We start from the raw sequence: 57,671 nt of genomic DNA, 5'->3' as shown, positions 1-57,671 counted from the left end.
TCGGGTTACGGCTCGCCTCGCGGCTCGGCGGTGCCGCTCGGGGAAAGCGGAGGTGGACGGGAGCGACCCCCCTTTTTTGCCTCCCGGATCGGCAAAGCGGGGCAGGCTGATCCGCACTCTCCGTGCCATCGCCTCGGGGGGTCGCTCCCGTCCCAATGATCCCTGCCGGGAAGGCGTCTGGATCGCCTGAGCGCGTGGCGCTGCGGCACGGAACGGCGCGGTGGGCAAGCCGCCGCGTGCCAGTGCTCGTACCAGCGTCTGTGGACGGCCCCGATGGCTGGACGGAGTGATCTGGCGGATCGAACAGGCAATCTTCTTCCAGAAATGCGGAGTGTGCTGAAAGGGACGCGGGCCGATTCGACGGCTATGGCAGCGTCAGGGCCTCGCTGAGACCGGCCATCGAGTGGCGACCAGGGGCGGAAGATCGCGACGCTGGCGTGGAGATCGACGACGACATTCGCGACGCTCTCGTGGCGGGCGACACGCTTGCCGGGGAGCTCATTTTGACGGGTACAGAGCGCCCCACCGTGTCGATCCGGGAGTGTAAGGGAGACAACGGGGGCAACTTACATCATGGGAGTCTGCCAACTTACACACGCGATTTCCCCGATCTCTTTGTCGCTCATGCTGTTACGGCCATGTTTTCGGCTCCGCCGTGCCCGCACGGGGAAATCGGAGGCGGAAGGGAGCGACCCCCCCTTTTTCCTGCCCGGTGCGGGCGCGGGGGTGTGGCGCAATTTACATCTGCGCCACACCCCCTGGGGGGGTCGCTCCCTTCCAAAATATCCCTGCGGGAAGCCCCCGGAGAAGAATCCGGAAGACCTGTCAGGGCTCTGCCAGGCGTCCGTTCCCCACACGTGGTGCGTGATCCAGGCATGACCACAGGCGACACGTGCCAATGGGATCCGCAGGTGCAGGTGGATTTGCGGCGTCCTCTTGGACGAGGACCTGGCCCGAACCCCGGAAGGTCTGAACTCGGAACGGCAGGTGGAGGTCCGCGTCGGGGTCCGCTCCAGGCCCAGCCCCCGGTCCAGGGCCTGGCCGACAAGGCGGTCGGCGCGGGTGGTGGTGGTCCGGCCGTCGAGAGCCAGCTCGACGCCGTGGCGGCGTGCGACGAGGCGGAGGCCGAAGCGCAGGGCGCGGTTTCTCCGGCCAGCCGGAACAGAGGACGGACCGGGGGAACCGATCCCCCCAGACCCCCCAGTGGCGCCAGAACCCCGGGCGGCTCACCTTGCCGCCAGTGAACCTGGCGCTCCTGTTCGTCGCGCGTCCCATGAGAATGGGACCCTCGCGCGGTCTCCTCGGGCTTCCAGCCCGGAGTGAGACGTCGGCCCGTTTCGGAAGTCCTGGCCCAACGGACCCGGTCGGCTCCGAATGTCCGCCCCCAATTCCCGGAGCGCGCAGGCTCTTGAAACCTGGAAGTCGAGGCGAGAAACTCGTCCCTGGAGTCCACGGACCTCCAATAGGGTCGAATGGAATCCCGTTTAGAAGGTGGGTTGCAATGAGGTAAACCGCTCGGGAGAATAGATCCTAACTATATTAATATCAGATACTTACGAGAATTCTTCCGTAGACCCTGCGGGAGCAGCGCTCGAACGCCGTCGTCGCGTAAACTCGACTGACCGTTGGCCGTCGACCGTCCCGCGGGGGCACCGCACGTCGAGGATCACTGGAATTACTCAAGAGATCCATCCCCGAAACGAGGTTCTCGAGTCTGATCCCTTCCGGATCCTCCCCTTCCGGATTGTGCGTCGCGAGTCGGAGCTGCCCGAGGATCCATCGGCGCTGGACGACCGGCGCCAAGAGTGGGCCAACTGTCCGAAACCGGACACTTTGTCCCGGAATCGGACACTTCGTTGCGGCCTGAAGCAGGGTCGGTGCGTGATCGGGTAGTGGTCGAGACGCGAGATCATCCTTGACACCAGGAATCTGACCCAGAACGGACTCCTCGCAGCTTCAGTGTGGCCTTCCGCGCAACTAGAGCAAATTCGGCAAATTCGGCACTGTCCCTTTCCCGATAGGCACTGTCCCTTTCCCCAAATTGGCACTGTCCCTTTCCCGATAAGCGGCCGGATCAGGGTGTCGAGTCGGGAGGTTGGGCTTGAGACGTGAAGTCCCTGGCTCCGACCCACGGGGCGCCGACGCGCCGGAAGAAGGTCACTCGCCGCCGGATCTCCTCTTGCGAAGGACGATCCAGATGGCTGACCAGAACCCCCACAAGGCAGATTCCCGGCATCAGGTAGACGTAGATCCAACGGGCCCAGACGGGGAAGGGAACAACCGGGTCGGCCAGAACGTTGGCGTAGATCGCGACGGCCAGGCCCAACGTCCAACCCAGCGCGAGGCAGACGCTCGCGGCCCGCCGGCTCGCCTTCCACCAGAGAAATCCGAAGACGCAAGGGAAGAACATGGCCGCGAAGAGGGTGTTCCCGAAGAGATTGATGACCACCAGCAACTTGCCCAGAAGCGTCGTGCACAACAGGAGGGTGATCAGGCCCAGGAGCAGCGTGACCTTGCGGCCCACCCTCAACTGGTCCGCATCGGAGGCGTCGGGCCGGAGCCACCCTTTGTAGAAATCCTGCACCACCATGGCCGAAGTGGTGTTCCAGATGCTGGACATGGTGGTCTGGCAGACGGCGAAGAGCATGGCCAGCATCAGTCCACGGATCCCGGGGCCCAGGAAAAGGTTCATGGCCCCGCCCACGGCCTGGTCCGGATCCTGCAGGCCGGAATGGTGGCTGTGATAGATGAGCGTGGCCACCTGTCCGCAGGCATAGAGGAGAGTGGTGGCCAGGGTGGCGATGGCCACAGCGGCGAAGGCGGTCTTCTCGCTACGGGCGGCGAACATCCGCTGCCCGTACCAGGGCGCCAGGGGGTAACAGAGGAGGATGACCACGTTCAGGGTGACGATGAAATGGAGGGGTAAAATGGGGTCGGGATCCACGGCCTGGTAGGAATGGAACAGCGGTTCCGGCGCGGCGAACTGCAGGGCGCTAATGGCCAGAAGCGGCAGTACGACGACCGTGACCACCAGCGACGCCGTGTCGGTGAAGGCCACCGCAATCAGGCCGCCGGCCCAGGTGAAGATGAGGACAACGGTGCTGATCACCAGGGCGGTCCAGACCAGGGTCCGGTCCGCCGTGATCCAACCCGGGACCAGGGCGCCCGAGGGTGCAAGTCCCAGCGCCGAGGAAAACGTCTTGCTGGTGGCGATGAGGTAGCCTGAGGAGAAGAGGGTCAGGATCAGGGTGGTGACCAGGCTGACGGCTCGACGCAGTCCCAAGGAGTACCGGGCCTCGAACATCTCGGCGATGCTCACCGCCTGGAGCCTCTGCCAGCGGCGCGCCACCAGCAGGCCGTAGCTGCCGAGTCCGGTGATGAAGATCAGGCAGAGCCAGGCGGCCCGGGGCCCGGCCGTGTAGCTGATGCTCCCGAACCAGATCATGGTGGAGGGATTGAACTCGGTCATCACCAGCGTGCCAACCAGGGCGAACATCCCCAGTTGCCTGCCGGCGACGGTGTAGTCCAGGGAGGTGCGGACGCGGCGCGACACCCAGAGTCCGTAACCCAGGGCCCCCAGGGCGTAGAGCGCCACGATGCCGAGGTCGATCCAGTTCCCGCTCATGACGGGCTAGTCTTCCTGAGCCCAGTCGAACACGGCGGCGATGAGATCCTTGGAGTGCTCCCGGGCCAGTTCGTACGCTTCCTTCATGCGTTCGGGCGGGAAGCGGTGGGTGATCAGGGAATCGAATCGCATGTCCCTGTTGGCCAGGAGGGTCATGATGTACTGGAGATTCCTCCGAATGTTGAAGCGGAGGTCCGAGGCCGGCGCATCGGTTGAAGGAGCAGAGCCGGAGCCCAGGAGCGTGAGCTGCTTGGCGTAGAACCACCTGGGGTCCAGCGGATTGAAGTCGGGAGGTTCGTCGAACCTTCCGGGAAAGCCCAGGATGCTGATCCGGCCGCCGGTGCGGGCGATGTCCACCGAGAGCCGGTATGCCGGCCAGGGATTCGCGGTGAGGATGACCAGGTCCGTCCCCTCCTCGCCGAAGACACGGGCGAGACAGTCGCCGAGACTCGGGTCCCGGTACTCGACGGCGGCGTGGGCGCCCATCTTCAGGGCGGCCGCCGACCGTTTGGGGGAGTTGGAGATGGCCACTACCTTGGCCCCCATGGCCCGGGCGAGTCCCACGGTGCACAGTCCGATGATACCCAGGCCCACCACAGCGACGTTTTCTCCCGTCTCGTACTTCGCCTGCCGGATTCCGGCCAGGCCCAGATGGGTGAGATAGGCCAGCGACGCCTCGTCGTCGGGGACCCCGTCCGGAATCGGAGTCAGCACCTCGTCATCGCCGGCGATGAAGGCGGACTGGTGGTAGTGGCGCGAGAAGATTCTCTGGCCCGGACGGAATTGGGTGACTGCCGATCCCACCTTGCGAACGACTCCGACGTTGGAGTAACCCACTTGGCGCGGGTAGTCGGGCGCGTCGGGAACATAGTTGGAGTCTCCCAGGTAGTTGCCCAGATCGGTGCCCGTGGAGAGGGCCGAAACCAGAGTCTCCACGTAGAGTTGGTTCGGCCCGAGAGCGTCGCTGTCGAGGTCCCGCTCCTCTACTCGAAGGTCCCTGGCGCCGTACAGAATGGCCGCTTTCATGCTGCTGTCTCCCTGTGGTTATGACTTGATCGGTGACGGTGCCGGTTCGAACAAACTCATGCGAGTCCCGAATCCAACAAGGGCGCAGGATATAGCAACCCGGGGGGTGGAACAACCATGCGAGGCCGCCGGGCGGGACCGTTTCAAGGGGCCCGAGAGCCGTTGTCATGGCGCCGGCAATCGTAGGGAGGCGACGGATATTGCGGCAGGATTCCAGGTTTGGTCCTACTCGTCCAAGTAGTAGCCGGAACCGATCAGGATCGGCAGCCCGTAGCTGACCACGCGCTTGACGAAGACCACCTTCCGCTGCTGGGATCCGGTGGCAGGATTGCGGGTCCGGAAATAGAGGAAGGATTCACCGAAGGCATCGGCAACGCTCAAGAAATCCCGGTCCGGAATCGAGGTCAACTCCGAACCGCTTCCCCCCGGTGTCCAAGCGCCCCGGTGGTATGGTTCACCGCTGAAGAGGGTATTCCCGTTCTGGTCCAGCCCGAAAACGTAGATCGAGTCGTGCCTCCAACTCGGATCGGCCGACAGCGGGACGGAGGCGAAGTACCCCATCGATTCGAGCTGCATGGCCGCACAACGGACGAATTCCCGCAACTTTTCGTCCGAAGGATCGAGGGTGAGGCCCATGGCGTTCACCTCTTCCCGTTGGCAGGTGCCGGGGAGATCGCGTTGGTAGATCCCGGCTCCGATCGTCGAGGGCACGCCATTCCAATCGATCGCCTTGATGTAGGTGGCTTTCGGCTCATCGTTGCCGGAAACCGGATTCAAGTAGGAATAGTAGATCCAGCCTTCGCCGAATTCACTGGCCACACGATACGATTCCCGGAAGAGATCATTGCCGAAGGCATCGATCAACCGGCCCCAATGAGACGGGTCCCCTTCGATCGATGGATCCGGCGGGAAGACGAACGATCGAACCGCGTCGCTCACGGGAGTGAGTTCCGTAACCCCGATGTAGACTGGACCCGAACGCCAGCGCTCGTCATTGTGGAAGGCCTCGTAGGCTTCTTCAAAGCCTCTGTCCTGGACCAGCTCGTAGGCGCACTGGACGAATGCCTCCACGTCATTCGGGGTTCGGACTGCGCTTGCGGCGATGGAGTGATCCGCACAAGATGGAGTATCGGCAGTTCCAAAACCCTGTGTGGAGACCAACAGGCTGGTGAGAATAAGGAAACAGGTCCGCCAATGGAAAGCCATCAGGACGTTGTACCGAGCCCGGGACGAAGCCGGGTCGCCCGCCGGTGCGACGGGGCGTTGAGAAATCGTCGTTTCACAATGAATCGACCCGTTCGAGGCAGAACACTATACACTTGTCGCCTAGGCCTCCCCACTGCGCACCGACCATGACCATTCGCATTCTGCAATTGAGCGATCCTCACCTCCTGTCCGACCCCGACTCACAGCATCGGGATGTCCCCACCTGGCGATCCTTTCGCCAGGTCCTTCGCCATTTGGATGGCGAGGCCTCCGGCTTTGACTGGGTAATCCTGACCGGGGATCTGGCGCACGATGAGCAGCGGGAAACCTACCGGCTCCTGAGGCGAACGTTGGAGGAACGAAGCACGCCTTGGCGGATGATCCCCGGGAATCACGACTGCCGGGCGTTCATGCGGGAGGTGTTCCCCGAAATGGCCGGTTCCGCCGGGGACTCCTTCGGCTTCTGCCTGGACCTGCCGGGCTGGAAGCTTGTGGGGCTGGATTCCCGGCTGCCCGGTTCCGTCTCCGGACGGGTGGGCCGCCGCCAGTTGGATTGGTTGAGGAAGGAACTGGAGGCGGACTCCGGAGTTCCTACGATCCTTTTCATCCATCACCCTCCGGTTCCGGTCGGGTGCCCCTGGTTGGACCGGATCGGCTTGGAGGATGCCGGGCAACTCCGCTCGGTCGTGGGGGCGGCGCCTCAGGTTCAACTGGTCCTTTGCGGGCATGTCCACCACGAGTTCCGGGGTCGATTGGGTGAGGTGGAGGTTCTGTCCGCCCCCTCCACGGCTTTCCAATTCCTGCCCCAGGGAGAGATCCCGGTCTTCGATCCTGCTCCCCCCGGCGCCCGGATCCTGGAACTGGACGGGTCGCGGTGGAGGACCCGTGTCGTCCGCGTTCCCGAATTGATCTGGGTGCCGAATCCCGACGTCTGACCGGAGCCGCGCTTCAAGTCCCGGTCAGAATCCCGAGCCCCGCTCCAGAAACAGGAACAGGTCCACCAGGTTCTACGTTGTCATGGCCTCCAGCAGGTCTTCGGGCATGATGGAGATCCGGGAGGTTCGCCGATCGGTGACGAGGTCCTTGGGAATCTCGATTCTCTCTCCGGTGGCGTCGATGAGGGTCAACACCTCTTCTGTCTCATCCGCCAGCATTCCGGTGAACGGCTCGCGTCCCTTGGCCTCGACGATGAGCGCCGTGTACTGGTCGGAGATGACCTTGGAGGGAAACATGATGGCCTCCAGGATCTCGGAACGGCGAAAGCGCTTGACCGCCGTCGACAGATCGGGTCCGCCGCCCCGGCCCTCGCTGCCGAACACGTGGCAATTGGAACACTTGGCCCGGTGGAATACGGCCCGCCCCCGTTCCGCGCTCCCTCTCTCGTAGGCCCCGGGATCGAATTCCAGGTAGAGGCTCAATTCCTCGAAACTCATCTGGGTGAGCCGCGATCGCTCCGGTGGAGGCTCGCCGCTGATGAGCTCCAGAACCCGCTCCGCCCGCTTCCGCGCCAGCTCGGCCTCCCGCGCCTCGGCCTGGTCCCGCTCCTCCGCCGGAAGCAGGTCCAGAACGTCTTCCCAAAGACGGGCGATGTAGCCGTGCATGCTGGCCGCACCCGGCATCCGCCATCCCCGGTCGAACCACTCGACCAGGGTGTTCCGCTGAGCCCGGTTCCAACCCTGCTTGATGGATCGAAGAGCGTAAACGGTATGGATCTGGTCCGGCTGGGACTTTTCCGGCTTCAGATCCCGAAGCAGCGCCTCAATGGCGCCCGGCGTCTGCAGGTGCCCCAGGAGCGTTTCCAACTCCCGATTCACCAGAGAGCTTTCCGTGGGATACAGGTCCAGCAACCGGGAGCCGAGTTGGGAAGCGAATTTCTTGCGTCCCGCTGTTGCCGGCGCCGGGTCGCGCAGCAAGGCCAACTGGCAGATTCGCAGGTAGGCCAGTCGGATCTCCTCGGTCATGGGTTCGCGGCTGTATTCCAGGAGTTTTTCCTGAATGGCGTTCCAGTCCGGACCCGGGATTCCAACCCGGATCAAGGCCAGAAGGCCCTCCAGTGCCCCGTGAGGCCGCTCCCGTACGGTGTCGGCCAGAACCCGTGAGGTCCAGAGAAGTGGGTCCATCCGCTCCAGTGTCAGCCTCGCGGCGTGGCGGACGAACCGGCCGGAATGATCCATGAGGCGGTACAGGCTCCGGGCCAGCGCTTCAGGATCCGGAAGAGGAGAGTCGGAGTTCAATCCGGCCCGCAGGAGGGATTCCGCGGCCCGCCTCGCCACCAGGGGGTCGGAGTCGCCCAAACGCTCATGCAGGCTGGGTGAGACCGATTTCAGGGGGTGGGTCCCCAGCAGGAGGACCGCGGCCGCGCGGACCTCCCGATCCTCATCCCTGGAGAGCTGGTCCAGCAGCTCCGGGACGGGCGCCGGTCCCATGGTCTGAAGCAGCTCCAGGGCGCGGACTCGCTGTTCGGAAGGAGAGGCCCGGTCGCGAGCGACTCGGATCAGATCGCCTTCCCAACGGGTCCCCAATTCGGACTTGACCCGGGTCAGCGCCAGCTTTCCCCAAGCGGACCGGTGCATGGGCTGGGTCAGGGCCTTGCGGGCGCCGGAGCCGGTGCCGACGGAGGACGCGGGCGCCGCGTCGCCATGGAGGACCCTGTAGAGCCCGCCGCTGGTGGATCGGCCGCCCGCCGAGAAATAGAGGAGCCCGTCGGGGCCGACGTCCAGGTCGGTCACATTCAACGGCTCCCCTGTGACGAAGTCCTCGCCGGAGGCGGCGTACGTCGCCCCGGTCTGCTCCGGAAAGCTCACCCGGATGCGCCCCCGGGACCAGTCCCCCAGAAAGAGGGCTCCGTGATATCTGGGAGGGTAGGACCGGTGCTGGTAGAAGGCGATTCCCACGGGTGAGCCGCGTCCCAGACTTTCGACGGCGGGGAGGGAATCGGGGTAGTAGTCGGGGAACTTGCTGGATCCCGTTCGCCAGCCGTAGTCCCCTCCGGGAACCGCGTGAAGGACCCGGATGGGCCGGTACCAGGGAAGCCCGAAGTCCCACTCCATGTCCGAATCGAAGGTAAAGATCTCTCCCTGTGGATTCAGAGCGAAGTCGAAGGCGTTCCGGAAACCGGCGCTGTACTGAGTGACCCGATTGCCGGCGAGATCCAGCCGGTGGATGGTACCGGCGGGCACCCGGATCGAGTTGGCGTGTCCCCGGGGATCCACGTAGCGCTCCAGAAGATGATCCTCCCGGAGCCCCCGGGAGGGAGAGCCCGGGTCGACGGTCGCGTCGGGGTAGGCGTAGTTGCCGTAGAGCAGGTACAGGTCGCCGTCCATGCCGGTCAGGATGGCGTGCGGCCCGTGCTCTCCGATCCGGCCGCGGCTGCCGGCGATCAGGGTGGTGGAATCGGCCTGGTCGTCGCCATCGTCGTCGACCAGCCGGTAGAGGCCCGGTCCGTCGGGCCCGTTGGCCTGCACCAGCAGGTCTCCGGCGCCCAGGTAGTGCATCCCGTGCGCCTTTTGCACCCGGTTCGAGAAGTCCCGGACCCGTTCGAACCGGCCGTCCCCGTCCTCATCCAGCAGGATGTGAATTCCACCGTGCTCACGGGCCACGACCGGCCTGCCCAAGTGGTCGAAGGCCATATTGACCAGTGAGCCCAGCAATTCGTCGGTGGCCACCTGCTCCACCTGGAAGCCGGCGGCAACCCGGAATCGTTCCTTGCCGCGCCGTATCTGGCCGGTCGTCCTGGCCGCCTTGATCCGGATGTCCTTGTACAGGACCCGCATGGGCTGCCCGGTGTGGAGTTGGAGGGCGATGATCCCCGACCTCGACCCCTTGGGATCGGTCAGGTCGCAAACCTGGTGGCCGTTGAGAATGAACCGGATCCGGCGTCCCTCGGCGATGATCTCGTAGCGGTTCCATCCCGTCAGGTCGGCGCGTGAATTGATCGCCGCCTTCTCCTCGGGACTCAGCTTCTTCCAGTAGTCCATGATGCCGCGCTTGCCCTCTTCGTAGAGCATGCCGAAGTATTTTTCTTCGGCGATGTCGGCCTGATACCCCTTGACCACGTAGTCGGGGTGCTGCTCGCTCCGGAACTGGATCCCACTGTTTCCCCGGATCAACTTCACCGAAACCCGCAATGTGAAATCGGTGAAGCTCCGGGTGGTGGAGAGAAAACTGTTGCGCTCGATCGGGTTCTCCTCCGTGGAACCGACGATCACTCCGTTTTGCACCTTCCAGAGTCGGGGGTCGCCGATCCAGCCGGTCAGATCCCGGCCGTTGAAAAGAGAAACGAATCCCTCTTCGTCCTGCGACGCGCGAATTGGAATGGAGCACAGGAAAAGCGAGAACAGGAACGCTGCTGCGAGTCTTGAAAGACCCTGTCCCAAGCCGGACGGGCGACTTCTGAACTTCATTCGCCAACCCCCTTCAGGTTTGTCCGAGTGTGCCATTTTGGTGTCGGAGAGAACTATTGTCACACCCGAACAGACTGTCAACCGAGGACCCGCTCCGATTGACACCGGCTCGGCCGGTTACTACTTTGGTCCGGCCGAGCCGGGTTTCGAGAGACCTGGACAACCGGAGGAGAGCCAAGATGATGATTTCCAAATATTTCCAGCCACAGAATCTCGTTTGGTTGTGCCTGGCAATGTTTCTGGCGGTGAGCTGCAACCCGGCGGTCCAAAATGAGGCTTCCGAGGCGCCGGCGAGCGAAACAGCGGGAGAGGTCATGCACGAGTACTACGAACTTCGCGTCTACCGCATCGACAGCCTCGAAAAGCAGGAAGTCGTCAGCCGCTACCTGGAGACCGCGCTGCTTCCCGCGTTGAACCGGACGGGCATCGATCGAGTCGGAGTCTTCACATTGCAGGAAGCGGGAGACGACTTCTCCATTTTCATCCTGATCCCCTATCCGACCCTGGATCATATGACTCGGCTGAGCGACGTCCTGGATCAGGACGCGGACTACCAGACGGCGGCGTCCGAATACTTTTCCGCCTCCATCGACGACCCGGCCTACGGGCGAATCGAGAGCAAGCTGATGAAGGCCTTCGACAGCATCCCGGTCATGGAGCTGCCGGAGCAGTCGTCCACCGGGGACGCGCGGATCTTCGAGCTTCGGACCTACGAGAGCCATCACGAGAACGCGGCCTATCGGAAAGTGCAGATGTTCGACGAGGGGGAGACCCAGATCATGCGGGAAGCGGGTCTCGGTCCGGTTTTCTTCGGAGAAGTCCTAGTGGGCCATGACGTGCCGAATCTGACCTACATCCTGTCGAGCACGGACCGGGAGACGCACAAGAAGAGCTGGGAAGCCTTCCTGGCTCATCCCGATTGGGTCAGGATGAAGGCCATGGAGCGCTACAAGGACACGGTCTCCAAGATCACGAACTGGTTTCTGATTCCGACTTCCTATTCGCAGATCTGACCACCGATCGAACGGGCTGTGGCAGCCTCCGGGCAGGGTTTGAGAAAAGGACTCCGATACGCGGCGTGGGCCCTGGTGGCCGTGGCGCTCGGGTCGTTCCTGACCTTCCACCATCTGGCGCGCCGGGCATTGCCCCAACTCGACGGAGTCCGCTTTGTAGCGGGCCTGCAACAGCCGGTTGAAATCGTACGCGACCGGTGGGGCGTCCCCCACATTTTCGCCGGCAGTGATACGGACGCCTATTTCGCATTGGGCTATGTCCATGCCCAGGACCGCCTCTTCCAGTTGGAACTGACCCGGCACGTCAGCCAGGGACGTCTGGCGGAACTGGTGGGTGAACCTGGGCTGAACCTGGATCTCCTCTTTCGGACCATCGACCTGCACGGTCCTACCCGCCGCATGTTGGAGCGGGCCGGCGCACCGGTTCGCTCGGCGGCACGGGCCTACGCCCTCGGCATCAACACCGCCGTCGCCGACTTGGACGGATCTCTGCCTCTGGAGTTCACCCTGTTGAACCATGAGTTCGAGCCGGCCGAACCGGACGACTTCGTGGGAGTGATCGGGCTTATGACGTGGCAGTTGAACCTGTCATGGGAGATGGACCGTTACTTCGAGCAATTGGTGGCGCGCATGGGGGAGGAGCGGGCGCTGGAGCTCTTCCCATTTCGTCAGGGAGGATCGCCGCCGGTGCATCCGCCGGACGGGACGGCGTCCCCGGCATCGCCGCCGCCGGCAATGGAATCGGCCGTGATCCTGGATCGTCTGGGAAAGCTGATCCCGGCCTCCGCAAGCATTCCCTTGCCAGGGAGGTTCCTTCCGTCGCTCAGCGGAACGGGAGGCAGCAACAGTTGGGTTGTTTCTCCCCGGCGCAGCGTCACGGGGCACGCCATCCTGGCCAACGATCCCCACCTGGGCTTCCCCATGCCGCCCATCTGGTATCAAGCGCATCTCCGCGCTCCTGGATTTGAGGCAGCCGGAGTCACCCTTCCCGGCCTGCCTTTCGTGGTGGTCGGACGAAACCGGAACATCGCCTGGGGCCTGACCAACGTGATGCAGGACGCGGCCGATTTCTTCGTGGAGCGGATGGACGACGATCGTCCCGGCCAGGTCATGTATCGCGGCCAGTGGGTGGATTTGAAAAAAAGGGTGGAGACGGTCCGGGTGAAGGGTGGAGAAACCCGGTCGCTGGAGGTGCTGTCCACGCCCCACGGACCTTTGGTGAATCACCTGCTGCCTGAGATTCAGAAGCCGGTCTCCTTCCGCTGGACCCTGCATGCGGCGAAACACGCCAACGAGATGGAGGGTTTGTGGCTCCTGAACCGGGCGCGGAACTGGGATGAGTTCCGCAGGTCCATGTCCTGGTTCGGCACTGCGGCCCAAAACGTGGTCTACGCAGATCGGGAGGGACACATCGGCATGCAGACCGTCGGCGCCTTTCCCCGTCTGGACGGCCGAAAGGACGGGACCCGGTTCCGCGTGGGATGGGACGGCAGCGAGGAGTGGAACGGGTTTCATCCCTTCGAGGAGAATCCGGTCAGTTTCGACCCGCCGCAGGGTTGGTTGGCCTCGGCCAACAACCCCACGGTGGAGCCGCCCAGCCCCTTCTATATCTCCGCCTGGTGGGAGCCGGTGGACCGGATCAGCCGAATCGGCGAGGTTCTGACGTCTCAGGACAGGCTTTCGGTGGAAGACATGAAACACTTGCAGAGCGATTCTCTTCTACCGGCGGCCCGCGAGCTGACTCCCCTGGTGTTGGAGGCCTTCGATCCACCTCCCCCAGCCGGCGACCCGGTGCGAGAAGCCCTCGAGGTATTGCGCGGCTGGGACTACGTGATGGACGCCGGCCAAGCCGCGCCCACGTTGTTCGCCACCTTCCACCGGCAATTGTTCGAGGAGATCTTCCAGGACGAGTTGGGGGAAGACCTGATCGGGGCGTACCGTTCCCGCGGAAATCTCCCCGACACCATGGTTCGAACGGTGTTGAAGCGGGGAGCAGGACACTGGATCGACCGGATCGGCACGCCGCGCGTCGAGGAGCTGCCCGAGATACTTCAAGCCGCCTTTCGGAAGGCCGTAACCCGCGTCTCTACCCGGTGGGGTCCCGATCCCAGGAACTGGATCTGGGGAGACGTTCACACCCTGACCATGGTCCATCCCCTGGGCTTGGCCTCCCGGATCTTTGGATGGTACTTCAGCCTGGGTCCATTCCCGGTTTCCGGCGCCAAAGGCACCGTAAAAAAGATGGGCTACCGCTCGGATGATTTCCGGGTCGTGTCCGGCGCTTCCGTTCGTCAGATCACCGACTTCTCGGAGCCGGACCGGTTGTTGACGGTGATTCCCGGCGGTCAGTCGGGAATTCCGGCCTCGCCCCACTACGGCGACCTGTCGAAACTCTGGCTGACGGGACGCTACCATCCGATCCCGTTGAACCGCGAGGCGATCCAGGAGGCCCACCGCCTGGTCCTTCGTCCCGGGGTGGCCGCTCCCGGCCAGTAGCGGCGCCGAATTCTTCTGGAGAATTGAAGCCGGTCTACGCACCTCTCCAAAAAAGATCTTCCGTTGCTTGCCATTGAGGAATTGTCCGGTGTAGCCTGTCTTCAACAAGTCCCATCGGGTCGCCTGCCATTCAATTGTCCGAAAGATGACGACGGGGACCCGTGGAGCACGCCGCCCTGAACCGTTAGTAGGGGGTCCATCTTGCCGCCATTGGCTCGGTTGTTGGTCAATGCTCATCCCAGTCCACTCCGCATTCTGATCATCCCTCGGCAAGCCTCACGCAGAAACGGAACACCTGGAACCGGAGAACCCTCCGGGAGTCGTGCAACTCTCATCCGCCGTCATCTCGCTCCGGTAAATATGACGCAGGCCCAGGTCGTTTCATCCTCGTGGATGGTTCCGTAATTCTTCCAACTGCAGGGGGGTTGACATGCGAATTCGGAAACAGGTTTCAGGCATCGGTCCGATCTCTCCAATCGTCGTAGCGGCGGTCCTGTTCGGTCTGCTGCTGCCGTCAACGGTGGCGGCCCAGACCATGAACAGCGACGTCACCGGAGTGGTGACGGACGCCACGGGAGGCGTGATCCCGGGCGTGACCGTCATTGCCACCAACGAGAGCAACCGGGCCCAGCGGTCGGCGGTCACTGACGACCTGGGCGTCTACCGCCTCGCCGGCATTCAGCCCGGCACCTACACCGTGGAGGCGGAACTGACCGGATTCAAGCGCTCCGTACAGACCGGCATCGTCGTCTCCCCGGGACTGCTGAGACGCGTGGAAATCGTTCTGGATGTCGGGGACGTCACCGACTCGGTGATCGTCACCGATGAGGTTCCGGTCCTCCAGACCAGCAACGCCACGATCTCGACGGCTCTGCCCTCCCAGGTCCGCGACAAGCCCATCGCCAGCATGACGCGAGGCGCTCTACTGGGAGAACAGATGATCTGGGCGGCAGGTTCGGCTGCGGGCGGCGTTTACGGGTTCGTCGGCAACCGCGCGGACATGAACCAGTACAACGTCGAGGGCATGCAGTACAACTTCATCAGCTCCTCGGTCTCCAACAACATCATCGAGGAAGTCAGCGTGGTACTGAGCAATGCGCCCGCGGAATACGCTCGGCCGGTGACGCTGAACGCCACTCTGAAGAGCGGGACCAACGAATATCATGCCGAGTATTGGATGGCGGGGGTCAATCCCTGCCTGAACGCGCTGAGAAGCCCATTCTCCCCGGCCCGAGCCAGCCGGGCGCCCTGTGTCACCGCCAAGCGGCAGTTCTTCAATGTCGGTGGTCCGATTCTCAAGGACCGGGTGTTCTTCTTCTACTCCTGGGCTCGGCCGAATTCATTCTCGAATCTGTCCAACTCCCGGCCACAATCCTTCCCCAGCCTGCGCATGCAGGGTGGAGACTTCTCCCTTTATCCATCCAAGATCATCGATCCCGCCACCGGCGAGCAGTTTCCCGGAAACGTCATTCCCGCCGGCCGCATCAGCCCCGTCGCCCAGGCGATCATGAACGACTTCATGGGGAGTTCGGTCAATTACCTCGGCGCTCCGGAGAGCTATACCAACAACGTCCAGCAATTGGCCGGCCGGTACCGTCAGGACAACGACCACAACATCAAGACCGATTTCAACGTCGGCGGCAATGACAGCTTCTCCTTTCACGCGGTGCGCCACAAAGTCCTCAGCAACACGGATCGTCACCACCCCAGCACCGGGACCAGCAACGCCTTGCACACCACCTTGCAGGACAACGTCTTCAACTGGCAGTCGGGGGTGACTCACAACCATGTCTTCAGTCCGGGCGTGATCAACCAGATGCGACTGGGCGTGACCCGTTTCGTCTACATCCACCGGCAGTTGAAGGACTGGGAGGGGGACGCCGAGAGCGCGCAGGGTCCGGAGTTCGTCAACCGGTGGGGTCTGCAGGGGGTTGCGGTTCCCGACCTTTCGGGAATGCCCCATATCAATATCGGCGGCTGGCTTCGAACCTATTTCGACAACGAGAGCGCCACTTACGATTCGCGTTATTCGTTCTTCAACGACCTCTCGGTGACCGAGGGCCGGCACAATATCAAGATCGGAATGTCGGCGGTCAAACTTCTGGAAGACGGGCCGGCGCGGGGGAACTACTTCGGCGCCTTCAATTTCAGCAACATATTCACCGGAGCCCAAGTGGCCAGCGACCCTATGACCTGTGCGGCCCCAGCCGTGTGCGGAGACGCGTTCGCGGACTTTCTGCTGGGATTGCCGAGTTCCTCGACCCGGTATCAGCCCCGTTCCGTCATCGCCCGGCGGAAATGGGAGTGGGGTGCGTTCATCCAGGACGATTGGAACGTCACCGACAAGTTGAACCTTTCCTATGGGCTGCGCTGGAGCCGCTATACGGTTCCCTACGACAAGAACGGAATGTTCTACAACTTCGATCCGGAGTCGCTCTCCATCGTGGTGCGGGACGAGTTCGCCCGGGAGCGGATCCATCCCTCCTGGCCGACGCACACCTTCCCGGTCATATTGGCCAGTGAGGCCGGGTTCCCGAGCAAGCTGATCGAAGGCTCCAACAATTGGCAGCCTCGCGTCGGATTCGCCTATCGAATCACTCCCAGTTCGGTGCTCCGCGGAGGTTGGGGGATCTACAACGGCGCTTCCCGCTTCCTGCCGCTCCAGGCGTTCGGTCCCTTCGTGGTCTCCGAGAGCTTCACCAATGAAGTCCGTTCCGGCAGCGCCACGGGCGCCTTGTACTCCTGGCCGCACGCATTTCCCACGGCCTCGGACGTCATCACTGTCAGCAGCGCGTTCGGGTTCGCCAAGGACTATCACGAAGCCTGGACGCACAACTGGAACGTGACCTACGAGCGCGAAGTCGCCACCAACTGGGGCGTGCAACTGACGTATCGGGGAGTGAGGAGCAACGATCTGCTCTGGGGCCGGAATCTGAACGCCATCATGGCCAGCGGCACTCCTTGGAGCCGGGACCGGTTGCCCTGGCCCAACCTCTCCAGCGTGAACTTCGTCGAGAACGGAGGAGACAGCATCTACAACGGGATCGAGTTCCGGCTGACGCATCCCTGGGTCAACGGCCTGCACTCACAGCTCTCGTTGACCAAGCAGTGGTCCGGTGGCCTGAACGCGCCCATCTGGGCCAGCGATCAGGGGATCACCTGGCCCGAGTATCCCTTCGACCTGGACCGCGACCGGGTGGCGATGGCGACACCCTGGCCCAGCCACGACATCCTCTGGAACTTCATCGCCGAGATGCCGTTCGGCCGCGGGAAGCGGTTCTTTGCCGACCTGAACCCGGTGATGAATGCCATCGTCGGAAACTGGACCTTCACGGGCGCCTTCTCCTGGCGGTCGGGAATCGGGCTGACGCCGAACTGGAGCGGAGTCGACTTTGCCAACTACGGAAGGTTCGGCGGGCGTCCCAACCAGACGTGCGACGACCCGAACGGGGGTCCCAAGGACGTCCGTGGTCAATGGTTCAATACGCGGTGCTATGCCGTGCCCAGCGCCGGAAGCCTCGGGAATGCGCAGATCAACTCCATCGTCGGGCCCGGCGCCTGGATCTTCAATCTGAACCCGTACAAGGAGTTCGAGCTCAACTTCCTCCGCGAGGGCGCCCGGATCCAACTCGGAGCCAACATCGTCAACGTCCTCAATCACCCCGTTTACGGCAACCCCAACACCACCGTGAACAGCCCCACCGCCGGCCAGATCCGGGGATCGGGGAACGCCCGCGGGATGTGGCACGATTCCCTGGGTCAGCGCAAGGTCGTGATGGACATGAGGTTCATCTTCTAGGAAAAGGAGGGGCGATTTCCAATCGTCCATTTCTCCATGCACTACCGGATTTCGGCGGGCGGGAGCCGGTGAGGGAGCTTCTGAGAAACAAGGAGGGGCGACTTCCAGTCGCTCTTTCCGCCGTGGCCGCTTGCTGCTCGGGAGTCCGGCGGTTAGGAAACCGCCGCTCCAGTTCGGCGGCAGGAAAGCCGCCACTCCCGCGCCGGATCCGGATCCTCCTGCTCCTGCTCCCGCTGGCCGGGTTCCTGCCGAATTGTACCCACGCCCCGACCTCGCCCGTGAGTGTCGTGGTCGGCCCTTCGGCTCCCGAGCTGGAGCAATTCGCGGCCAGCGAGCTTTGCGGCTACCTCGAGAAGCTGTTCGACGTTCGTGTCCGGCCGGCCACCGAAGCGCCCGCCTCCGCCGAAGCGGTTCTGCTGGTGGGATCGCCCGGGACCAACCCCATTCTCGCCGAGGCGCTCTCCGGCGGCGTTTTTCCCGAGCTGACCGATCAAGGGCTGGTGCTGCGGACCATCGACCTCGAAGGCCGGCCGGCGCTGGTAATCGGAGGTGGAAGTCCCCGCGCCACTTTGTGGGCCGTCTACGAACTGGCCGAGCGTTGGGGCGTCCGCTACCTGATCGACCGCGACGTCCTGCCTCCCAAGAGGACGTTCCAGCTTCCGCAACTCGACGCGGTCATGGAGCCGGTTTTCCGGGTGCGCGCCCATCCCACGATTCAGGATCTGGTGGCCAGCATGGAGAGCTGGGGCATCTCCGACTTCCGGCCGCTGATCGATCAGTTGGCCAAGATGAAGTTCACCCGGATCAACGTCTACGCCTTCGGGTGGCAGCCCTACCTGCACTGGGAGCACAAGGGAATCGAGCGCCGCTCGGCTCATCTCTGGTACGGCTACCACTATCCCATCACTCCGGACACCATCGGGCGGTCCCTTTTCGGAGACGTTTCCCAGTTCTGGCATCGCGATCTTCCCCTCACCTCCTCCTATCCCGAAATGATCGAGGCGGGGCAGCAACTGGTTCGGAACCTGATGGACCATATCCACAAACGGGGCATGGAGACCGCCTACGCCGCTCCGGTGATCGACTTCCCGCCGGAGTTCGCGCCGCTGCTTGACGGCGCCGAGCAGAGCGCTCAACTGAGTGGCATGTCGGTGGTTCCGGGACAGGAGACGCCTCTGGACGACCCCGAGTTCTTCGGCCTCTCCTCCGCCGTTCTGCGTGCGACGCTGAACAGTTATCCCAAGACCGACGTGGTCACCGTCTTCATGCCGGAGTTCCGGCAGTGGATCGGAGAGTACGAGCGGGCTTGGGAGGCCCTCGACGAGAAATACGGTGTCGGCGAGGAACTCTCCCTGGACCGGATCACCTCCGCCGTGAAGCATCGCAAGGGATCGGAAGGGAGCCCCGAGCGGGCGCTCAACGAACTCAAGGGGGACATCGCCAATCTCTACTTCTTCGACCGCCTCCTGCGCGACCCCGAGGTCTTGAAGGGAACCTCCCGCTCCCGGATCCGGGTGAACTGTTTCGGAGTCTCGGAAGAGCTCTACCCCATCCTGGACCGGATCTGGCCGGCGGACTGGACTCTGGAGAGCATGCCCTCCAATCAGCCGGTCCACCTCTTGAGGCGGATCGAGATCCTCAAGGATCTGCCTTCTCAAGTCCTGGGCATCATGAACCTGACCCTGGACGACGACAACATCGGAGTCATGCCCCAGCTCACCACCAACTCCCTGTACGAGATCATCCAGGTGATGCACCGGCACGGTTGGAAGGGAGTCATCGCGCGGGAGCGCTTCCCCGGAGACCATGACTGGCCCCTCGCCTACCTGGCGCGCGCGTCCTGGGATCCGGAGATCACTCCCGACGCGGTGGCGCGGGATCAATTGAAGGCGATCTGCGGCGAGGGGTGCGTCGAGGACATGCTGTCGGCCTACCATGAAGTGGAGGCGGTGACCATCGCTCTGGCCAGGTCGGCCTTCGCGTTCCCGGCGGACTGGCCGCCGTCGACGTCCTTTTCGCCGGGCGGCATGTTGATGAAATACTGGTACCTGAAGGACCGGGCGACTCCGTCCTATGTTGACGAGGCCCATGAGGGCTATTCGCGGGCTCTGAAGTCGGCAAGGAAGGCCCGCGACAAGTCGACGCCCGAAGGCCGATGGTATGTGGACTACTGGGCCGGCCGCCTGGAGTTCGCCCGGCAGTACGTGGCGGCGGTGCAGGCGGTGCAACGGTCTGCCGCCGCATTCCGTTCCGGCGACCGCACCGGCGCCGTCCGGGAAGCCGACCAGGCCATGGCCGTTCTGCGCAAGGGCCTGGAAGCCTATGTCCCGATCGTGCGCAACCGGACGGACCTGGCGGCCATTGCCTTGGTCAACCAGTCGTACCGGCAACTGTTTCAAAGGCGCTGGTCGGTGAAGACCTGGGGCTACTGACCGATATCCTTCCTGCGACGCCGGCTGACTTCAAAACTGGGGGACCCATGGTCAGACGACGAGATTTCATGCGATATGTTGCCGGAGGAGCCCTGGTGAACTTCCTGGATCCGGCCACCGCCCTCGGACATGGAGCCGCGGGGGAGCCGGGACTGACCCTCCGGCCCTATCAGTGGGAAGGCCCCTATGCCGAATTCCGCAACCGGGGCGCGCGGCATGACTGGCGCCTGTGTGCGGCATTGCGGGCTCCCTGGATGAGCCCGGAGGAGCGCCTGATCCTCCGGACGTCCGAGATCGTGGGCTACGAGCAGGCGTACCTTTATGACGATCATTTCCCGCCCTACCAGCCGGAGGGCAGGGGAAAAGGGTATCGCCACATTCCTTTCGAGTGGCGACAAACGAGCGGTGACGAGGAACTCTCGGCGGACTGTCCGGTTCCCGGACACGGCCGTTTCTGGCTCGACCTCTCGGCTCGGAGCGACTACCTGGACATCCGTCTGGGGATTCAGAACGGCCTCGACCGTCCCATGGGGAAGGTGGACTGGCATTTCTGCGTGGTCGGACTGGAGAGCCGTTTCGCGGACTCGGACCGGAAGCGAACCTACCTTTTCGGCGAGGGCCGGCTGCGCGCCTTCAACGAGTTGAGCGGCGGTCCCAAGATTGAACTGTTCAACGTTCAAGGCGCCGGCGGGTTCGTGCCCGTGGGACACGAAATGCTTCCCGTGAGTTTCACCACCGCCGAAGCGCCCCTCGTGATCGTCGAGTCTTCGGACCGGCAACACGTCGCGGCTCTGGCGTTTGAGCGGGCCTACAGCATCTACGGCGACCCCGTCGGGAACAAGTGCTTCCATGCCGATCCCTACTTCGGTCCTCTCACCACGCCCGGTGAGGAACGCCGCATCAAGGGCCGGCTCTACGTCATGCGAGGAACGCCGCAGGATGCCCTCGACCGTATCCGGAGCGACTTCCAATCCGGCGCGGGGTAGGCGACGATACCTCTGAAGAAACGTGGCGGGACTGCTTCGACCCTTCCTGACGATCCCTTCCGACTCTGAACCACGGGAGTGTCTCCAATGAGCCAACGAGTTCGTTTCGGCATGCTCGGCACGGGCAACTTCTCGCCCTTTCTGGCCCAGTACATCAACGAGGTGGCGAAGGTGACGGCCATCTGCGATCCCAATCCGGAAGCCAGGGCCCGGTTTCTGGAAATGACGGGCCGCGACGTTCCCCAGTACGAAGACTACCGGCGCCTGCTGGAGGAGGCCGAGATCGATGCGGTGGCCCTGACGGGGCCGAACCACCTCCACCGGCCCATGGCGGTGGCCGCGGCCGGATGCGGCAAGCACGTGTTCTGTGAGAAGGCCATGGCTCCCACCGTGCCGGATTGCTGGGAGATGGTGCGCGCCTGCCGAAACGCCGGAGTTCGCCTGATGGTGGGGCAAAAGCGCCGGCTGCGTCCTCCCTGGGCCCGGATGATCCAGCTTCGGGAACTCTTGGGACCGGTCCATGCCATGTCCACCATCGGTTACTTCGACGCGCGTCAAGACGGCTTTCAGGGCTGGTGGACCCGGCAGGCCGAGAGCGGAGGAGTCCTGGCCTGCTCGGGGGTCCACGAACTCGACTGGATGCGCGCCATGTGCGGCGACGTGGCGGCGGTGAGCGCCGTCTGCGGGCCTGGGATAGACTCCCGCTATGACTTCTCCGACTCGATCCACGTCCTGCTCCGCTTCGCGTCGGGAGCGACCGGCTTCCTGGGGGTGTCCCTGTCTTATCCCCTGACCCGGTACCGGCAGGTCTACGGCGCCGACGTCGTCTGCAGCCGGGGGGGAATGCGGCTGGTCACGTCGTTTCAGCACATCGACCTCTACTGGCAGTTGCTGACGGAATCCGACGAGCACCATGAGCGGTTCGAGGAGCCGGGCGGCAACCCCGTCGGCGCCGAGGAGGCCTTGCGGAAGGAGACACGAGAGTTCGTCCGCTGGATCACCGACGGGACCGACCCCTGTCTGACCTGGCGGGAAGGGCTCCGCTGCGTGGAGCTGATCGAAGCCGCAAACCGGTCCAAGAGCATGGAGGGAGAGTGGGTTCAGCTCCCACTCTACCCGGGTCTGGAATGATTCGAATCTCGAGATCGAATCCGGTAGGGGCGCCCCTTGTGGGTGCCCTCTTCGGTCCACTGCCTCGGATATCCCTTTCGCTGTTGTTGCCGGTGCTCGGGAGCACGTTGTCACAGTCCTGGGTAGCCGGTGGCCAAGCTGCGGGACAAAGCGTTGCGCCGGTCGTGTTCGAAGAACTGGGCCCCGCCTCAGGCGTCGACTTCGTTCTGCGGAACTCCGCCACCCCCCGCAAGTACCAGATCGAGCCCATGATCGCGGGCGTCGCACTCTTCGACTACGACAACGACGGGTACCTGGACATCTATCTGGTCAACGGCGCCGAGATACCGGCGCTCGAAAAGACGGGCCCCAAGTACTTCAACCGCCTCTATCGAAACCAGGGGAACGGGACCTTCCGCGACGTGACAATGGCGGCCGGCGTCCAGGGAAAGGGCTATACGATGGCGGCGGGGGCCGCCGACTACGACAACGACGGTTGGCAGGATCTCTACGTGGCGGGGGTCAATCGGAACCAGTTGTACCGCAACAACGGCGACGGGACCTTTTCCGACGTGACGGACAAGGCGGGCGTCGCGGGAATTCATCCCCGTTTCGGCAAGACCTGGGCGGTCGCGGCCGGCTGGTTCGACTACGACAACGACGGCTGGCTGGACCTCTTCGTGGCCAACTACGTGGTCTGGGATTTCGACAAAGACCCCTTCTGCGGCTGGGAGCACACCAAGGTGCGCATCTACTGCCATCCCTCCTACTTCGAACCTCTGCCGAACTTTCTTTACCGGAACAACGGTAACGGCACCTTCACCGACGTGTCGGCGAAGTCCGGGATCGGCCGGCACGTGGGGAAGGGAATGGGAGTGGCGTTCGCCGATTACGACGACGACGGAGACCTGGACGTCTTCGTGGCCAACGACAAGGCGCGGAGCCTGCTGTTTCAAAACGACGGGAAGGGCGCGTTTACCGAGCGTGGCATTCCCGCGGGCGTCGCCTACAACGGCGACGGCAGGATGCTCTCCTGCATGGGCGTGGATTTCCGGGACATCGACAACGACGGCCGGCCCGATCTCTTCATCACCGCGTTGACCAACGAGACCTTCCCCTACTACCACAACGAGGGAGGCGGGATCTTCGACGACTTCACCCGCCGCAGCGAGCTGGCCCGGCTCAGCATCACCATGAGCGGATGGAGCAACGGGATCTACGACCTGAACAACGACGGTTGGAAGGACCTTTTTTCGGCGAACTCCTACATCGAGGACATCGACCACATCATTACCAACTACCCCTACCGGCAGCGAAACGCCGTCTTCGCCAACCGGGGCGGCCGCTTCGTGGACCATTCGGGCGGCGCCGGAGCCGGCTTCCAGACGGCTGGCGCCCACCGCGGCTGCGCCTTCGGAGACCTGGACAACGACGGCCGGGTCGACATCGTGGCGACCCGCTTCGACGAACCGGCGAGAATCTTTCGAAATGTGTCCCCGGAAAGCCAACACTGGCTGCTGGTGGAGTTGGTGGGGACCCAAAGCAATCGGGACGGGATCGGCGCCAAGCTGGTCCTGGAGTCGGCCGGCGGGGTTCAACACAACCACGTGACCACCAGCGTCGGCTACGGCGGTTCCAGCGACCGCCGCGTCCACTTCGGCCTGGGACCGGACGCCTCCGTCAAACGGCTTGAAATCCGATGGCCCAGTGGAGTCCGTCAGGTATTGACCGGCGTTCATGCCGATCAGGTGCTCCGGGTCGAGGAGCCCGGGCCTGCAAATTAGTGTTCCTACCGTCCCCATTTCGAACCGAGTCCCCAAGTGCATGACTGGCTCGCGGCTGCCAGGCTAGTACGAATTCTTGACGCACTCGATTTATCGTAGTAACAATAAATCGCGTGGATCGAATTCGACGCGGCCAAGCGGGAGGCTACACTTGAGGCCCGCGGGCTGGACATGGCTCGCGCCGGCGACGTGTTCACCGGCGACACGCTTACCGTAGTGGACGACCGGCGAGACTATGGCGAGAACCGTTTCATCACTGTCGGCTATCTCGACGCAACGATGGTGGTCCTTGTCTGGACACCTCGTAGCAAAGCGCGTCGGATCATCAGCATGAGGAAGGCCAATGAACGCGAACGAAGGCTCTATACCTCGAGATTTTGATCCGGACACTGCGCCGGATCTGTCCAGGGACGGGTGGCCGGAGAAGTTTGCCAAGGCGCCCGTTCGTCGCGGCCGTCCACCGGTTGCCAGACCGAAAGTGTCCACCACGATCCGGTTGTCCCAGGATGTGATCGACCACTTCAGAGCGGGTGGGCGCGGTTGGCAGACACGAATCAACGAGGCGCTTCGCGAGTGGATCGGGAAGCGGTCCACGCCGTGATTTGCCCATTTCGACTCGGCAAGGTCAATTCTCCTGCCGGTTTTTCCGTTGCCCGAACTACCGGCGTACCGGGCTCGACCCCTTACTTCTGCTCCACGTAGACGGCGTTTCGGGCATGTTCCTCAGCTTTGCCCGCATCGCCCAGGGCCGTGTAGATTCGGGCCATCAGGTAGTGGATCCGATAGTCGGAGCGGTCCAGAGTCACTGCACGATCCGCTGCGCGCGCCGCTTCTGCAAAGCGTTTCATCTGGAAGAGCACCTTGGCGAGTTCGTAGTGCGCTTCCGGGTCCTGAGGGGAGAACCGGGTCACCGCTCTGAACTGCTGGCAACTCTCCTCCCCCCGGTCCAACCCGGCGAGGAACAGCCCGTAAGCGATATGAATCCCCTTGTCCGGGGGCGTCCGGAGGCGGTTTTTCTCGACTCCCTGCGCGAAGACCTCCTCGGCCCGGACGGATTCTCCCAACCGGGCCAGGGTCTGCGCCAACTGTGAATAGATCTCGACCACCTGCGGATTGAGCTGCAGAGCGTTCTCCAGCGCCTCGCGGGCCATTGCCGGCTGATGGGAGAGGAAATAGGAGCGCCCCAGCAGAAACCACGTATTGGCGTCCCTGTCGTCCAGCCCCAGAGCGCTCCGGAAGGCGGCCAGGGCCTTGGGAAAATCCTCCATCGTGGCGTAGATCATGCCCAACGCCGTGTGGGCTCTTGCGTAACCCTTGTCCAGGGCGATGGCCTTCCGGGCCGATTCGATGGCCGGGTCGAATTTCCCCTGATTGAGCAGGACGCCCGCCAACAGGGTGTGGCCTTCGGGAGATTGCCGAAGCCGGAGGTGGGTGCGGAGGAATACCTCGGCCAAATCGGGCTGGCCTGCCGCGTAGTAGATCGTCCCCAGCCGAAGTTGCGCTTTCGGGTAATGGGAACTCGTGTTGGGGATCCGGCGGAAGAGCGGCTCCGCGGCGGGGAAGTTCCGCTCGCGAAACAGCCGTTCGGCTTCCTCGAACGGACCGCCTGCAGCCTCCGTGGCCTGGGACGCGGCCGTCTTCCCGCTTGGGAGGATGGAAGGGGCCGGGGATGCCGGCAGCAGGCCGGGGGTTGACGCGAGCATCAAGACCAACGCCGCCAACGCGGCCGTGCCGGGCCGTTCCATTCCGCGTCTCGACATGCTCGACGCCATTTGAAACCTGCGCACGAAAGGGGAAAGACGAATTCCGCCGGGCGGTCAGTCGGCTCGAAAGGGCCGGACCGTGAAGTCCTCGGCCAGTTGCAGATGGTTTCCCGACAAGCGGTCCTCCACCTCCACCCCGATTCGATAGTCTCCGGTTTCCAGGCCGGCGAGACTCAGGGACTGTATGAAGACCACCCTCTGATCGGAGGAATACTGGATCGACTGTCCCTCGGGATCGGGCCTTACCTTCAGGACTTCGCCATTTTGCAGGAGCTGGTAGGCCACGCTCAGATGAGGCTTCATTGTCTCCTGGTCGATATCCGCGTTGTAGATCTGGAAATAGAGGCACAACGACTGCCGGGGATCGAAGGTCTTGCGCAGGTTGGGCAGGACCTTGACGTCGCCGATGACGAACATCTCCTCCCGATTGGGGACGCCATCCAGAACCTGAATGCCCGGCGAAAGGAGGAGCGAGCTGGCCGCCAGCCGCTCGGCCTTGTAGGGCACCGGAATGATCGCCTTGCGTTGGACTCCCACCCTGCCCTCGTTCAGATCCTTGACCACGAAGTCCAGCTTGTATCTCTGTTTCCGCTGGAGAAGCAGGATTTTCTGGAAGCTGGAGGTCCCCAGGAAGCCGATTTGCAGCTGCTGCGGAGTGAATGAGGTGATCAGGTCTTGGTCAAACTCGGCGACGACCCGGTTGCTGAGGCTGGTCACGACCCCATACACGGCCACCCGGGCGACGTGACGCCCATTCTCCAGCTTGAACGTCAGTTGACGGTTGTCCACCTGCAAGGTGACCGGAACCAGAATCTCGTCGGCGTTGAGGGAGAAATAGTCCTCGCGCAGTTGAAAAGGCAGATCCTCGAACTCGACGTTGACCCCAACAATCCTCTTGAGGTCGTCGTACTTGATCTCCTTGGCGCCCTGAACGAACGCGTAGGTCTTGTACCGGTAGAAGGGATCGCCTCGCATCGAATACATGAGGCGATAGTTTCTCCCCAGCTCCTGCCATCGGGTCGGCCCCCGAGCCGGCGAGTACAAGAGTGCATCCTTTTCGTCGGGGTTCACAGCCAATCGATATTGGCCGGACAGTGTCGAGTCGACGAACTCCAGGATGATGTCGTTGCCGAGTCCTTCGATGTGCCGGTATCGCCAGATCTCGAACGGGTAGACGGCGGTGGACCCGCCTCCCTCGGTCATGGGCCGGTGATAGTTCTCACCCGAAGAATGGGATTCGATCTCCGCCGGCGGCCCATGGAGGATATAAATCTTTCCCCGGTCACTCTTCCAACCCGGGTAGCCGCTGCTGAAACGTTCATTAGCGTATGCGATTCTTCGATAATGCTCTGTCTTAAACTCGTTTTCGGAGGTTCTGGGATCCGGATCGCGCCTCGACCAGAACTGTTCAATAAACCGCTCCTTCTCCTCCTCCGCCACCAGCCTCTCGTACACGGCTCGTTCTTCGTCCGTAATGATATAAATCGCGTCTTCCCGGAGCCACTTCTCGAAATAGTCCACAGACTCTTCGTTTTTGGCCCTGGAGCCATCATTCTGACCAAATCCGGGTGGGATTCCGCAAAGAATGAGAAGGAAACAGTACAACAAAAACATATCCCGCACCCCTGCCTTTACTTGAGCATCGAGGGGCCAAGAGGGCTGAACCGCATGGAAAAACCACTAAAAAGGATTGTCGATCTTGCAATCCACATTAAACCTCAGGCGCCACCCAGTCAAGTTGGCCAGGCCGCCGCCAAAAGCGGCGGCGCGTGAGCACTCCACCCAACCTCCTCTCTCTTTCCTCTTGCCTCTATCCCCGACCCCGCTTGACACTGGTGAATCCCATTGGGACAATTTCCTCAAGCAAAACGCGCGGACAGCGTAGTTCAATCTGAGAATCGCGCCCGCCTCCTCCGTCCATATTTTTCTGTTCGGAGGTCCCGCCGAAAGAGGTCGCCTGTCATGGAGTCTCGCCGCCGTTGGAGGTATCCGTTCCCAGCGGCATTGGGATTGACCCTGCTCCTCCTCTGCTCCAGTCCGGCGTGCAGGCTGGCCGGGGAACTGCCTAGCGTGGGCGTCGTGATAGGCAGCGCGGCGCCGGAACTGGAGCGTTTCGCGGCCCGGGAGCTGTGTGACTACCTGTCCAAGCTCTACGGAATTCAGGCTTATCCGGAACGGCACGCGTCGTCCACCGACCAAGTCTTGTTCCTGATCGGCAATCCCCAGACCAATGCGACGGTGAAAAGGGCAACCGCTGGACAGCCCTTTCCGGAGGTGACCGACCAGGGGATCGTGTTGCGGCGGTCGGAGCTGGACGGGCGGCCTGCCCTGATCTTGGGGGGCGGCAGCCCGAAGGCGACGCTGTGGGCGGTCTACGAACTGGCGGAGCGCTGGGGAGTGCGTTACCTGATCGACCGCGACGTCCTTCCCGAGGGGAAGGAGGACTTCGTGCTTCCCGAACTGGACGAGGTTATGGAGCCGGTCTTTCGCATTCGCGGGCATCCGACCTTCCAGGACTTTGCCGCCAGCGGCGAGGCGTGGGGAGTGGCCGACTTTCACATCCTGATCGACCAGTTGGCGAAGATGAAGTTCACGCGCATGAACATCTACGCCTATGGCTGGCAGCCCTGGCTGCACTGGGAGCACAAGGGAATCCAACGGCGTTCGGCCTCCCTCTGGTACGGCTACCGCTATCCCATCACTCCGGACATGTGGGGACGGGAGCTGTTCGAGGACGCGGAGGAATTCTGGAATCCGGACCTGCCCCTGGGAGGCAGCTACGAGGAGACCATGGCCGCCGGCGAGCGTCAGGTCCACAGCCTGATCGAACACGCGCACCGCCGGGGCATGGACTGCGATCTCTCGGTGCCCACCACCGACTTCACGCCGGAGTTCGCCCCCTTGCTTGACGGGGCGGAGAAGAGCTCCATCCTCACCGGGCTGACGGTGGTTCCCGGGGCCACCACGTCGTTGGATGACCCACAGCTCTACGAATTGGCGATTGCGGTCCTGCGGCACGCCGTCGACACCTATCCCGAGGTGGACTACCTGACCGTCTGGATGCCGGAGTTTCGCCAGTGGACGGATGAATACGAGCGGGCCTGGAAGGCGCTGGACGAGAAGTACGGCGTCGGCCAGGTCGTCTCCCTACCGGACCTGCTGGCCGCAGCCGCGAACCGGAAGGGCTGGAACCGGGGAGTGGAGCGGGCGGTGAACATGGTGAAGGGGGACATCGCGGCCCTCTACTTCTACGACCGCCTGCTGCGCGACCCGAGTGTGCTGGCGGGAACGCTCCGGCCCGAAATTCCATTCGTCTACGGGGAGCCGGCCGAGGAGCTGTACCCCATCCTCGACCGCATTCTTCCCGGCGGCTGGCAGATCTCGGCCCACCCGGAGAACAATCCGGTGTTGTTGCTGAGCCGTCCGCAGGTCCTTACGGCCCTGGCTTCGCAGCAGGCTCCCGGGATCCTGCACATGACCATCGACGACGACGTCCTGGGGTTGGTGCCGCAACTGACCCCCAACACGCTGCACAAGATTTTTCCCGTGATGAGGCGCAGCACCTGGGCGGGATTCATCGCGCGGGAACGCTTCCCCGGAGATCACGACTGGCCGTTGGCCTACATGGCTCGGGCGGCCTGGGACGCAGAGGCCACACCGGACGCCGTGGGCCGCGATCTTCTGGCCGCGGTCTGCGGGACTTCCTGCGGGGAGAGTCTGCTCGAGGCGTTTCACCAGGTGGAGGCAGCGACGCTGACCATGGTCCTCGCTCCCTCCCGTTCCGCGATGGCGTTCCCGGTGCCGCGCATGATGATGAAGTATTGGAAGCCGGGTCCCGCTCCCGACTACATGGGCAAGGCGCGGCGCGAGTACGAGAGCGCCTTGGAGACGGCACGGCGGGCGCGGGCCGAAGCGACGCCGGCGGGCCGGTGGTATCCGGACTTCTGGGTGGGGCGCCTCGAGTTTGGCGCCGGCTACGTGGAAGCGGTCGAGACGTTGCACCACGCGGCCACTGCAGAGGCCGACGGGCGGATTGCCGACGCCCTCGCGCAGGCACGGAAGGCATTCGAGACGCTACGCCAAGCCACGCTGTCATACGCCCGAGTGGCTCGCACCCCCACCGACCTGGGCGCCATCGCCGTGGTGAACGAATACGGCCGTCGCGCCCTGAAGACCAAGATGGCCGAATTGAAGCAGTCGCTACCTGCCGGATCGAACGAGGGAAGGGAGCCGCCGCCATGAGACTTGAGAGAATTTGGATCTATCTGGCGTTGCTCGCCTTGCTGCCGGCTGGTTCGGCCTGCACGCAGGTTCCCCAAGTGGAGGTGGTCGTGGGGAGCGCCGCGCCGGAACTGGAGCGCTTCGCGGCCCGGGAATTGTGCGACTACCTGGCCAAGCTGTATGGGATTCGGGCCTATCCGGCGCGCCATCCGTCCGGCACCGCGGATGCGGTTTTTCTGATCGGTGGTCCGCAGACCAATGCAACGGCGAAACGGGCGATGGGGGAGCAGTCCTTTCCGGACGTGAGCGATCAGGGGATCGTGCTGCGCCGGACGGATCTGGAAGGATGGCCGGCGCTGATCCTGGCCGGAGGGAGCCCGCCCGCGACCCTGTGGGCCGTCTACGAGCTGGTGGAACGCTGGGGCGTGCGATATTTCACCGACCGGGACGTTCTGCCGGAGCGAACCGACGCGTTCCAGCTCCCGGATCTGGACGTGGTCATGGAACCGGTCTTTCGCATCCGCGGACATCCCAGTGTCCAGGACTTCGCCCCCAGCGGCGAGTCGTGGGGCATGGCCGACTTTCGGGTCCTGATCGACCAGTTGGCCAAGCTCAAGTTCAACCGTCTGCAGATCTCGGGCTACATGTACCAGCCCCTGCTCCACTGGGAGCACAAGGGCATCAAGCGGGATACGGCCTCCCTCTGGTACGACCAGCACTTCCCCATCACGCCGGACATGATCGGACGGGAGCTGTTCGAAGATGCCGACGAGTTCTGGAATCCGGACCTGCCCCTGGGAGGCCGCTATGAGGAGATGATGGCCGCCGGGGAGCGGCTGGTTCACAACCTCATCGAGTACGCCCACCGCCGGGGAATGGAGTGCGACGTCGATGCGCCCACGAACGACTTTCCACCCGCGTTCGCGCCTCTGCTGAAAGGAGCCGAGCGAAGCTTCCAACTGACCGTTCGGCCGGGCTTCAACACCCCCGTGGACGATCCCGTGGTGTTCGATCTTTCCAGCGCCATCCTGCGGGCCACGGTCAACACCTATCCGGAAGCGGACCACATCCGGATGGGGATGCCGGAAGAGAAACAATGGCTCGGGGAGTATGAACGGGCCTGGAAACTGCTGGATGCCAAATACGGAGTCGGCCAGGTGCGTTCCCTCCCCGATCTGGTGGAGGCGGCCGGGAACCGCAAGGGATCCGGGCGCTGGCCGGGTGAGTTGGGAGTGGCCCAGTTCAAGGCCGACCTCACCTCGCTGTATTTCTACGACCGCCTGTTAAACGACCCGAAGGTCCTGAAGGACAGTCTCAGGCCCGATATCGGGATCATCTTCAACGAACCTGCCGAAGAGCTGTTTCCCATCCTGGACCGCATCCTGCCGGCGGGTTCCGAGGTCGGGATCCACCCGGAGAACCAACCCGAGAATTTCCTGCCCCGCGCCGAAGTCCTTGGGACTCTGAACACCGAGAAGGTCTCGGCCCACATGCACGTGACCCTGGACGACGACGTCGTTGGGTTGGTGCCGCAACTGCGGCCGGCGGTCCTGCACCAGGTGCTGCAGGAGCTGCGCCGCCACGGCTGGACGGGGTTCATCGCACGCGAGCGCTTTCCGGGGGATCACGACGCCGTTCTGGCCTATCTGGCCCGAGCCGCCTGGGACGAGCAGGCGAATCCAAAGGACGTGGCCCGCGACCTGGTCGGGACCGTATGCGGGGAAGCGGCGGCGGAGGACCTGCTGAAGGCCTTTGACCTGCTGGAATCGGCCACCCTCACCCTGGCCACCAGCCCGGAGTCGGACGCCAAGATCGGACCGACGCGGCTTCTGGTCATCCCGTTCGCCTTCTACGTCAAGGGGATGATGATGAAGTTCTGGAAGCCGCAGGAGGTGCCGGCCTATCTGGCGACCGTGCAGCGGGACTACGGGGAGGCTCTGGAGGCCGCCCGGCGCGCCCGGGACAAATCGGAACCGCGGGGCCGCTGGTATGCCGATTTCTGGGTGGGACGGCTGGAGTTCGCCCTGGGATACGCCAACACGGTGGAAGCACTGTACCGGGGAGCCCGGTCCGAAGAGGCCGGACACCGCGAAGAGGCGCTCAACCATGCCCGCAACGGGTTGGAATCCCTCCGCCAAGCCACGGAATCCTATGCTCGAGTCGCCCGCAACCGGACCGACCTGGGCTCCATCGCCGTGCTGAACGAGTACGGCTACCGCCCCTTGTTGAAGAAGACGGAGGAACTACGGTAGGGGCACCCCTTGTGGGTGCCTTCTGTAACTCAAGGCAGCCAACGTATGAATTTTCCATTTCGATTGTTCACCTTGGTTTTGGTTGTGGGATTGGCAGCGGTGTCGGCAATGGGGAAGAAGAGGGACCACCGGAATCAGCCGTTTCGGGTGGCGGTGGCATTGGGCGAAAGCACTACCGCCGGCGGGACGGCGACGACTCCCCAATTTTCCTGGGTGAGCTTGTTGGCCGATCTGATCAACGAGACTCAGGTGGAACCGGTTCGGATGGTGAACAACGGCATCGGAGCCAACCTGATCTCCCCGCGCAGCCCTACCTATCAGACGTCGGAACACCCCAGCGCCCTGGAGCGTTACCAGGAGCATGTCATTGCGTACGATCCCGATCTGGTGCTGGTCTCGTACGGCTTCAACGACGCCCGGGGAGGGACGCCCCTGGCGCAGTTTCTGGAAGACCTTCGCCACATTGTCCTGGAAATCAAGAAGCAGACAGGAGCCGTGGTGGTGTTGGTCAATGCCTACTTTCTGACCGACTTCGACGGGCACGCCCCCTACGATCAGGCCGACGTCGCCGTTCTCAAGGGCTACAACAGCGCCATGAAGCAGTTGGCCGCCGAATGCGACGTACTGCTGGCGGACGTCTTTGCGGCCGAGGGGCAGGCGCCCTGGATGATCGACACCGACGGGGTCCATCCGAACAACCTGGGGCACCGGATCATCGCCAACCGGATCTTCGAGGTGCTGGCTCAGAACTGCAGCGCCCTTTCCGGGAAGGCCTTCCAGCAGCGGAAGTCCATGAAGCGGTGGCGCCCGGCGCGTGAGAAGCAGATCCAGGAGGAGTTCTTCGAAAAGAGAAAGGCGAATTAGGGCCGACGGACGCGGCCGGCATCGCCGCGGCTAGACCGGGATCGGGACTGTCCCCATGAGACCAGGATGGAGGAGGAAGCTGTGACCCACGGAATCGAACCTCTCTTGCCGTACGTTCCAAACGCAGACGAACAGTTCTCCTTCCTGATGGGCGAGGACTTCGTCGAGAAGCACAACATCGCCTGGCGGGTGGAACTGGCGGAGGAAGAGCCTGCCAATCCCCTCATCGAGCCCGAATTGCCCTGGGAAAACGCCTGCGCCATGAGCCACGGAACCGTGATGGTCGATCCCACGGACGGGCTCTGGAAGGCCTGGTACGTGGCGGTCCCGAAGCATCCCTACAACGCCTCGGCCGAGCGGCGCCTTGCTTATGCCGAATCAACTGACGGGGTGAACTGGGTCAAGCCCGAACTGGATATCTGCTCCTACCAGGGCCAACAGCGGACCAACATCCTGATCGACCTCAAGTCGGGAGGACCGGCCCACAACGCTTCCGTGATCGTCCATCCCGAAGCGCCGCCCGATCGAAGGTACGAGATGTTCATCCTGCGGCTCCCGGGTTGGTACTGCCCCTACCGCGTGGTGAAGGGCTTCCCGGTCCCCGCCGGCCAGGAAGCGCACCAGAAGGGGGAGGGCGCGTTCAGTCCCGGTCTCTATCGTTACCGGTCCGCCGACGGCAAACACTGGGAGCCGTGGGAATCGGCTGGGTTCCCCACCGCGGACGGAGGGTGGGTCACACAACTGGCGGACGGGTCCTATGCGGCCTACCACAAGAGCGCCATTCCGGCCCTTCCGGGAGGGTTGTCACCCTACGACGTGGCCGTCGGCGTGTGCCGGGTCATCATGCGCCGCACCGGCCGGACCGGTTCCGACTGGTCCGCGGCCGAACTGGCCCTGATTCCGGACTGGCAGGATCCCAACGACACTCAGTTCATGGAACTCTCGCCCCTGCAACAACGGAACGGATTCGTCGGAATCGCCACGGTCTATCACACCTGGAACCAGACGGTGGATTTCCAGTTCGCCGCCTCCCGGGACGGGAAGTCCTGGTGGCGTCCCGACCGGAGGGCGTGCGTGCCGCTGCGCGCCCTGGGAGACTTCGGCGGCGGGATGACCTGGCCCATGCATCCCATGGTGCACCATGGAGGAAGGATCTACGTCTACTACTGCGGTTGCGAGGGCCTGCACAACGACTACATGAGCACCGAACCCGCCGAGAGGATGCGGCAGGCCGAGCTGCCCGAATGGCCCCACTACTGGCAGCCCCTCGCCCTGGGGAATGACACCCGTAGTCCGGTTGCCGGCCTGCTCTGGTTCACCGGCGGCATCGGGCGCGCCTCCTGGGAGGTGGGACGGCTTTGGGCCGCGGTCACCGCCGCCGGCGGCTACTCCACGGGCGACCTGTTGACCCGCACCGCCGTCCCACACAAACACCGGGTGGTGGTCAACGCCGTCACTGTGGGAGAAGGGAAGCTGGAGGCCGAGCTGGTTTCCGGGGGGAAGCCCGTCGCCGGGTTCAGCCGCTCCGACTGCCAACCCGTCCGCGGCGACCACCGCGCCGGCGCGATCCGGTGGAAGGGAGGCGACCGCTGTCCCGTGGGAGACGCCCAACTGCGCTTCTACATTCATCAGGCTCGGCTCTATGGAATCGATTTTCTTCCGTAGGAGGGGGGACATTCCTGTCCCCCTCTTCATCGCCGCCTCGGAATCGACGGCTGGAGAGTACCGGCTCCCCCGCTCCCATTCGTACTGCGCGAAATTCGCTGGCCCAGGGCCGGTGGGGACGCAAATAAGATCTGCCCTGGCGTTCTGTCTTCTGCTGGCGCTCGGTGTGTCCTGGCTCGGAAGCGTTTCGGCCTGGGCATCGGTTCAATCCCCTGCGTCCGTGTCCGTCGTCATCGGCCGTTCCGCCCCCCAACTCGAACAGTTCGCGGCCCGTGAACTGTGCGGCTACCTGGAAAAGCTCTTCGATCTGAAAACCCAGCCGGTCACGCAGTGGACCGATGCCTCCCACATCACCTTTCTGGTGGGCAGTCCGGCGACCAATACAGCAATCAACAAGTCTGGATTTCCCGAATTGAGCGACCAGGGAATCGTGCTGCGAAGTGTGACCTCCGGGGACCGCCAGGCGCTGATCGTCGGAGGAGGAAGCCCCCGCGCCACCCTCTGGGCCGTGTACGAACTGGCCGAACGCTGGGGAGTCCGCTATCTGGTCCGGGGTGACGTCCTTCCGGAAAAGAAAGAATTGGACCTCCCTGAATTGGATGTGGTCATGGAGCCGATCCTGCGAGTGCGGGCCCACCCCACGATTCAGGATTTCGCCTCCAGCGGCGAGTCCTGGGCGGCCGCGGACTTTTTCCGCCTGATCGATCAACTGGCCAAACTGAAGTTCTCCCGCATCAACGTCTACCCCTACGGTTGGCAACCCTACCTGCACTACGAGCTGAAGGGGATCAAGCGAAAATCGGCGTGGCTCTGGTACGACTACCGCTACCCCATCACTCCTGACATGCCGGGCAGGGAACTGTTCGGAGACGCCACCGAATTCTGGAATCCCGACCTCCCCCTCAACGCGGACTATGACCGCTTCATCGAGGCCGGCCTGAAGTTGGGACGATCGCTGGTGCTACACGCCAAGAGCCGCGGGATGGAGGTGGCGGTCTCGGCTCCCACCACCGACTTCACCCCCGAGTTCGCGCCGCTGCTCAAAGGCGCCGAAAGGAGCGGCATCCGGAGCGGCCTGACCATCGTCCCCGGGGCCGAAACGCCGCTGGATGATCCGCAACTGGCGGAGCTGGCCCTGACCACGCTCAAGGCCACCATCGATACCTACCCGGAGGCCGACTACGTCACGGTCTGGATGCCGGAGGTGCGGCAGTGGACCGGCGAGTACGAACGCGCCTGGAAGGCGCTGGACGCCAGGCACGGGATCAGCCGGGTCCGTTCGTTGGAGCAGATCTTCGCGGCGGCGGCGCGGCGCCGGGGCTCCGAGGTCCCCCGGGAGCGGGTGATGAACGAGATCAAGGGGGACATTGCCAGCCTCTACTTCTACGAACGCCTTTTGAAGGATTCCCGGGTGCTGGAAACCACGCGGCGGCCGGACATGAAGTTCATGTACTGGGGTGTGTCCGAGGAGTTGTTTCCCTTAGTGGACCGCATTCTTCCCGCCGGGTGGGAAATCGGAGTCATGCCCTCCAATCAGCCGGTCCGCCTCCTGCGGCGGATCGAGGTCCTGAATGAACTTCCGGCGCAGAACCCGGGGGTTCTGGACCTGACCATCGATGACGACAACCTCGGCATGGTGCCCCAACTGACGCCCAAGTGGCTTTCCCGGATCGTCCAGGTCCTGAAGCGCAACCGTTGGGCCGGTTTCACGGTCCGCGAGCGGTTTCCCTTCGATCACGATTGGCCGCTCGCCTACCTGTCCCGCGCGGCGTGGCATGAGGACGTCACCCCGGAGGAGGTGGCCCGCGACCAGCTTGCCGCCGTCTGCGGACCAGGATGCGCGGAAGAGATGCTGGACGCGTTGCAGGAGATCGAGTGGGTGACCACCCTTCTGGCCGACGCCAACCGCAACTTCTCCAAGGAACGGCCCGGAACGCTGATGAAGTATTGGCGGCCGGGGCCGTTGCCCACATACCTTGAGGCGGTCCGGAGCGGCTATGAACGGGCTCTGAGCGCCGTGCGTCGAGCCCAATCGAAATCGCCGCCGCCGGGAAGGTCCTACCTGGGTTTCTGGCAGGGCCGTCTCGAATTCGCGGTCGGGTTTACGGACACGGTCCGAAACGTCCATCAGGCGGGTGCGGCGGAAATGGTCAACGACTATTCGAGATCCCTGAAGCACGCCCGGGAGGGCCTGGAAAGCCTGCGCCGGGGATTGGAAGCCTACGCGTCTGTCGCCAGCAGCCAGACCGACCGGGGCGCCATCGCCATGCTGGGCGAATTCGCCTACCGGCCGTTGAAGGCCAAGATCGCCGAACTGACCCGTCTGGTCCAGGACGGGCAATAGTGGCGGCAGGAGCTGCGGTGGGAACGGCGGTTTCCAACCGCCGAACTCCGGTGACGGTTTGACGAGGGTATAAGCCATGAGATTCAAGAATTGGGCTTTCGTCGTACTGTCGGCATGCTGGGGTTGTTCGACGGCTCCACCCCAAGTGGACGTGGTCGTCGGCGGCGCGGCGCCGGAGCTGGAACGGTTCGCGGCTCAGGAACTCTGCGACTACCTGGCAAAGCTCTACGGAATCCGGACCCATCCGGTTCGGCAGGGCACCGCCAACGCGGAAGCGGTCTTTCTCATTGGCAGTCCCGGCACCAACGCGGCGGTCCTGAATTCGCTGGGGGAAGATGGTTTCGGGGAGATCACGGACCAGGGTCTGGTGCTGAAAACGACCCGCTGGGAAGGAACGCCGGCGCTGGTCGTGGGAGGCGGCAGCCCGCGAGCCACCTTGTGGGCCGTCTACGAGCTGGTGGAGCGCTGGGGGGTGCGCTATCTCACCGACCGGGACGTGCTGCCGGAGCGGAAGGAAGAGTTCCAGCTACCGGATCTGAACCTGCTGATGGAGCCGGTCTTCCGTATTCGCGCCCACCCCACGATTCAGGATTTCGCCTGCAGCGGGGAAGCCTGGGGGATCGCCGATTTCCGGGTGCTCCTCGATCAGTTGGCCAAGATGAAGTTCAGCCGGGTCAACATCTACCCCTTCGGGTATCAGCCCTATCTGCACTGGGAGTCCAAGGGGATCGAGCGCCGGTCCGCCTGGCTCTGGTACGACTACAGCTACCCCATCACGCCGGATATGGTGGGCCGGGAACTATTCGGGGACTCCAAGAAGTTCTGGAACCCGGACCTGCCCGAGGAGGGGACCTACGAAGAACTGGTCGCCGCCGGCGAGCGGCAGATCCACAACCTCATCGAGCACGCCCACCGGCGGGGACTGGAAACCAACAGCTACGCGGACATTACGCAGTTTCCCCCGGAATTCGCCCCCCTGCTGAAGGATGCCCAGAAGGTCCGGCAACTGGGTCAACTGATGGTCGTGCCGGGAGCCTCCACTCCGGTGGACGACCCCAGCTACCGCGATCTGTGCACCGCCGTGCTGAAGACGATCATCGAGACCTATCCGGAGACGGACCTGATCACCATCAGCATTCCCGAATGGCGGCAGTGGACGGAGGTCTACGAGGACGCCTGGAAGGTGCTGGACGCCAAATACGGACTGAGCGACGTCTTCTCCCTCGCTGACGCCCTGGAGGCGGGGCGCAACCGCAAGTGGTTTCGGGGGCCGGAGGGTTGGAAAAAGTCCTTGGACGAGGTCAAGGGCGACTTGGCCAGTCTCGTCTTCTACGACCACCTGCTGGAGAGCCTGGGCCCGCTCCAAGCCTCTTCGGGCGCCCACAAGCGAATCATGTTCTGGGGAATGGCGGAGGAGTTGTGGCCCCTGCTGGGGAAGATTCTTGATCCCGGAACCGAAGTCGGCCTGATGCCGGACAACTTCCAGACTCATGTCCTGAAACGCCGGGAAATCTTCGGCACCTTTCCAACGGCCGATGTCGCGGGCGTCCTGCATCTCACTTTGGACGACGACAACGTGGGAGTGATGCCCCAGATCACGATTTCGGCCGTCCACGAGCTGGTCAAGGAACTCCGGAAGGGCTGGGCCGGATTCTCCGCCCGCGAGCGATTCCCCGCCGACCATGACTGGGTCCTGGCGTACCTGTCGCGGGCCGGTTGGGACGCCGAGGCCACGCCCGACGCCGTCGCCGCCGACTTCCTCCAGGGAGTCTGCGGCCGGGCCTGCGGCGAGGCCCTGCTGGAAGCGTTCCGCGAGGTCGAAGCGGCGACCACAGCCTTCGAGCAGAGCGACTACGGATTCGGGTTCCCGGTTCCCCAACTGATGATGAAGCATTGGAGAAGCCCTGGCCCGATACCGGAGTATCTGGCCCAGGTGCGGGATCACTACCGGAGAGCCTTGGAGGCCTCGCGGCGAGCCCATGATCAGTCCAAGGGCGCCGGACGCTCCCTGCCGGCTTTCTGGATCGGAAGATTGGAGTTCGCAGTCGATTATGTCAATGCCGTGGAAGCGGTTCGCCTGGCCGCGGCGGCCGAGTCGTCGGGCCAGACCGAAGAGGCACTGAACCATGTGCGGCAAGCTCTTCGATCCTTGAAAGCGGCGCTGGAGTCCTACGCCCGGGTCGCCCGTAACCGCACGGATCTGGGTGTCATCGCCATCGTCAACGAATATGGCTACCGGTCGTTGCTGGAGAAGAGCACCGACCTGGGAGCGGCGACATTCTTGTCGCCGACACTCCAAACTCCCGTGCTACACAGCAGAAGCGAATGATTGCACTCTCTCCCCCCAAGTCCCTGCGAGGACCGGCATGAGGTCCCACCATTCTGCCAAGGAAAACTCCAAATGAAGATCACGGACATCATTGCGCACGTGATGGAAATCCCCGATCCGGACGGACACACTCCACGCCGGAACTGGATCTTCGTCGAGATTCGCACTGACGAGGGCCTCACCGGCATCGGCGAGGCAACCACCGAGTACACCGAGCTTGCGGTCAAGGCCCAGATCGAGACGGAGCTCAAACCTCGCCTCCTGGGAATGAACCCCCTGGAAATCGGACGCATCTGGACCCTGGGTTTCCGCCATTTCTGGTGGCGGATGGGCGTCGTTCACACCAGCGCCATGAGCGGGATCGATCAGGCCCTGTGGGATCTCAAGGGCAAAGCAGCCGGCCTGCCCGTATTCGAACTCCTGGGAGGCCGAGTGCGGGACCGGGTCCGTCTCTACGCCCGGGTGCGCGACGTCTTTGCCGAGGGCGAAGCCTCATTGGAGGAAGACATCCTCCAAGCCGTCGAAGAAGAAGGCTTCGACGCCTTCAAATCCGGTTTTGGCGCATTGACCCAGCCGTTCGATGAAATCGAGCAGGTCAACAGAGCCGTCGACGACTATCGTCGCATGAGGGATGCCGTGGGACCGGACGTGGCGCTCATGTGTGACGCCGCCGGCGTCTATTCACCGACCGCGGCGGCCCGCCTGATCGAGGGTCTGAGGGAAGTCGACATCTACTTCGTCGAGGAACCGACCAACCAGGACACCGTCAATCCCACTCTCCAGTTGAAACGCGCCTATCCCGACGTGAAGATCGCCGTCGGCGAACGGCTCTTCACGCGATGGGCGTTCCGGGAGTGGTTCGAGAGCCAGGCCATCGACGTCTGCCAGGCGGACATCTGCCACACGGGCGGGATCAGCGAGCTCATGAAAATCGCCCACTACGCGGAGGTCTACGGGATCCTGATCGCTCCCCACAATCCCTATGGACCGGTGGCCCTCGCCGCCGCCGCCCACGCCGCCGCCGCCATGCCCAACTTCACCCTGCTGGAGCACTGCCGGCTGCGTCCGTGGTTCGAGGATGTCCAGAAGGTCGCGGTCCCCATCGTCCGAGGCTACGTCGACCTGGACGAACTCGGAAAACGTCCTGGTCTGGGAGTGGAACTGGACATGGAGATGATCAAGAACCGTCCCCATCGGCCATTGGGTGTTAACCCCTTCGTCCTCAAGGACGGGTCTTCGCCCTTGGTTTAGATATTCCAGCCAACCAAACATAGGCCGGGACGACGAATCCGGGAAAGAATCCAGCTCCATGCGATCTGGCTTCCGGCCGAACACGGGTCCGATTCAAAGAGTTGCGCGGGTTTCGGCATAACGGCGGATCCGTGAGCGGATCTCCTCGCCGTTCTCGACCATTTCCTTCGACAATTCATATGCCGCCTGTGCATTCATCCAGAACTCGGGGGTCTGTCCGAAGTACGCTCCCAGCGCGATGGCCGTCTCCGCGGTCACGCCGCGCCGCTCGTGAACGATCTCATGAAGACGCGTTGCGGGAAGGCCGATGTCCTGGGCGACGCCGTTGACGCTCAGCCCCATCTCCCTGATCTGCTCAACCAGCAGGGCACCGGGATGCGTGGCGATACGGTTCGTTGGTACATGAACCATTCTCTTGCTCCCTTCCTCAATCGTAGTGGTGGGTCAATTGCACCTCATATGCGTCTCCATCCTTCCAGACAAAACAGATCCGCCATCCGCGCGAGACGCGAATACTGAATTGTCCATCACGATCGCCCCGTAGCCGCTCAAGCCGGTTTCCCGGAGGCACCCGGAGGTCACTGACGCGTGCTGCATAGTTGATCCGATCCAATTTGCTCGCCGCCCGTTTTACAAGTACGGCTGGGAGAGATCGCTCTCTCACGCCGTTGAAGACGTTTGCGGTGCGTTTGTTGGCGAAGGAGCGAATCATGCCAACTCTATTACGATAAACGTAATACGCGGTGAATACAAGATGATGTCTCCAGGTCGCCATCCTGGCGGTTGGTGCTTTGCGCTCGTCAATTCTGCCAACTTACCATCGAAGGTATAGGGTGAGATTCTTGTTGATGCGGATTTTTGCCCCGGATTTTGTGCATTCACCCCCGAACAATCCACTTAATACCCACGAATGCAACGAGTTATCCTATGGTTGTCACTGGGATTTCAGTCTGATGATATCGCTAACGTAAAAGTGACCCACTGAGGATGGCGGTGATCAAGTAATAGTGACCCACCCCAATCAGACCTTGGTTCTAGGCTTTTGGTGAACAACAAACAGCCAGAACGGAGGTCGGAAGTTGATTGGGATGGATCAGTACGAGCTTATCAGAACGGCCCACCGAGTCTACGGCAAGAGTATCCGCCAGATTCAACGGGAAACGGGACATCACCGGGTGACGATTCGCAGGCCTGTTGAACAACGTGTTGAGGTCATTATTCGATGATTCGATATGTCGTCTACGATTTCAGGGCCCGCCGAGATGGGACAGGTCTGAAGACCATCTTTCTGATGGCTTAGCCGAGCCAGCAATTCGCATCCGGTGCCGACACGACGTCCAGCTTCTGCCGCACCGAGTCGTCCAGCGTCCAGCCGACCGAACCCAGGCTGTCGTCCAGATGGTCGATCGTGTCTCCGCCGGTGATGGTCACGGTCACTTCGGAGTGTGACAGCACCCAGGCGATGGCCAGTTGCGCCGGCGTCCTGCCCAGTTCTTTCGCGAGTTCGATGACGGTCGAAACGACCTCGCCGGAAGGTCCCTGCATGACCGCGGAAAACCTTTCCCGGTACCCCGCCGTCGCCCAGAGGGACTCGGAAGGAGGAGGACGGTCCGGCGAATAAATTCCGCTGAGGAGGCCGATGGCCAGCGGACTGTAGACCATGACGCCCAACCCCTGGTCCCTGACCAGTCCGAACATCTCCCGCTCCAGATCCCGGTTCAGCAGGTGGTACGGATTCTGGACGCAAATGAAGGGCGCCGCGCTGATTCGCTCGGCAATCCACAAGGCCTTGCAGACCTGCCAGGCGGTGAAGTTGCAGCAGCCTGCGTAGCGCACCTTGCCGGAACGCACCAAGTCGTCGAAGGCCCGAACCGTTTCCTCGAGAGGAGTGGATTCATCGAAGACGTGTGCCAGATAAACGTCGATATAGTCCGTGTTCAGACGGGTCAGGGAACGCTCGACCTCACGGATGATGTGGACCCGGGACAGTCCCCGGTCGTTCGGTCCATCGCCGGTGGAAGAGGCCACCTTCGAGGTGATGACGACGGCGTCCCGTTTTCCCTTGAGCGCTTTGCCCAGGATGACCTCTGAACGGCCCGCGCTCTCGCGCCGGTCCAAGGGGCCGTAGACATTTGCGCAATCGATCAGATTGATGCCCTGGTCGATGGCGTGTTCGATGTTCCGTTGCGCCTCTGCCTCGTCCGCCTGGCCCCGGAATCCCAGGCCCAAGGCCAATCGGCTGACCTTGATGCCGGCCTTGCCGAAGTTCACGTATTCCATAAGTTCGGCCCCCCGTGTTCTGGAAGGTCAATAGAACGATGCCCCGGAACTCAAGTCGTGATTCTACGATACTCCTGAGGACCGCTCGAAGCGGATCCGATTCGGACCTTCCCCTTTTTCCAGGGGGATTCGACCCCTGCAAGCCATCGACGTGGTTTTATCCCGGACTCCCTTGCTGAGCGGTCCTGGTCTCAGACGTCGAGAAGAAGGGAGAGTCCTCCCCTACCTTCTTCTCTTTCTTGGGCCTGTCCTGATCCGGCTGGCGAAAGTAGGTTCTCGTCTGAACCGAGGCCCTGGAGTAGTTCAAGGAGCGCTTGGCGTACGAGGCGGAGTTGACCCGCATTCCAAGCGATCTGCCGGCCACTCCAAGGGTGTCCGCCTGTTTTTGGTCAACACCGGCCGACATGAACAAGAATTCCCACCCGGCCTTCTTTTTCCGGGAGACCAGGGCAAGGCAGCTTTCGTGTGTGTACTCACGCGAAGCGTTCTCGTAGCCGTCCGTGTCAATCATGACCATGACCCTGTCGCCGTTGGAAGCGACAGACTCGGCGTGGGCGATCGACTTGCCGATGGCGTCGTACAAGGGCGTCATCGCTCCAGGGCGGTAGTCCTTCTCTTTCATTGGCTTCCACTTCTCGACCGATCCGTGGAAAAACTCGGTCCAGCGTTCGCTGTCGAACTTGAACACTGTGAGTAGAGTCTTCTTGGGCAGTTGGTTCACGTACTCGTTCAGAGACGTCACGACCCTCTGTTCCTGACCGCTCATGGACCCGGTCTCGTCAAGCGTTACGATTGCGTGGTTCATATTTCCTCCTTCAGTTTCTTCCTCGTTTTGGGAAAGTGGGGGACAGGAATGTCCCCACTCCTACCGGCCGTTCCTCATCCAGAAGCTGCCGTGGACCAACCTTCCGTCGAGCGTCAACGCTTGGCCGATTCTTTTCTCGTCGCGGACGCGCAGCTCCGTTCCCAGCCCGACGCCGGGGGCATCCTGCGATTCCATGGCGCTGAAACGCCGGACCACCCACAGCGCTCGTTCGACCGACGGGGATCGGGGTTCGGGGGGAAGTTCCAGCAGGTGCGAACGGATAAGGGCTCCCCAGTGCTCCGCCAGTAGAGGCCGAGAACCGAAGAGTTCGACGGCCGTCACCCAATGGCCATGGGAGACGGCGATCCCGCATTGACCAGGAAGCGGCCCAAGATCCGCCAACTCTTGGGCGGCCTCAGCGCGGCTCGGGTCGCGGCGATAGACCCGCCGGTTGCTTTCGGAGGCGGCCGCCGTGGCAGAGGGCGCTCGGTGAAATCGCATCTCGCGATGGACCTCGTTCCAGACCGCGCCTTGATCTCCGCGGCGAGATCGGCCCTGCTCCATGGACGAGTGAACGCCCTCCTGACTCCTTCTGCGGACTCGCGGCGAAGCGTGGTGGACATCGCGTTGGTAGGACCGGCGGCGTCCCCACCGCCCCTCCTCCAGGCATGACACCGGGACCGGCAGCTCGGTCCTGGGGGGCACCAGCGCGGTGATGTTGACGGCACGGTTCTGTTTGCCTCCCAGGAAGTGCCCTCCCTCCACGATCAGGACCGGCGTGTCGGTCGGGTTGACTGCCAACAACGATCCCACCGCCGCGTCGTCCAGCTCCCGGACGACCAGTTCCGAGGAGGGTCCCGTTCTGATCTCCGGCAATTCATTCTCCAGCAGATAGATGGGGAAGAACGAAACGCCGAGCCGGGTGATGGGTGCGCCGATCGCGGCGGTGGAAAGGTTTGGAATCATAATGGTGCTCTCCTCGAGATCCGGTCCAAATTGTAATTGTGACAAATACAATATCAGATATTGTAGATTTGTCAAGAACTGGATACAATCTTTTTCGAAATGCGGCCGGGCAACTCCCCTCCGTACGATCCCGACGGCTTCCCCCGCGTGGCCGTCAGCGTGGATGTGGTGGTGTTCACGATCCGGGACGGCGAACTCCACGTATTGCTGGTCCAACGGGGCCAGGAACCGTTCCTGGGGGCCTGGGCGCTTCCGGGGGGCTTCGTGCTGCCGGATGAGGATCTGATGACCGCCGCCTTCCGGGAACTAAGAGAGGAGACGAACGTTTCCGTCGGTGGGTCCTACCTGGAGCAACTCGGGAGTTATGGAGCGCCTGGCCGCGATCCGCGCATGCGGGTGATCACGGTGGCGTATTGGGCCGCGTGCGCCGAACTCCGGCAGCCGCGGGGAGGGGGTGACGCCGCCTACTCGGACTTGGTGCCTCTGGCGAAGATCGAGCGCGGGGGCATCCGCCTGGCCTTCGACCACGACCGGATCCTCGCGGACGCCGTGGAGCGGTTGCGCTCCAAACTGGAGTACACGGCGCTCGCCACGAAGTTCTGCCGGCCCCGGTTCACCATCAGCGAACTCCGCAGGGTCTACGAGACGATCTGGGGCACCCGCCTCGATCCGGGGAATTTCCAACGCAAGATTCGCGAGAACCCCGCGTTCAAGAATCTGAAGATAGCGCGGTCCCCCGGAGGATTTCGGGGAGGAAGGCCGGCATCGCTTTGGTCCAGATCCCGTGCGGTCCCGTTGGCCAGTCCCATGTCTCCCCCGATCGCCAGACGACCGGTTCCGCGCGACGAAGATCCGGAGTAAGGCCTGCCCGCCGGCGGTCGCCGCCGGGACCCTCGTTGCGGGCGGTTGAGTCAGCCGCCTGTCGAAGAAAGCGGAACCACTTCATAGGGCGCCAGGACCAGTTCCTGTTCGCCGTGGCGCTGTCTGACCGTCACCTGGCGCGTTGCCGCCCGGTTGTTGATGACCCAGGCGCCGTGACCGTCCACCGCCAGCACGTCCACACCGGCATGCGGATCGGCTCCGGCTTCGAGCAGCCGGCGTCCGGCCAGTGAAGACAATTCCTCATGGAGCGCCGTCCAGGGGCCGTCCGCCAGGGCGATGGCCGCTTCCACGATGCCGGCGTGGGCGGCGAACTTCACGAACCGGCCCAGCCACGCGGTCGCGAACGCGGTCCCGTTGCGCGGGTCGCGCCGGGAGCGCGGATAGGGCGGGTCGAACAGCACGGGGCCCGCATGCAAGGCGGCATTTGGGGCGAATGACCGGATCGTCGCCGCCTGGTCGAGGATGGCGGGGATGTTCTCCATGAGCGTGTCGTCGTCGTCGAGATGGACCGCCGGATTGAACGGGATTTCGATCCTGCTGGCGTCGGCATAGTCGGCGCGGTTGCGGTTGTAGTGCGTGTACTCGTGTTCGGCGCTGGTCCTGGACGTTCGGGTCAGGCGGGGCAGCCGCACCCCGGCGGGACCACCGATGACGATGGGTGGCGTCGGCGGAGCTTCTTTCAAGACCTGCGTTGCCGACGTGTCGACCGCTATATCGAGTCGCTGGCGGCGAAGGGCGGCGCCTTCGACGAAGGCCTTGTATGAGCTGTCCCCGTAGTTTCGTTGATCCTCCATGTCCATCTGGGCGCCCGGGACCGCAACGGTCAAGCCCACCTGCTCCCGAGTCGTGACCTGGAGGGAGGTGAAGCCCTTGGCGAACTGGTACGGCGAGATGAAGCGGGGAAACGATTGGTGGTCCCGCTTGCCGTCCGGGTGTACCGACTCGAAGTCACGACCGGCGAGGGCCTCGGCGCCGTAGAGCACGCAAATCCCGATACGTGGATACTCGAATTCGGCGCGCGGTTCCCACTCGACCTCCAAGGCGATGGACCCGTCGGCCCGCCCCTCGATCCGGCCGTTCCAGGCGACATCCGCGATCTCGTTGACGCAACGCGCCCGGAGCTCGACCGTGAATTCCCCGGCGCCGCTCACCAACTCGGCGACCTCGAAGTTGGGAGGCACCGTGTCCCAGCGCGCATCGCGGACGGCAAAATAGACCCGCCGCAGAACCTCCCGGCCGCTGACGCGCAGATACCGGAGTTCGCCGTCCGCAAACTTGGTCCGGACCGGCCCGGCGTTCAGGAACCTTCCGTCTTCACGCTTCATGCCGCGGCTTCGTCGCGAATGCGCCGCCAGTCGTAGGCGATGGTCCATCCCAGCGCTTCGTGTACGGCTGTGCTCATGTAGGGGCAGACGTTGCCCGCTACGACATCGTCGACCTCGCTGACCTCCGGGAGATACTCGGCGATGAGGTCTCGCACCGGCGTCTCCAGGTAGATGTCGGGCGCCGCCACGTTGAAGGGATGGAATCCCTGGAGGTCGGACTCCAGCCAGAGCCGGCATGCGGTGGCGACGTCGCGGCCGTCGACGTAGTTCCAGAGCACGTCGGTCCCCCGGGCCGGGGTCTCCAGATGTCCCTTGAAGCGCTCCTCGAAGGAGTCCTCATAGACGATCCGACCCAGCCGAAAGGCGGCGATGGACATGCCGTGCCAGCGCGCGAAGTCCGCAGCGACCTGCTCCAGGAGGATCTTCCCGCTGGCGTAGATGTTGTCGGCCCGCAACGGCGACGATTCGGTCACCGGCAGCTTCCGCACCGTCGTCATGCTCCCGTAGACTTCCATGCTGGAGGCGATCACGACGCGCTTGACGCCGGTGTTGGCGCAGGCCTGGAGGACGTTGAAACCGCCGTTGACCACGTTCTCGAACACCGTGGTGCGCGACCAGAAGGCGTCGCACGGCACGCTGCCCATGTGAATCAATCCGTCCGCCCCGGAGACAACTTCGTTCAGTCCCGAGTCCTTGACCAGGTCGAACTGCACATAGGGAAAATCGGCGGGTCCCGGCGGCAGAAGGTCCACGGGAACGACCTCGTCGCCGCCCGCCTGCAGGATCTTGACGATGCTTCTGCCCGTGCCCCCCTTGGCGCCGGTGACGACGATTCGTTTCATGTCGGGCGTCTCCGCAACGCGGACGATGAGCGATCAGAGGATCTCGCGAGAATTGCGTCCATCGTAAACGTCCCCCGGCGGGAAGACAAACGGTGCCGCCTCGCGAACCGGCTTGCGGTGACGGTGTTTCATCCGTGAACGTCACCGCTTCCGGTCGGCGGTTCGGGTTGGTTCCAAGGCATCGTGATCGTCGGTTTGGGATCGTGGTGCTCGCCTCGCGGCGGCTTCGGCGTCGACCCGAATTCTTCGATCCAGCGAACCAGTTGCCGGGCCGATTCCATCACCGCCCGCCGGCCCTTCTCCCTGGTCGCCAGTGTGGCATGTCCCAGCACGCCGGTGTCGGAATAGCTGGCCGTCCAGGAGGTCACGGGCGCCGGTCCGCCGGCGAGAAGATCGGTCCAGAAGAAGTCGGACTCCGCCTTGTTGTATTCGATGTCTCCATCGGCAATTTTGTCGTGCCGGACGTTCTCTTCGTCGAGATACATGTAGGCCGAGGTTTCCAACTCCCCCGCGTGAGAGCAGCCGCCGGGAAACTTGCTCTCCCTCCAGGACTTGTAGAACTCCTGGTCGATGGTGATCAGACTCCACCAGCAAACGGCGCTGCACTCCGCATCGGTCTCCAGGTTGATCCGCCGGGAGGCCAGATCCAGGTTGGGCCAGTTGGAGCCGTGTCCGTTGAGCAGGATGATCTTCTTGAATCCGTGATAGGCGAGGCTCTTTCCCACGTCCATGACCATGCGGATGAAGTGCTCGTAGTGGATGTTGATGGTCCCGGGGAAGTCCATCACGTGGGCCGTGTAGCCATGGACAATGGGCGGCATCACCAGCACCCTGTCGGGAATGAGGCGGGCCGCGTGGTGGGCCACGCCGAGGGGACAGACCACGTCCACATCCAGCGGCAGATGGGGGCCGTGCTGTTCGATCGATCCGATCGGCACGACGACGACCTTCCTGTCCTTTACGGCCTGATTGATCTCCGGCCACGTCAGCTTCTCGTATCGCCAAGGTTCTCTGGTGGACATGGGACGACCTCCTTGCTCGGTCAGATAATTCGGGTTCGAAAAAATAGTCGCGTCGAGTCGGAGTCGAGGACACCGGGCACGGCGACGCTCACCCTCTCCATCGGCCTCGTCAGGGGCAGCCGGACTCGTCAATGACACACGCGCCTGTAGCTCGCCCGGTCTCCTCTCCATGGAGCCAGATGAACAGTGGCGCATGCGGTGCCGGGGGCGGCCAGGGTACGGGAATCCGGAGGTTCTGCTCTTCAGAACCGGTTGGAGAGGGGGCGGGAGCGCCGGCGACCGGGCAACCTTCCGTCTCGTTCCAGCCGGTTCTCACAATCTGATACAGATGCTCGCCCGTGAGGATACCCTCGTACAGTTGGGTGTCTTCGTTCTCCATCTGACACTCTTGTAGATCATCCAGCCTCTTGCGAGTCATGACGAATCGCTCAATCCTGGGGAGCCGGATCACTTTGCCCAGGCTATAGCTGTTCGACAATCCTCGGGTCCGGTCCTTCAACCTCGCGGTGAGAAAGCAGCCGGGGACGTACAGGCCTCCCGGGTCAAGGGAGAGAAACAAGGTGTTGTTACCGGTGAGGTTCAATGAGGCCGTCCCTTGCCGCTGTCCGTCGCCAAGGGTCAACGCTGCTTGAAACGGCTTTCCGGCCGGGACACACCCCAACTCAAGGGAGGGTGGGGAACCGAGATTCTTTACTTGGATCTTGAAGCCGGCACGCATACCCGCCGGGATCTCATCCTCTCTCAGCCCCGGATCGGCGCCAACCGGGAGTATTCGTTGATGACCGTCGATGCTCGGACGCGGACCAACGACTTCGACGCATCCTCCCTCGACACTACGGTCGCCTGTGCGGCTCAATAGTTGCAGTTGGAATGGCTGACACTCGCCCTCTTCAAATCCTGAGCCCTCATTCAAAGAGACCATAACGGTCCTCCGGGACTGGTATCCGGCAGACGGCCAACTCTCCAGATCACATGTTTTTGGATCGTCGTGAAGTTGCCAAGTCAACTTCTCACTGCTGATTCCGCAGATCCACTCCAGGCCGGTGCCTTTCAGAGTGAGTGTGTCCGGTTCTCCGGGTCCGATGTTTATCCTTGATTGCTCGTTGCGGATCACTGGGTCAGGTGGATAGATCGTCAGATCGGCATCAGTGGCTGTCTTGCCGAACGACGAAATTCCAAGGTGGTAAAAGCCTGGGGAAAGCTCAGCCGTGTCCAGATCGAAGGCCAACTTTGGATGCTTTCCCGAGTCCGTATCTCTATTGGACAAGCGAAATTGGGGTGCTCCGTCTGCCTTCAAGCGCAACTCCCGGGCGGATGAGCCGGGGGGACGTTTCCAGGAAAACAGCGGGACGGTTGCCTTCTCCCAGCCCCTTTCAGGGGCCTTGAAAAGCTCCAGCTTGTCGACGAACTGGAAATCGTCGGCCTCCAACTCAACGGGGACGGGTCCCTTCCCCGCAACCAGCGGATTCTCCGGTGTCGGGTGGACTCTTGCTTCCCCTGGTTCCGGGGAATGGAGTCGAAACTCGTTCGTCTTCAATGGTTCGTTGTCCCAGTCCCAGGCAGCTTCAAGGACGTAACGTCCATCGTTCGGAAGCTCCGCAACGTTCGACATCTCTTCCCAGTTCAGCTTCAGGGTGTCCAGCGAGGCCTGTGAAACCGAAATCTGTTTGAAGGTCTGTTCCGTATCGGCGTTGACGAGCTCCCAGTCACGAGCCCTGTGCAGTTGAGGAATGCTTCGTTCGAGATGCAGCAAGGCGCCCTGGCCGATCGGCAGATGCTGATTGGATTTAATCTCCACCGTGTCGGGTTTCTCCACGCGGGTGATCATTGCCCCGAGATAGACAGTTTCGTGAGGTTTGCTGGGAGCGGACAGAGAGTGCAGTGTGATGTTGTCGGGGTCCTCTTTCCGGAGAAGGACAGGCTCGATGTCGTAGATTTTCTTGAACGGCACCGAAATGTTGGTGGCTAGAGTCGTCAGTCCCTTGATCAACCCGGCGAAGGGCACGCCAACGGACGCCGCGGACCCGGCGATGTTTCCGACGGAACGCGCCACTCTTCGCAGATTACTGCTTGACTGCGGGTCACGCGGGTCGCTGGACATCAAAGCCGGGGTCACGGCGCGCATCAACTGGTCCAACTGCAATATGGCCGGATCTCCCTTGTCGAGACGGCTTGCGTCAAACCGGTACCGGGAGGCGAATTCGTCCAACAGAGCGACCAGGGGTTCGTCGTCTTGAGACTCCTCCCAATAGTCCGCCGCTTTCTTGATGACATCCTGCTCCGCATTCAGATCGGCGTAGTTGGCAAGTTGAGTGATGAAATGCACATAGTCCGGGTCGTTGAGCGCACTCCTGATTTTGGATGCAAGATCGTCACTCCATTTCTTGTGGCTGAAAACCAGTCCCAAGATCCTTGCGTCGCCGTTGTCGGGAATTTGCCATTCAGGATGAATGGGCGATCCGTCATTGTCATAGACGCCGTTGTGGCCCAGTTCCACCATCGTGGGAGACACGACGTAGAACGCGAGCCAGGCGTCTTTTCGATCTTCCTTTTTCTGGTCAATATAACTTTCCAACCTGGCCAGAACGATTTTCCGGCCTCCCGCAAGTCGGTTCACCCGGGTCAGGGGAATCGTTTTCGCGCCGTCCGCGCCCTGCGGATTCTCTGCTTCCACCCTTAGCCGGATTCTGCCGAGCAGGTTGCTCGTTTGCATTTCCTGCGCGATTGCCTGCTGCCACACGAGCGAAGCCAGAGCCAGGCCGATCCCCAGTGTTTTCTGGCTTCCTGTCATTTCAACCTCCAGAGATATTCGCCGCTGACGTCTGGGCTTGGATTCCCCTTTGGGGGCGAGGGTCATGGGCTTCCTCGCGTGGTCCTTCGAATCCGCAGTTTACCCCATCGCACGAGTCCTGTTTGCTGCGAAGAAGTGTTATTTTCGTTGGCGGGACATAGCCAGCGGGAATCGGGTGATCCCATCCTCCCGCTGAGAGCGCTCGACGATATTCAGACGCGAAGCAGCGTGCCGCTACGGCTTTCGTCACGCTCGCGGGACTGAGAGAGAATAAACCGTGTCCGAAACAAGGTTGCTGATCGACCTGACGCTGCTCGTCGGCATTGCGATCCCCATCGTGGCGCTGGCGCACCGGTTGTCGGCTCCGTCCCTGGTGGGTTTCCTGGTGGCCGGAGTCCTGGTGGGTCCCAGCGGATTCGGACTGATCAGCGCCACCCACGAGGTGGAGCTTCTGGCCGAGATCGGCGTCGCCCTCCTGCTCTTCGAAGTGGGACTCGAGCTTTCCCTCTCCCATGTGCGCCAGTGGGCGCGGTCGGTGTTCATGGGCGGCGGATTGCAGGTGGGCGGCACGCTGCTTGTAGTGGCGGGCTCGGCCATCGCCTTCGGCATTCCACCCGGCCAGGCGATCTTCTACGGCGCCTTGGCCGCGTTGTCGTCCACCGCCATCGTCACCAAGATCTACTCGGACCGGGCCGAACTGGACACGGCGCACGGGCGTTCCGTGATCTCCATCCTGCTCTTCCAGGATCTGTGCGTATTGCCGCTCATTCTCGTTCTGCCGCTGCTCACAGGACTGCGAACCGCCGATACGGCCGCAATGGGCGTCGAGTTCCTGCGCGGGCTCGCGATCATCACCGCGCTGCTGGTCGGAGGCCGGTTCATCGTCCGCCGGACGCTGGACCGCATCGTCGTGTTTCGCGACCGCGACCTGTTTACCTTGTGCGTCGCTTTTTTCTGTATCGGCACCGCCGTGGTAACTGCCTGGGCCGGTTTTTCCATCGCCATCGGCGCCTTCATCGCCGGCCTGGTCATCTCGGAATCGGAATACGGGTTGCAGGCGCTGTCGGACGTCCTCCCCTTTCGGGCCGTGTTCAGCGGAATATTCTTCATCTCGGTCGGAATGCTGCTCGATATTTCCGCCGTGATGACGCAGCTTGGCGTGCTCCTTCCCCTGCTGGCGGTCCTGTTTGCGCTCAAGGCCGGGCTGGTGGTGGTATCGGTGCTGGCGGTGGGCGGGATGCTGTCGACGGCCCTGATCAGCGGCCTCACCCTGGCACAGTTTGGCGAATTCTCGATACTGCTCGCCGCGGAGGGTTTGCGCCTGGGACTCTTTCGCGAGGGCGACTACCAGTTGTTCCTCAGTGCGGCCGTCGTGTCAATGATGGCCACACCGTTCCTGATTCGGTATGCCCGGCGCATCGCCGAACGCATGACGCTGTCCGGCGCGGGGGTGCGGGGTCCCGCCGATGCCGCCTCGGCCGGCCCCATGTCCGACCACACGATCATCGTCGGCTACGGCGTCGCCGGACGATATTTGGCACGGGTGCTCAGTGCGGCGGGGATCACTTGCATCGTCGTCGAACACGACGCGGATCTCGTCCGGCGCGCCCGCAGGGACGGGATCCCGGCGGCTTTCGGGGATGGTTCCCAGCCGGCTGTCCTGAAGCATGTCGGGGCACTTCACGCCCGGGTCGTCGTCTTCGCCATCTCCTCTCCGGCCGAGGAGAGTCGCGGCGTCGCGGCCGCCCGCGACCTGAATGCGGAGGCCCGGATCGTGGTGCGCACGCGATACACTCGCTCCATCGACGAATTGATGACGCTCGGGGCCACGGACGTGGTGGTCGAGGAGTTCGAGGCCTCCATCGAACTGTTCGCCAAGGCCCTCGAAAGCTACCGGATTCCCATCAACCGGATCTGGCAGGAAACCGAGACGGTGCGCACGGAACATTACGGGCTGTTGCGCGGTACCGCGCAACCGGATCTGCGGCTCGATTCACTGAAGCACCTCGGCATTCACGATGCCCTGGAATTGATGGAGATCAGGGATGGAGCGAGGGTCATCGGAATGAACGCCACGTCGTTGCATTTGAGGCGGCGCACGGGCGTCGTGCAGATCGCCGTGGTTCGGGAGGGTCAGCCCATCTACCAACGTGTCTCGGAGTTCGGTTACCGGGCCGGCGATACGGTCGTGCTGGTGGGCGACCGGGAGAGCCTGGACCGGGCCATCGAGTTGTTCCAGGAATAACGGCAACGTTTCGCCATGATGCGGAGGATGATCCCATGCAAATCACTCACGTCATCTGTCAGGTTCTGCGGATCGAAGACGTCGAGGCCAAGACGGCCGGCACTCAGGACACGGTGATCATCCGCATCCGCACCGACGAGGGCCTGGAAGGGATCGGGGAGGCGGACGCCAGCCCCGAGGTGGTCAAGTCGATCATCGACGCTCCGTACAGCCACACCATCGCCTGCGGACTGCGGGAGATCCTGATCGGCGAAGACCCCCTGGACACGGACCGGATCTGGTCCAAGATGTACCGGCGCACCATGTACTACGGCCGGCGCGGGGTCGTCATCACCGCCATGGCGGGGGTCGATCTGGCTCTCTGGGACCTCAAGGGAAAACTCTTCAATCAGCCGGTCTGGCGTCTGCTGGGCGGGCGTCATCACGATGGTATCCCGGCGTATGCGTCAATCCTGTTCGGTCGGGATGGATCCGAAACCCGCGAGATCGCACAGCGCTGGCGCGAAGCCGGCTACAGGGCCATCAAGTTCGGCTGGGAGCCTATGGGAGAGAGCGAGGCTCAGGACATCGAGCTGGTCCGGGGCGGACGGGAGGGGATCGGTGACGAGAACACCCTCCTGATCGACGCCGGCTGCGTGTGGGATGCACGGACCGCGCTACGGCGGGCCGAGGCGTTCAATGATTACGGGATCGGCTGGCTGGAGGAGCCCCTGGAACAGGACGACATCGACGGATACGTCTGGCTTCGGGACCGGTCGCCGGTGCTGATCGCGGCGGGAGAAGGGGAGTGCGGCCGGGCCGCCTTTCGTCCCTGGATCGACCGGCATGCGCTGGACGTCTACCAGGTCGACTTGGCGCGCAACGGATTCACCGAAGCCGCCTATATTCGGCAGCGCGTGGAGGAGGTGGGCGCCCGCGTCTGCAACCACTGCTACAAGACACCCATCAGCGTGGCGGCCTGCCTGCACTGGATCAGCACCAGCAATAGCGCCTTTATATTCGAGGATTGCGTCGAGGACTCGCCGTTGCGGCACGAACTGACGCACGAGAAACTACAGGCGGTCGACGGCCGTATCGCCGTGCCGGACGGCCCCGGCCTGGGAGTCACGCTCAATGAGCGGTTTGTCGAACGGTTCCTGGTGTCGGAATCGGGGCGCTGAACTCGGGGACGCCGGCCGGATCCCGGCGGTCTCGTCAGGCGGCGGCTCGCGCCTTCTCGCGCAGGAACCAGATGATGGCCAGCACAGAAAGGCTCAGGCTGAAGACCGGACCCAGCCAGATGCTGAGCTCCACGCCGTAGCGATCACCCATGGTGCCGATCAGATAGGGACTCACGGCGGCCCCCACGGCGTTGAAACCATTGAACAGAGCGTAGGCCATCGCCAGGTGGGAGGAGAAACGCAGGCCGATATAGGAGCTGAGCGACGGACCGTTGCCGGAGACGAACATGCCGGACACGGTGAACATCGCTACTCCCCACAAGTAAGTGGGGGAGATGATGGTCGCGGCGAACGCCAGGGTCGCCCCGCCCGCGCATACGGTGAGCACCACCAGCTCCGGAATCCTCCAGCGGGCGGTGATCCAGCTCAGAATGAAACGTCCGCCGAACAATCCGGCGGAGTTCAGACTGATGAAATAGGCGGCCTGTGCCGCATCGATCTCAAATCGGCTCTGGTAGAGCTGACCGATGAACGAGATCATCCCGCCCTGCGACAAGCCGTGGAACAGCCCCAGAAAGCCCGCCGCATAGAAAGCGGGAGTCGTCAGCACGGCCGCCATCACCGAGAGTGCCGGAAGCCGGGAGTCTGACGGGCCGCCCCGGCGCACCGACTCGGAGCGTAGCCGCCAGGCCCACAGGACCAGCGCCAGGATGATGGCGGCGGCGATATAGTATCCGACCCTCCAACTCCCTCCGCTCCGATCGGCATATGCGAACCACCCTCCGAGGGCGGCCGCCCCCACCACGGCCCCGCTTCCGTCCGCCAAGCCGGCGAGGAAGAACACGCTCTGGCGCTTGTCTCCGAAATGAGCACTGATGATTGAACTGAAGACGACGTTCAGGGCCGACATAGCCAAGCCGAAACAGAAGGCTCCCACCAGAACCATTGGGAATCCGACGGCGCTTCCGATAACGCACATGGCGGCCACCACGGCCAACAGTGAGCCGACCAGAGCACGCCGAAGCCCCAGGCTGCCGATGATCCATCCACCGATAAGACTGAATACGATCCCGCTGATGAAGAAGAGGGATTGGCTCTGACCCATCTGCTCCAGATTGGCCGAGAAGAACTCCCTGAAAACGGGGAAGGTAATGGGAAGAAAGTTGTAGACGCCAGCATAGGCGAAGACCAAAACCAGCACGAACCACAACGTGGGATCGCCCCACATCCCGCCGAATCTGTTGGAAGAAGACGACTCTGCACTGGACGTCATGGCATCACCTCATGCGGGGCGGTTCCGGGACTCGGCCGGCCGGTCCACGGTCCTCGCTAACTCTGAAAAACGATTGAACTTCGGTGTGTTCGGTTTGGATTCATGATCGGGTGCCCGGAAGTCGATGTCAATTGGAGGGGGGACTTTCCTGTCCCCTCGTTCTGTTTTGTTGTTGTGCGATTCGGCGGCCGGGAACTGTAGAGAGGGGACTGCCGTCCCCTGAACACCCCTATAGAATCCAGGGGTATCCAATGAGATCCCGGAATAGCTATTAAGTGATTGTATTTGTTTAGTTTATACCCGTTCTCACCCCGTTTGGTCCTCCTCTGACGTCCCTTGATATCCAGCTCCATCCCGTTTATTATGGTGTAATGGGTGATGTAACTGATTCTCCTGCTTCGTCCCGGAAAACCAAGCCGAAGGGGCGCCACCCCCACAAGGCGCTCTCCGCCGCTTTCGTGCGCTCCGCCCCGCCGGGCAAACACTGCGACGGCAACGGCCTGTACCTCTACGTCAAGCCTAACGGAGCCCGAAGCTGGATCCAACGCCTCGTCATCCGCGGACGCCGCCGCGACTTCGGACTCGGTGGCGTTTCTCTGGTCTCGCTCGCCGAAGCCCGCGAGAAGGCGCGGGCCAACCGCAAGCTGGCCCGCGAGGGTGGGGATCCCCTGACGGAGAGACGACGCACGCGCAACATGCCCACCTTCGCCGAAGCCGCCGAGCGGGTGGTGGAGCAGAAGCGGTCCGGATGGCGCAATCAAAGGCACGCCCACGACTGGATGGCGAGCCTGCGGCGCTACGCCTTTCGGCGCATCGGCCGGATGCCGGTCTCGGAGGTGACGAGCGGCGACGTCCTGGAGATCCTCGCCCCCATCTGGCACGTGAAGTCGCACACGGCCCAGCTTGTGCGCCAGCGCATGCGCACGGTCCTGGAGTGGGCCGTGGCGATGGAATACCGGACCGACAACCCCTGCGACCGCGTCGTGTCGGTCCTCGGAGCACAGGACGACGTGGTGCGGCACATGCCGGCCTTGCCGCATCGCGAGGTGGGGGCGGCCCTCCGGAAGGTGTGGGCCTCGAACTCGGCGCCCGTGTCCATGCTGGCCTTCGAGTTTCTGGTGCTCACGGCGGCGAGGTGGGGCGAGGTGCGGTGGGCCGAGTGGCCGGAGATCGATCCGGCGGCAAGGATGTGGACGGTTCCCGGAACGCGCATGAAGACCAAACGGGAGCACCGGGTGCCGCTGTCCCACCGGGCCCAGGAGATTCTGGAGGAAGCGCGGACGCTGGAGGATGGAGCCGCCCGGTTGATCTTCACCCGGGAGGGCGGAAAGCCGCTCGGCTCCGGTCGGTTGCGCAAGCTGCTGCGCTGGAACCAGATCGCAGCCGTGCCGCACGGGTTCCGGTCGAGTTTCCGGGACTGGGCGGCGGAGGAGACGGATCATCCGCGCGAGGTGGTGGAGGCGGCGCTGGCGCATGTGGTGAAGAACAAGGTGGAGGCGGCGTACCGGCGC

37 protein-coding genes are annotated in these 57,671 nt (G+C 63.1%); 21 read left to right on the top strand and 16 right to left on the bottom strand.

Annotated features, from left to right (window positions below; all coding sequences use genetic code 11):
* Positions 1-2,074: 2,074 nt before the first annotated feature.
* The 3 genes from OXT71_14395 to OXT71_14385 form a co-directional block, all read right to left on the bottom strand.
* On the bottom strand, positions 2,075-3,625 hold the full coding sequence (locus tag OXT71_14395) for a sodium:solute symporter family protein (protein MDE2927583.1): 1,551 nt from the start codon (positions 3,623-3,625) through the stop codon (positions 2,075-2,077).
* A 6-nt stretch (positions 3,626-3,631) separates the two neighbouring features.
* On the bottom strand, positions 3,632-4,651 hold the full coding sequence (locus tag OXT71_14390) for a zinc-binding alcohol dehydrogenase (protein ID MDE2927582.1): 1,020 nt from the start codon (positions 4,649-4,651) through the stop codon (positions 3,632-3,634).
* Positions 4,652-4,876: 225 nt separating this feature from the next.
* Positions 4,877-5,722 (bottom strand): hypothetical protein, encoded by an 846-nt coding sequence (locus OXT71_14385; GenBank protein ID MDE2927581.1) that lies wholly within the window; start codon positions 5,720-5,722, stop codon positions 4,877-4,879.
* A 281-nt stretch (positions 5,723-6,003) separates the two neighbouring features.
* On the opposite strand from OXT71_14385, the gene OXT71_14380 reads away from it, so the two are divergent.
* Entirely contained in the window at positions 6,004-6,792 is a 789-nt protein-coding gene (locus OXT71_14380) for a phosphodiesterase (protein ID MDE2927580.1), read from the top strand.
* Positions 6,793-6,864: 72 nt separating this feature from the next.
* Here the strand turns inward: OXT71_14380 and OXT71_14375 are convergent, their stop codons facing one another.
* Positions 6,865-10,260: a DUF1080 domain-containing protein gene (locus OXT71_14375; protein MDE2927579.1), complete on the bottom strand. Its 3,396-nt coding sequence runs from the start codon at positions 10,258-10,260 to the stop codon at positions 6,865-6,867.
* Between the two features lie 179 nt (positions 10,261-10,439).
* Here OXT71_14375 and OXT71_14370 point away from each other — a divergent pair, with 179 nt between their 5' ends.
* The 9 genes from OXT71_14370 (at position 10,440) to OXT71_14330 (ending at position 24,481) form a co-directional block, all read left to right on the top strand.
* Positions 10,440-11,273: an NIPSNAP family protein gene (locus tag OXT71_14370; GenBank protein MDE2927578.1), complete on the top strand. Its 834-nt coding sequence runs from the start codon at positions 10,440-10,442 to the stop codon at positions 11,271-11,273.
* Positions 11,274-11,312: 39 nt separating this feature from the next.
* A complete protein-coding gene (locus OXT71_14365; protein MDE2927577.1) occupies positions 11,313-13,769 on the top strand; it encodes a penicillin acylase family protein in 2,457 nt (818 codons plus the stop codon).
* 430 nt (positions 13,770-14,199) lie between these two features.
* On the top strand, positions 14,200-17,568 hold the full coding sequence (locus OXT71_14360; GenBank protein MDE2927576.1) for a TonB-dependent receptor: 3,369 nt from the start codon (positions 14,200-14,202) through the stop codon (positions 17,566-17,568).
* Between the two features lie 278 nt (positions 17,569-17,846).
* Positions 17,847-20,000, top strand: coding sequence for an alpha-glucuronidase family glycosyl hydrolase (locus tag OXT71_14355; GenBank protein ID MDE2927575.1), 2,154 nt, complete (start codon positions 17,847-17,849; stop codon positions 19,998-20,000).
* A gap of 68 nt (positions 20,001-20,068) precedes the next feature.
* Complete coding sequence (locus OXT71_14350; protein MDE2927574.1) at positions 20,069-20,986, top strand: hypothetical protein; 918 nt, start codon at positions 20,069-20,071, stop codon at positions 20,984-20,986.
* 87 nt (positions 20,987-21,073) lie between these two features.
* Complete coding sequence (locus OXT71_14345) at positions 21,074-22,117, top strand: Gfo/Idh/MocA family oxidoreductase (GenBank protein MDE2927573.1); 1,044 nt, start codon at positions 21,074-21,076, stop codon at positions 22,115-22,117.
* Between the two features lie 164 nt (positions 22,118-22,281).
* Entirely contained in the window at positions 22,282-23,880 is a 1,599-nt protein-coding gene (locus OXT71_14340; protein MDE2927572.1) for a CRTAC1 family protein, read from the top strand.
* 117 nt (positions 23,881-23,997) lie between these two features.
* Entirely contained in the window at positions 23,998-24,261 is a 264-nt protein-coding gene (locus OXT71_14335) for a BrnT family toxin (GenBank protein ID MDE2927571.1), read from the top strand.
* The gene (locus tag OXT71_14330; protein ID MDE2927570.1) at positions 24,224-24,481 is read left to right on the top strand and encodes a BrnA antitoxin family protein; all 258 of its coding nucleotides are present in this window, start codon (positions 24,224-24,226) and stop codon (positions 24,479-24,481) included. Before OXT71_14335 ends, OXT71_14330 begins: the two co-directional genes overlap by 38 nt.
* 82 nt (positions 24,482-24,563) lie before the next feature.
* Here the strand turns inward: OXT71_14330 and OXT71_14325 are convergent, their stop codons facing one another.
* Positions 24,564-25,640, bottom strand: a complete 1,077-nt coding sequence (locus tag OXT71_14325) for a tetratricopeptide repeat protein (GenBank protein ID MDE2927569.1) — start codon at positions 25,638-25,640, stop codon at positions 24,564-24,566.
* A 57-nt stretch (positions 25,641-25,697) separates the two neighbouring features.
* Positions 25,698-27,164, bottom strand: a complete 1,467-nt coding sequence (locus tag OXT71_14320) for a GWxTD domain-containing protein (protein ID MDE2927568.1) — start codon at positions 27,162-27,164, stop codon at positions 25,698-25,700.
* A gap of 549 nt (positions 27,165-27,713) precedes the next feature.
* Between OXT71_14320 and OXT71_14315 the strand changes: the two genes are divergently transcribed.
* From OXT71_14315 to OXT71_14285, 7 genes are all read left to right on the top strand, one after another.
* Positions 27,714-29,885, top strand: coding sequence for a hypothetical protein (locus OXT71_14315; GenBank protein MDE2927567.1), 2,172 nt, complete (start codon positions 27,714-27,716; stop codon positions 29,883-29,885).
* The gene (locus tag OXT71_14310) at positions 29,882-32,116 is read left to right on the top strand and encodes a hypothetical protein (GenBank protein MDE2927566.1); all 2,235 of its coding nucleotides are present in this window, start codon (positions 29,882-29,884) and stop codon (positions 32,114-32,116) included. The genes OXT71_14315 and OXT71_14310 overlap by 4 nt, the downstream gene beginning before the upstream one ends.
* 108 nt (positions 32,117-32,224) lie before the next feature.
* A complete protein-coding gene (locus tag OXT71_14305) occupies positions 32,225-32,980 on the top strand; it encodes a GDSL-type esterase/lipase family protein (protein MDE2927565.1) in 756 nt (251 codons plus the stop codon).
* 66 nt (positions 32,981-33,046) lie between these two features.
* Entirely contained in the window at positions 33,047-34,645 is a 1,599-nt protein-coding gene (locus OXT71_14300; protein MDE2927564.1) for a hypothetical protein, read from the top strand.
* A gap of 220 nt (positions 34,646-34,865) precedes the next feature.
* Positions 34,866-36,989, top strand: a complete 2,124-nt coding sequence (locus OXT71_14295) for an alpha-glucuronidase family glycosyl hydrolase (GenBank protein ID MDE2927563.1) — start codon at positions 34,866-34,868, stop codon at positions 36,987-36,989.
* A 76-nt stretch (positions 36,990-37,065) separates the two neighbouring features.
* Positions 37,066-39,318: an alpha-glucuronidase family glycosyl hydrolase gene (locus tag OXT71_14290; GenBank protein ID MDE2927562.1), complete on the top strand. Its 2,253-nt coding sequence runs from the start codon at positions 37,066-37,068 to the stop codon at positions 39,316-39,318.
* Between the two features lie 72 nt (positions 39,319-39,390).
* A complete protein-coding gene (locus OXT71_14285; GenBank protein MDE2927561.1) occupies positions 39,391-40,569 on the top strand; it encodes a mandelate racemase/muconate lactonizing enzyme family protein in 1,179 nt (392 codons plus the stop codon).
* Positions 40,570-40,662: 93 nt separating this feature from the next.
* On the opposite strand, the gene OXT71_14280 is transcribed toward OXT71_14285, so the two are convergent.
* The 5 genes from OXT71_14280 to OXT71_14260 all read right to left on the bottom strand — a co-directional run bounded on the left by OXT71_14280 (position 40,663) and on the right by OXT71_14260 (position 44,620).
* Positions 40,663-40,980 (bottom strand): HigA family addiction module antitoxin, encoded by a 318-nt coding sequence (locus OXT71_14280; protein MDE2927560.1) that lies wholly within the window; start codon positions 40,978-40,980, stop codon positions 40,663-40,665.
* 16 nt (positions 40,981-40,996) lie between these two features.
* On the bottom strand, positions 40,997-41,281 hold the full coding sequence (locus OXT71_14275) for a type II toxin-antitoxin system RelE/ParE family toxin (protein MDE2927559.1): 285 nt from the start codon (positions 41,279-41,281) through the stop codon (positions 40,997-40,999).
* A 584-nt stretch (positions 41,282-41,865) separates the two neighbouring features.
* Positions 41,866-42,849 (bottom strand): aldo/keto reductase, encoded by a 984-nt coding sequence (locus tag OXT71_14270; protein MDE2927558.1) that lies wholly within the window; start codon positions 42,847-42,849, stop codon positions 41,866-41,868.
* Positions 42,850-43,006: 157 nt separating this feature from the next.
* The gene (locus tag OXT71_14265) at positions 43,007-43,654 is read right to left on the bottom strand and encodes a hypothetical protein (protein ID MDE2927557.1); all 648 of its coding nucleotides are present in this window, start codon (positions 43,652-43,654) and stop codon (positions 43,007-43,009) included.
* A gap of 60 nt (positions 43,655-43,714) precedes the next feature.
* Entirely contained in the window at positions 43,715-44,620 is a 906-nt protein-coding gene (locus OXT71_14260; GenBank protein MDE2927556.1) for a hypothetical protein, read from the bottom strand.
* Between the two features lie 99 nt (positions 44,621-44,719).
* Between OXT71_14260 and OXT71_14255 the strand changes: the two genes are divergently transcribed.
* Positions 44,720-45,481, top strand: a complete 762-nt coding sequence (locus OXT71_14255) for an NUDIX domain-containing protein (protein ID MDE2927555.1) — start codon at positions 44,720-44,722, stop codon at positions 45,479-45,481.
* A 50-nt stretch (positions 45,482-45,531) separates the two neighbouring features.
* Here the strand turns inward: OXT71_14255 and OXT71_14250 are convergent, their stop codons facing one another.
* The 4 genes from OXT71_14250 to OXT71_14235 form a co-directional block, all read right to left on the bottom strand.
* Complete coding sequence (locus OXT71_14250; protein MDE2927554.1) at positions 45,532-46,827, bottom strand: hypothetical protein; 1,296 nt, start codon at positions 46,825-46,827, stop codon at positions 45,532-45,534.
* Positions 46,824-47,669 (bottom strand): NAD(P)-dependent oxidoreductase, encoded by an 846-nt coding sequence (locus OXT71_14245; protein MDE2927553.1) that lies wholly within the window; start codon positions 47,667-47,669, stop codon positions 46,824-46,826. Before OXT71_14245 ends, OXT71_14250 begins: the two co-directional genes overlap by 4 nt.
* 128 nt (positions 47,670-47,797) lie before the next feature.
* On the bottom strand, positions 47,798-48,691 hold the full coding sequence (locus OXT71_14240; protein MDE2927552.1) for a creatininase family protein: 894 nt from the start codon (positions 48,689-48,691) through the stop codon (positions 47,798-47,800).
* A 109-nt stretch (positions 48,692-48,800) separates the two neighbouring features.
* Positions 48,801-51,482, bottom strand: coding sequence for a hypothetical protein (locus OXT71_14235; GenBank protein MDE2927551.1), 2,682 nt, complete (start codon positions 51,480-51,482; stop codon positions 48,801-48,803).
* 277 nt (positions 51,483-51,759) lie between these two features.
* Between OXT71_14235 and OXT71_14230 the strand changes: the two genes are divergently transcribed.
* Both OXT71_14230 and OXT71_14225 read left to right on the top strand, forming a co-directional pair.
* A complete protein-coding gene (locus OXT71_14230; GenBank protein MDE2927550.1) occupies positions 51,760-53,727 on the top strand; it encodes a cation:proton antiporter in 1,968 nt (655 codons plus the stop codon).
* A 35-nt stretch (positions 53,728-53,762) separates the two neighbouring features.
* Positions 53,763-54,887, top strand: a complete 1,125-nt coding sequence (locus tag OXT71_14225; GenBank protein MDE2927549.1) for a mandelate racemase/muconate lactonizing enzyme family protein — start codon at positions 53,763-53,765, stop codon at positions 54,885-54,887.
* 34 nt (positions 54,888-54,921) lie between these two features.
* Here OXT71_14225 and OXT71_14220 read toward each other — a convergent pair whose 3' ends face one another.
* The gene (locus tag OXT71_14220; protein ID MDE2927548.1) at positions 54,922-56,160 is read right to left on the bottom strand and encodes an MFS transporter; all 1,239 of its coding nucleotides are present in this window, start codon (positions 56,158-56,160) and stop codon (positions 54,922-54,924) included.
* A 371-nt stretch (positions 56,161-56,531) separates the two neighbouring features.
* On the opposite strand from OXT71_14220, the gene OXT71_14215 reads away from it, so the two are divergent.
* On the top strand, positions 56,532-57,671 hold a 1,140-nt coding region (locus OXT71_14215; GenBank protein MDE2927547.1), incomplete at its 3' end, for an integrase arm-type DNA-binding domain-containing protein.

The sequence above is a fragment of the Acidobacteriota bacterium genome (assembly GCA_028874215.1).
In the GTDB taxonomy this organism is placed as follows: Bacteria; Acidobacteriota; UBA6911; order RPQK01; family JAJDTT01; genus JAJDTT01.
The sequence above is the reverse complement of the archived record's forward strand: the minus strand, read 5'-3'. Positions and strand labels throughout refer to the sequence as shown.

What these genes read in the sequence shown, in the direction of transcription:
- OXT71_14235 (MDE2927551.1), bottom strand. Translation starts at nt 51,482, where the DNA reads ATGACAGGAAGCCAGAAAACACTGGGGATCGGCCTGGCTCTGGCTTCG.
- OXT71_14325 (MDE2927569.1), bottom strand. Translation starts at nt 25,640, where the DNA reads ATGTCGAGACGCGGAATGGAACGGCCCGGCACGGCCGCGTTGGCGGCG.
- OXT71_14220 (MDE2927548.1), bottom strand. Translation starts at nt 56,160, where the DNA reads ATGACGTCCAGTGCAGAGTCGTCTTCTTCCAACAGATTCGGCGGGATG.
- OXT71_14280 (MDE2927560.1), bottom strand. Translation starts at nt 40,980, where the DNA reads ATGGTTCATGTACCAACGAACCGTATCGCCACGCATCCCGGTGCCCTG.
- OXT71_14270 (MDE2927558.1), bottom strand. Translation starts at nt 42,849, where the DNA reads ATGGAATACGTGAACTTCGGCAAGGCCGGCATCAAGGTCAGCCGATTG.
- OXT71_14305 (MDE2927565.1), top strand. Translation starts at nt 32,225, where the DNA reads ATGGGGAAGAAGAGGGACCACCGGAATCAGCCGTTTCGGGTGGCGGTG.
- OXT71_14255 (MDE2927555.1), top strand. Translation starts at nt 44,720, where the DNA reads ATGCGGCCGGGCAACTCCCCTCCGTACGATCCCGACGGCTTCCCCCGC.
- OXT71_14330 (MDE2927570.1), top strand. Translation starts at nt 24,224, where the DNA reads ATGAACGCGAACGAAGGCTCTATACCTCGAGATTTTGATCCGGACACT.
- OXT71_14360 (MDE2927576.1), top strand. Translation starts at nt 14,200, where the DNA reads ATGCGAATTCGGAAACAGGTTTCAGGCATCGGTCCGATCTCTCCAATC.
- OXT71_14265 (MDE2927557.1), bottom strand. Translation starts at nt 43,654, where the DNA reads ATGAACCACGCAATCGTAACGCTTGACGAGACCGGGTCCATGAGCGGT.
- OXT71_14380 (MDE2927580.1), top strand. Translation starts at nt 6,004, where the DNA reads ATGACCATTCGCATTCTGCAATTGAGCGATCCTCACCTCCTGTCCGAC.
- OXT71_14285 (MDE2927561.1), top strand. Translation starts at nt 39,391, where the DNA reads ATGAAGATCACGGACATCATTGCGCACGTGATGGAAATCCCCGATCCG.
- OXT71_14240 (MDE2927552.1), bottom strand. Translation starts at nt 48,691, where the DNA reads ATGTCCACCAGAGAACCTTGGCGATACGAGAAGCTGACGTGGCCGGAG.
- OXT71_14245 (MDE2927553.1), bottom strand. Translation starts at nt 47,669, where the DNA reads ATGAAACGAATCGTCGTCACCGGCGCCAAGGGGGGCACGGGCAGAAGC.
- OXT71_14370 (MDE2927578.1), top strand. Translation starts at nt 10,440, where the DNA reads ATGATGATTTCCAAATATTTCCAGCCACAGAATCTCGTTTGGTTGTGC.
- OXT71_14350 (MDE2927574.1), top strand. Translation starts at nt 20,069, where the DNA reads ATGCGATATGTTGCCGGAGGAGCCCTGGTGAACTTCCTGGATCCGGCC.
- OXT71_14290 (MDE2927562.1), top strand. Translation starts at nt 37,066, where the DNA reads ATGAGATTCAAGAATTGGGCTTTCGTCGTACTGTCGGCATGCTGGGGT.
- OXT71_14345 (MDE2927573.1), top strand. Translation starts at nt 21,074, where the DNA reads ATGAGCCAACGAGTTCGTTTCGGCATGCTCGGCACGGGCAACTTCTCG.
- OXT71_14390 (MDE2927582.1), bottom strand. Translation starts at nt 4,651, where the DNA reads ATGAAAGCGGCCATTCTGTACGGCGCCAGGGACCTTCGAGTAGAGGAG.
- OXT71_14250 (MDE2927554.1), bottom strand. Translation starts at nt 46,827, where the DNA reads ATGAAGCGTGAAGACGGAAGGTTCCTGAACGCCGGGCCGGTCCGGACC.
- OXT71_14275 (MDE2927559.1), bottom strand. Translation starts at nt 41,281, where the DNA reads ATGATTCGCTCCTTCGCCAACAAACGCACCGCAAACGTCTTCAACGGC.
- OXT71_14260 (MDE2927556.1), bottom strand. Translation starts at nt 44,620, where the DNA reads ATGATTCCAAACCTTTCCACCGCCGCGATCGGCGCACCCATCACCCGG.
- OXT71_14375 (MDE2927579.1), bottom strand. Translation starts at nt 10,260, where the DNA reads ATGAAGTTCAGAAGTCGCCCGTCCGGCTTGGGACAGGGTCTTTCAAGA.
- OXT71_14300 (MDE2927564.1), top strand. Translation starts at nt 33,047, where the DNA reads ATGGAGGAGGAAGCTGTGACCCACGGAATCGAACCTCTCTTGCCGTAC.
- OXT71_14225 (MDE2927549.1), top strand. Translation starts at nt 53,763, where the DNA reads ATGCAAATCACTCACGTCATCTGTCAGGTTCTGCGGATCGAAGACGTC.
- OXT71_14395 (MDE2927583.1), bottom strand. Translation starts at nt 3,625, where the DNA reads ATGAGCGGGAACTGGATCGACCTCGGCATCGTGGCGCTCTACGCCCTG.
- OXT71_14310 (MDE2927566.1), top strand. Translation starts at nt 29,882, where the DNA reads ATGAGACTTGAGAGAATTTGGATCTATCTGGCGTTGCTCGCCTTGCTG.